This window comes from Planococcus shenhongbingii, assembly GCF_030413635.1.
GTDB classification, from domain to species: Bacteria; Bacillota; Bacilli; order Bacillales_A; family Planococcaceae; genus Planococcus; species Planococcus shenhongbingii.
This window is the reverse complement of the sequence record NZ_CP129235.1, coordinates 229880-285054: the sequence shown is the minus strand read 5'-3', so window position 1 is coordinate 285054 and position 55175 is coordinate 229880. Positions and strand designations below refer to the sequence as shown.

The 55175-nt window shown below is 44.0% G+C and carries 61 protein-coding genes, 1 riboswitch and 1 other annotated feature (2 of these 63 running past the window's edge); of the genes, 20 read left to right on the top strand and 41 right to left on the bottom strand.

Annotation, left to right across the window (positions count from 1 at the left end):
- The 9 genes from QWY16_RS01540 to QWY16_RS01500 form a co-directional block, all read right to left on the bottom strand.
- A protein-coding gene (locus QWY16_RS01540; protein WP_300991100.1) for a nucleobase:cation symporter-2 family protein crosses the window boundary here: on the bottom strand, positions 1 to 250 show its 5' end (the start). Its footprint begins 1064 nt before the window's first position; 250 of the gene's 1314 nt are visible here — the first part of the coding sequence; it begins with the start codon at positions 248 to 250; the stop codon falls past the left edge of the window.
- A complete protein-coding gene (locus QWY16_RS01535) occupies positions 247 to 834 on the bottom strand; it encodes a xanthine phosphoribosyltransferase (protein WP_300991099.1) in 588 nt (195 codons plus the stop codon). The genes QWY16_RS01540 and QWY16_RS01535 overlap by 4 nt, the downstream gene beginning before the upstream one ends.
- Before the next feature lie 151 nt (positions 835 to 985).
- A riboswitch (purine riboswitch) is annotated at positions 986 to 1087 on the bottom strand.
- Positions 1088 to 1892: 805 nt separating this feature from the next.
- Positions 1893 to 2873, bottom strand: a complete 981-nt coding sequence (locus QWY16_RS01530) for a proline dehydrogenase family protein (RefSeq protein ID WP_300991098.1) — start codon at positions 2871 to 2873, stop codon at positions 1893 to 1895.
- A gap of 177 nt (positions 2874 to 3050) precedes the next feature.
- Positions 3051 to 3599, bottom strand: coding sequence for an NADPH-dependent FMN reductase (locus QWY16_RS01525; RefSeq protein WP_300991097.1), 549 nt, complete (start codon positions 3597 to 3599; stop codon positions 3051 to 3053).
- Between the two features lie 173 nt (positions 3600 to 3772).
- Positions 3773 to 4387 carry a PH domain-containing protein gene (locus QWY16_RS01520; RefSeq protein WP_300991096.1) on the bottom strand — a complete coding sequence of 205 codons (615 nt, stop codon included), beginning with the start codon at positions 4385 to 4387 and terminating at the stop codon, positions 3773 to 3775.
- Positions 4388 to 4545: 158 nt separating this feature from the next.
- Positions 4546 to 4914 (bottom strand): iron chaperone, encoded by a 369-nt coding sequence (locus QWY16_RS01515; RefSeq protein ID WP_300991095.1) that lies wholly within the window; start codon positions 4912 to 4914, stop codon positions 4546 to 4548.
- A 254-nt stretch (positions 4915 to 5168) separates the two neighbouring features.
- The gene (locus tag QWY16_RS01510; protein WP_300991094.1) at positions 5169 to 5858 is read right to left on the bottom strand and encodes a FadR/GntR family transcriptional regulator; all 690 of its coding nucleotides are present in this window, start codon (positions 5856 to 5858) and stop codon (positions 5169 to 5171) included.
- A 36-nt stretch (positions 5859 to 5894) separates the two neighbouring features.
- Positions 5895 to 7451, bottom strand: a complete 1557-nt coding sequence (locus QWY16_RS01505; RefSeq protein WP_300991093.1) for a Na+/H+ antiporter NhaC family protein — start codon at positions 7449 to 7451, stop codon at positions 5895 to 5897.
- 108 nt (positions 7452 to 7559) lie between these two features.
- Complete coding sequence (locus tag QWY16_RS01500) at positions 7560 to 8462, bottom strand: fumarylacetoacetate hydrolase family protein (RefSeq protein ID WP_300991092.1); 903 nt, start codon at positions 8460 to 8462, stop codon at positions 7560 to 7562.
- 234 nt (positions 8463 to 8696) lie between these two features.
- Between QWY16_RS01500 and QWY16_RS01495 the strand changes: the two genes are divergently transcribed.
- Positions 8697 to 9161: a GNAT family N-acetyltransferase gene (locus tag QWY16_RS01495; protein WP_300991091.1), complete on the top strand. Its 465-nt coding sequence runs from the start codon at positions 8697 to 8699 to the stop codon at positions 9159 to 9161.
- 77 nt (positions 9162 to 9238) lie between these two features.
- On the opposite strand, the gene QWY16_RS01490 is transcribed toward QWY16_RS01495, so the two are convergent.
- Positions 9239 to 10534 (bottom strand): DUF4139 domain-containing protein, encoded by a 1296-nt coding sequence (locus tag QWY16_RS01490; protein ID WP_300991090.1) that lies wholly within the window; start codon positions 10532 to 10534, stop codon positions 9239 to 9241.
- A gap of 182 nt (positions 10535 to 10716) precedes the next feature.
- Between QWY16_RS01490 and QWY16_RS01485 the strand changes: the two genes are divergently transcribed.
- Positions 10717 to 11745, top strand: a complete 1029-nt coding sequence (locus QWY16_RS01485; protein WP_300991089.1) for a threonine aldolase family protein — start codon at positions 10717 to 10719, stop codon at positions 11743 to 11745.
- A 16-nt stretch (positions 11746 to 11761) separates the two neighbouring features.
- On the opposite strand, the gene QWY16_RS01480 is transcribed toward QWY16_RS01485, so the two are convergent.
- The 7 genes from QWY16_RS01480 to QWY16_RS01450 form a co-directional block, all read right to left on the bottom strand.
- A complete protein-coding gene (locus QWY16_RS01480; protein ID WP_300991088.1) occupies positions 11762 to 11983 on the bottom strand; it encodes a hypothetical protein in 222 nt (73 codons plus the stop codon).
- Positions 11984 to 12091: 108 nt separating this feature from the next.
- Positions 12092 to 13756: a formate--tetrahydrofolate ligase gene (locus QWY16_RS01475; RefSeq protein ID WP_300991087.1), complete on the bottom strand. Its 1665-nt coding sequence runs from the start codon at positions 13754 to 13756 to the stop codon at positions 12092 to 12094.
- Between the two features lie 104 nt (positions 13757 to 13860).
- Positions 13861 to 14076 (bottom strand): twin-arginine translocase TatA/TatE family subunit, encoded by a 216-nt coding sequence (tatA, locus tag QWY16_RS01470; protein ID WP_300991086.1) that lies wholly within the window; start codon positions 14074 to 14076, stop codon positions 13861 to 13863.
- Between the two features lie 28 nt (positions 14077 to 14104).
- Positions 14105 to 14848 carry a twin-arginine translocase subunit TatC gene (gene tatC / locus QWY16_RS01465; RefSeq protein WP_300991085.1) on the bottom strand — a complete coding sequence of 248 codons (744 nt, stop codon included), beginning with the start codon at positions 14846 to 14848 and terminating at the stop codon, positions 14105 to 14107.
- Positions 14849 to 15231: 383 nt separating this feature from the next.
- Positions 15232 to 15426 (bottom strand): twin-arginine translocase TatA/TatE family subunit, encoded by a 195-nt coding sequence (gene tatA / locus QWY16_RS01460; RefSeq protein WP_436837159.1) that lies wholly within the window; start codon positions 15424 to 15426, stop codon positions 15232 to 15234.
- 170 nt (positions 15427 to 15596) lie between these two features.
- Positions 15597 to 16559 carry a hypothetical protein gene (locus QWY16_RS01455; RefSeq protein WP_300991084.1) on the bottom strand — a complete coding sequence of 321 codons (963 nt, stop codon included), beginning with the start codon at positions 16557 to 16559 and terminating at the stop codon, positions 15597 to 15599.
- 115 nt (positions 16560 to 16674) lie between these two features.
- Positions 16675 to 16824: a hypothetical protein gene (locus tag QWY16_RS01450; protein WP_300991083.1), complete on the bottom strand. Its 150-nt coding sequence runs from the start codon at positions 16822 to 16824 to the stop codon at positions 16675 to 16677.
- A gap of 154 nt (positions 16825 to 16978) precedes the next feature.
- Here QWY16_RS01450 and QWY16_RS01445 point away from each other — a divergent pair, with 154 nt between their 5' ends.
- Together QWY16_RS01445 and QWY16_RS01440 are read left to right on the top strand one after the other, a co-directional pair.
- Positions 16979 to 17578 (top strand): bifunctional transcriptional activator/DNA repair enzyme AdaA, encoded by a 600-nt coding sequence (locus QWY16_RS01445; protein WP_300991082.1) that lies wholly within the window; start codon positions 16979 to 16981, stop codon positions 17576 to 17578.
- Positions 17562 to 18080: a methylated-DNA--[protein]-cysteine S-methyltransferase gene (locus QWY16_RS01440; protein WP_300991081.1), complete on the top strand. Its 519-nt coding sequence runs from the start codon at positions 17562 to 17564 to the stop codon at positions 18078 to 18080. Before QWY16_RS01445 ends, QWY16_RS01440 begins: the two co-directional genes overlap by 17 nt.
- A 203-nt stretch (positions 18081 to 18283) precedes the next feature.
- Here the strand turns inward: QWY16_RS01440 and QWY16_RS01435 are convergent, their stop codons facing one another.
- Positions 18284 to 18679 carry a hotdog fold thioesterase gene (locus QWY16_RS01435; protein WP_300991080.1) on the bottom strand — a complete coding sequence of 132 codons (396 nt, stop codon included), beginning with the start codon at positions 18677 to 18679 and terminating at the stop codon, positions 18284 to 18286.
- Between the two features lie 302 nt (positions 18680 to 18981).
- Here QWY16_RS01435 and QWY16_RS01430 point away from each other — a divergent pair, with 302 nt between their 5' ends.
- Positions 18982 to 20052 carry a C40 family peptidase gene (locus QWY16_RS01430; protein ID WP_300991079.1) on the top strand — a complete coding sequence of 357 codons (1071 nt, stop codon included), beginning with the start codon at positions 18982 to 18984 and terminating at the stop codon, positions 20050 to 20052.
- Positions 20053 to 20186: 134 nt separating this feature from the next.
- Here the strand turns inward: QWY16_RS01430 and QWY16_RS01425 are convergent, their stop codons facing one another.
- Both QWY16_RS01425 and QWY16_RS01420 read right to left on the bottom strand, forming a co-directional pair.
- Positions 20187 to 21089, bottom strand: a complete 903-nt coding sequence (locus tag QWY16_RS01425) for an NAD(P)H-dependent flavin oxidoreductase (RefSeq protein WP_300991078.1) — start codon at positions 21087 to 21089, stop codon at positions 20187 to 20189.
- 90 nt (positions 21090 to 21179) lie between these two features.
- Complete coding sequence (locus QWY16_RS01420; protein ID WP_300991077.1) at positions 21180 to 22682, bottom strand: class I adenylate-forming enzyme family protein; 1503 nt, start codon at positions 22680 to 22682, stop codon at positions 21180 to 21182.
- 439 nt (positions 22683 to 23121) lie between these two features.
- Here QWY16_RS01420 and katA point away from each other — a divergent pair, with 439 nt between their 5' ends.
- Entirely contained in the window at positions 23122 to 24588 is a 1467-nt protein-coding gene (gene katA / locus QWY16_RS01415) for a catalase KatA (protein WP_300991076.1), read from the top strand.
- A 131-nt stretch (positions 24589 to 24719) separates the two neighbouring features.
- On the opposite strand, the gene QWY16_RS01410 is transcribed toward katA, so the two are convergent.
- Positions 24720 to 26117, bottom strand: coding sequence for a protoporphyrinogen oxidase (locus QWY16_RS01410; RefSeq protein WP_300991075.1), 1398 nt, complete (start codon positions 26115 to 26117; stop codon positions 24720 to 24722).
- Between the two features lie 204 nt (positions 26118 to 26321).
- On the opposite strand from QWY16_RS01410, the gene QWY16_RS01405 reads away from it, so the two are divergent.
- Positions 26322 to 26882 carry a nitroreductase family protein gene (locus QWY16_RS01405; RefSeq protein WP_300991074.1) on the top strand — a complete coding sequence of 187 codons (561 nt, stop codon included), beginning with the start codon at positions 26322 to 26324 and terminating at the stop codon, positions 26880 to 26882.
- Positions 26883 to 26915: 33 nt separating this feature from the next.
- Here QWY16_RS01405 and coaW read toward each other — a convergent pair whose 3' ends face one another.
- The gene (gene coaW / locus QWY16_RS01400) at positions 26916 to 27719 is read right to left on the bottom strand and encodes a type II pantothenate kinase (RefSeq protein ID WP_300991072.1); all 804 of its coding nucleotides are present in this window, start codon (positions 27717 to 27719) and stop codon (positions 26916 to 26918) included.
- A 553-nt stretch (positions 27720 to 28272) separates the two neighbouring features.
- Here coaW and QWY16_RS01395 point away from each other — a divergent pair.
- Positions 28273 to 29061, top strand: a complete 789-nt coding sequence (locus tag QWY16_RS01395) for an alpha/beta fold hydrolase (RefSeq protein WP_300991071.1) — start codon at positions 28273 to 28275, stop codon at positions 29059 to 29061.
- Positions 29062 to 29082: 21 nt separating this feature from the next.
- Here QWY16_RS01395 and QWY16_RS01390 read toward each other — a convergent pair whose 3' ends face one another.
- The 3 genes from QWY16_RS01390 to QWY16_RS01380 all read right to left on the bottom strand — a co-directional run bounded on the left by QWY16_RS01390 (position 29083) and on the right by QWY16_RS01380 (position 32301).
- The gene (locus tag QWY16_RS01390; protein ID WP_300991070.1) at positions 29083 to 30618 is read right to left on the bottom strand and encodes a solute symporter family protein; all 1536 of its coding nucleotides are present in this window, start codon (positions 30616 to 30618) and stop codon (positions 29083 to 29085) included.
- Positions 30615 to 31031, bottom strand: coding sequence for a DUF485 domain-containing protein (locus QWY16_RS01385; protein ID WP_367281332.1), 417 nt, complete (start codon positions 31029 to 31031; stop codon positions 30615 to 30617). The genes QWY16_RS01390 and QWY16_RS01385 overlap by 4 nt, the downstream gene beginning before the upstream one ends.
- Positions 31032 to 31302: 271 nt before the next feature.
- Positions 31303 to 32301: a S8 family peptidase gene (locus tag QWY16_RS01380; RefSeq protein WP_300991069.1), complete on the bottom strand. Its 999-nt coding sequence runs from the start codon at positions 32299 to 32301 to the stop codon at positions 31303 to 31305.
- A 378-nt stretch (positions 32302 to 32679) separates the two neighbouring features.
- Here QWY16_RS01380 and QWY16_RS01375 point away from each other — a divergent pair, with 378 nt between their 5' ends.
- Positions 32680 to 33744: a saccharopine dehydrogenase family protein gene (locus tag QWY16_RS01375; protein WP_300991068.1), complete on the top strand. Its 1065-nt coding sequence runs from the start codon at positions 32680 to 32682 to the stop codon at positions 33742 to 33744.
- Positions 33745 to 33775: 31 nt separating this feature from the next.
- Here the strand turns inward: QWY16_RS01375 and QWY16_RS01370 are convergent, their stop codons facing one another.
- Genes QWY16_RS01370 through QWY16_RS01360 form a run of 3 tightly spaced genes read right to left on the bottom strand, consistent with a single transcriptional unit; the run spans position 33776 to position 35814 of the window.
- On the bottom strand, positions 33776 to 34525 hold the full coding sequence (locus QWY16_RS01370; protein WP_300991067.1) for an ABC transporter permease: 750 nt from the start codon (positions 34523 to 34525) through the stop codon (positions 33776 to 33778).
- The gene (locus tag QWY16_RS01365; RefSeq protein ID WP_300991066.1) at positions 34522 to 35253 is read right to left on the bottom strand and encodes an ABC transporter ATP-binding protein; all 732 of its coding nucleotides are present in this window, start codon (positions 35251 to 35253) and stop codon (positions 34522 to 34524) included. Before QWY16_RS01365 ends, QWY16_RS01370 begins: the two co-directional genes overlap by 4 nt.
- A gap of 60 nt (positions 35254 to 35313) precedes the next feature.
- The gene (locus QWY16_RS01360) at positions 35314 to 35814 is read right to left on the bottom strand and encodes a ferritin (protein WP_300991065.1); all 501 of its coding nucleotides are present in this window, start codon (positions 35812 to 35814) and stop codon (positions 35314 to 35316) included.
- Between the two features lie 275 nt (positions 35815 to 36089).
- Here QWY16_RS01360 and QWY16_RS01355 point away from each other — a divergent pair, with 275 nt between their 5' ends.
- Genes QWY16_RS01355 through QWY16_RS01345 form a run of 3 tightly spaced genes read left to right on the top strand, consistent with a single transcriptional unit; the run spans position 36090 to position 38510 of the window.
- Positions 36090 to 36851 carry a GTP cyclohydrolase II gene (locus tag QWY16_RS01355; RefSeq protein ID WP_300991064.1) on the top strand — a complete coding sequence of 254 codons (762 nt, stop codon included), beginning with the start codon at positions 36090 to 36092 and terminating at the stop codon, positions 36849 to 36851.
- Entirely contained in the window at positions 36838 to 37935 is a 1098-nt protein-coding gene (gene ribD, locus QWY16_RS01350) for a bifunctional diaminohydroxyphosphoribosylaminopyrimidine deaminase/5-amino-6-(5-phosphoribosylamino)uracil reductase RibD (RefSeq protein WP_300991063.1), read from the top strand. Before QWY16_RS01355 ends, ribD begins: the two co-directional genes overlap by 14 nt.
- A 2-nt stretch (positions 37936 to 37937) precedes the next feature.
- On the top strand, positions 37938 to 38510 hold the full coding sequence (locus QWY16_RS01345; RefSeq protein WP_300991062.1) for a 5' nucleotidase, NT5C type: 573 nt from the start codon (positions 37938 to 37940) through the stop codon (positions 38508 to 38510).
- Between the two features lie 92 nt (positions 38511 to 38602).
- Here QWY16_RS01345 and QWY16_RS01340 read toward each other — a convergent pair whose 3' ends face one another.
- The 3 genes from QWY16_RS01340 to QWY16_RS01330 all read right to left on the bottom strand — a co-directional run bounded on the left by QWY16_RS01340 (position 38603) and on the right by QWY16_RS01330 (position 39507).
- On the bottom strand, positions 38603 to 38968 hold the full coding sequence (locus QWY16_RS01340) for a nuclear transport factor 2 family protein (RefSeq protein ID WP_300991061.1): 366 nt from the start codon (positions 38966 to 38968) through the stop codon (positions 38603 to 38605).
- A 2-nt stretch (positions 38969 to 38970) separates the two neighbouring features.
- Positions 38971 to 39144: a hypothetical protein gene (locus QWY16_RS01335; RefSeq protein ID WP_300991060.1), complete on the bottom strand. Its 174-nt coding sequence runs from the start codon at positions 39142 to 39144 to the stop codon at positions 38971 to 38973.
- A gap of 63 nt (positions 39145 to 39207) precedes the next feature.
- A complete protein-coding gene (locus QWY16_RS01330; RefSeq protein ID WP_300991059.1) occupies positions 39208 to 39507 on the bottom strand; it encodes a hypothetical protein in 300 nt (99 codons plus the stop codon).
- 153 nt (positions 39508 to 39660) lie between these two features.
- Between QWY16_RS01330 and QWY16_RS01325 the strand changes: the two genes are divergently transcribed.
- Positions 39661 to 40398, top strand: coding sequence for a YwaF family protein (locus tag QWY16_RS01325; RefSeq protein WP_300991058.1), 738 nt, complete (start codon positions 39661 to 39663; stop codon positions 40396 to 40398).
- 62 nt (positions 40399 to 40460) lie between these two features.
- On the opposite strand, the gene QWY16_RS01320 is transcribed toward QWY16_RS01325, so the two are convergent.
- The 3 genes from QWY16_RS01320 to QWY16_RS01310 form a co-directional block, all read right to left on the bottom strand.
- Positions 40461 to 41372, bottom strand: a complete 912-nt coding sequence (locus QWY16_RS01320) for an NAD(P)/FAD-dependent oxidoreductase (RefSeq protein ID WP_300993223.1) — start codon at positions 41370 to 41372, stop codon at positions 40461 to 40463.
- A gap of 644 nt (positions 41373 to 42016) precedes the next feature.
- Entirely contained in the window at positions 42017 to 43126 is a 1110-nt protein-coding gene (gene hisC, locus QWY16_RS01315; protein ID WP_300991057.1) for a histidinol-phosphate transaminase, read from the bottom strand.
- A 125-nt stretch (positions 43127 to 43251) separates the two neighbouring features.
- Positions 43252 to 44157, bottom strand: a complete 906-nt coding sequence (locus QWY16_RS01310; RefSeq protein ID WP_300991056.1) for a DMT family transporter — start codon at positions 44155 to 44157, stop codon at positions 43252 to 43254.
- 145 nt (positions 44158 to 44302) lie between these two features.
- On the opposite strand from QWY16_RS01310, the gene QWY16_RS01305 reads away from it, so the two are divergent.
- Complete coding sequence (locus QWY16_RS01305; RefSeq protein WP_300991055.1) at positions 44303 to 45028, top strand: SurA N-terminal domain-containing protein; 726 nt, start codon at positions 44303 to 44305, stop codon at positions 45026 to 45028.
- A 45-nt stretch (positions 45029 to 45073) separates the two neighbouring features.
- On the opposite strand, the gene QWY16_RS01300 is transcribed toward QWY16_RS01305, so the two are convergent.
- Entirely contained in the window at positions 45074 to 45352 is a 279-nt protein-coding gene (locus QWY16_RS01300) for a DUF6509 family protein (RefSeq protein ID WP_300991054.1), read from the bottom strand.
- 135 nt (positions 45353 to 45487) lie between these two features.
- Here QWY16_RS01300 and QWY16_RS01295 point away from each other — a divergent pair, with 135 nt between their 5' ends.
- Together QWY16_RS01295 and QWY16_RS01290 are read left to right on the top strand one after the other, a co-directional pair.
- Positions 45488 to 46135: an SDR family oxidoreductase gene (locus tag QWY16_RS01295; protein WP_300991053.1), complete on the top strand. Its 648-nt coding sequence runs from the start codon at positions 45488 to 45490 to the stop codon at positions 46133 to 46135.
- Between the two features lie 93 nt (positions 46136 to 46228).
- Positions 46229 to 46612, top strand: a complete 384-nt coding sequence (locus QWY16_RS01290) for a nucleotide excision repair endonuclease (RefSeq protein WP_436837158.1) — start codon at positions 46229 to 46231, stop codon at positions 46610 to 46612.
- Positions 46613 to 46653: 41 nt separating this feature from the next.
- On the opposite strand, the gene QWY16_RS01285 is transcribed toward QWY16_RS01290, so the two are convergent.
- A complete protein-coding gene (locus QWY16_RS01285) occupies positions 46654 to 47076 on the bottom strand; it encodes a GNAT family N-acetyltransferase (RefSeq protein WP_300991052.1) in 423 nt (140 codons plus the stop codon).
- Positions 47077 to 47211: 135 nt separating this feature from the next.
- Here QWY16_RS01285 and QWY16_RS01280 point away from each other — a divergent pair, with 135 nt between their 5' ends.
- Complete coding sequence (locus QWY16_RS01280) at positions 47212 to 48066, top strand: dimethylarginine dimethylaminohydrolase family protein (protein ID WP_300991051.1); 855 nt, start codon at positions 47212 to 47214, stop codon at positions 48064 to 48066.
- Positions 48067 to 48118: 52 nt separating this feature from the next.
- Here QWY16_RS01280 and QWY16_RS01275 read toward each other — a convergent pair whose 3' ends face one another.
- Together QWY16_RS01275 and trpE are read right to left on the bottom strand one after the other, a co-directional pair.
- The gene (locus QWY16_RS01275; RefSeq protein WP_300991050.1) at positions 48119 to 48709 is read right to left on the bottom strand and encodes an anthranilate synthase component II; all 591 of its coding nucleotides are present in this window, start codon (positions 48707 to 48709) and stop codon (positions 48119 to 48121) included.
- Entirely contained in the window at positions 48706 to 50046 is a 1341-nt protein-coding gene (gene trpE / locus QWY16_RS01270) for an anthranilate synthase component I (RefSeq protein ID WP_300991049.1), read from the bottom strand. Before trpE ends, QWY16_RS01275 begins: the two co-directional genes overlap by 4 nt.
- Before the next feature lie 102 nt (positions 50047 to 50148).
- Positions 50149 to 50361: a binding site (T-box leader), on the bottom strand.
- Positions 50362 to 50582: 221 nt separating this feature from the next.
- On the opposite strand from trpE, the gene QWY16_RS01265 reads away from it, so the two are divergent.
- The 3 genes from QWY16_RS01265 to QWY16_RS01255 are packed head-to-tail and all read left to right on the top strand — an operon-like array spanning position 50583 to position 53556.
- Positions 50583 to 51848: an ABC transporter substrate-binding protein gene (locus QWY16_RS01265; RefSeq protein WP_300991048.1), complete on the top strand. Its 1266-nt coding sequence runs from the start codon at positions 50583 to 50585 to the stop codon at positions 51846 to 51848.
- Between the two features lie 4 nt (positions 51849 to 51852).
- A complete protein-coding gene (locus tag QWY16_RS01260) occupies positions 51853 to 52728 on the top strand; it encodes a carbohydrate ABC transporter permease (protein ID WP_300991047.1) in 876 nt (291 codons plus the stop codon).
- An 18-nt stretch (positions 52729 to 52746) separates the two neighbouring features.
- Complete coding sequence (locus tag QWY16_RS01255) at positions 52747 to 53556, top strand: carbohydrate ABC transporter permease (RefSeq protein WP_300991046.1); 810 nt, start codon at positions 52747 to 52749, stop codon at positions 53554 to 53556.
- 49 nt (positions 53557 to 53605) lie between these two features.
- Here QWY16_RS01255 and QWY16_RS01250 read toward each other — a convergent pair whose 3' ends face one another.
- The 3 genes from QWY16_RS01250 to QWY16_RS01240 form a co-directional block, all read right to left on the bottom strand.
- Positions 53606 to 54037 (bottom strand): DUF2269 family protein, encoded by a 432-nt coding sequence (locus QWY16_RS01250; protein WP_300991045.1) that lies wholly within the window; start codon positions 54035 to 54037, stop codon positions 53606 to 53608.
- Between the two features lie 3 nt (positions 54038 to 54040).
- Positions 54041 to 54388, bottom strand: a complete 348-nt coding sequence (locus QWY16_RS01245; protein ID WP_300991044.1) for an ASCH domain-containing protein — start codon at positions 54386 to 54388, stop codon at positions 54041 to 54043.
- A 164-nt stretch (positions 54389 to 54552) separates the two neighbouring features.
- Positions 54553 to 55175, bottom strand: the 3' portion of a protein-coding gene (locus QWY16_RS01240) for a cell wall hydrolase (protein ID WP_300991043.1). 1 nt of this gene lie beyond the right edge of the window; the window shows 623 of its 624 coding nt (coding positions 2–624); only part of the start codon is in view: it crosses the right edge, with 2 bases visible at positions 55174 to 55175; its stop codon occupies positions 54553 to 54555.

Below are 55175 nucleotides of genomic sequence, written 5' to 3'. Positions count from 1 at the left end.
CGCCAATAGCAATCATCGGTCCAACTGCTGTAAACGTACAACCTAATACAACGGGAAGGCCTATACCGAAAAAGCGGGTGTTGACAATTTGCAAAATAGTGGCGACACCGCAAAGCAAAATATCTATAGCTACTAAGTAAGTCAATTGTTCTGATGTAAGTCCAAGGGCTCCTCCGACAATTAACGGCACCAATACTGCCCCTGCATACATTGCCAGCAAATGCTGCAATCCTAAAGCTGCACTTTTCATTTCGCACTTACCTCCCCAATGAATTCTACTTTTCCATTGGCTAAAGAAGAGATGATTGCCAAAGATTCTACTCGAACGCCTCGGTCCCGGATCATTTTACCGCCATTCTGGAATCCCTTTTCAATTACAATGGCAACTCCGCTAAGTGCTGCGTCTGCTTGTTCGATAATATCAATCAAGCCAAGGACTGCTTGTCCATTTGCCAGGAAATCATCCAATATCAAGACCACGTCATCACTTTTGATATAATCTTTTGAAACAGAAATGTCGTTCGTTTCATTTTTAGTAAAAGAATGTACACTTGCCGTGTAAAGGTCACTGATCAATGTCAGAGACTTACGTTTTCTGGCAAATACAACCGGAACTCCTAGTACAAGGCCCGTCATCATTGCCGGGGCAATTCCCGAAGACTCAAGCGTTAAAATTTTTGTGATGCCCTCATCCGCGAACTTGGAAGCGACTTCTTCTCCTATTGCTTGCATGAGCACCGGGTCGATCTGGTGGTTCAGAAACGAATCCACTTTTAATACCGAATCCGATAAAACCTTTCCGTCTGTTCGTATTTTTTCCTGTAATTGTTTCATGCTGTCAGCACTCCTTTCGTCACGCTGAAGGCATAAAAAATAGCCCTCAGAACGTGCATCCATTCATACCATGAGCGGAGCAATGTCCTTCGAGCTAAAAATTCGAAAGGAAACGAAAAAGAAACATGCCTATATACAAAAGGCACTTCCCCATCATTTCGTTGCTTCTCATAGTCAGTTTGTTTACGGCAAACCGGTAGAAACTTGCGGACCATATTTCCGCTATTATATGAGTGAATATTATTAGAATGGTCTTATTATAGCACGTCAAAAAGCCATTTCAAGACACTGTAAAATAAAAGAGAATTCAATTAATTCCACAAAGAAACAGCACGAGTTTCAATGATGGCTGCGCTAATCCAGCAAATTAAAAATTGCAGAAACAAAAAAGAACGGCTCATCAACTGAGCCACTCTTTTGCAGGCTGTCGAGAAACTCGTATGTTCTTCTGTCATTGCGCTCCAGGACGGACGCTTTTCGCGGGGGGCGGCCTAAGCCTCCTCGCTCGCTGGCGCTCCCTGCGGGGTCTCAGGACTCGCCCTGTTCCCGCAGAAGTCGCCGCCTTCCGCTGCATTCAGCTCTCTTTTATCACTTTTAGAGACTCTATAAAAGTGTGATTTTTTGAGAAACCCTTCTCTTATTGGTTCCTGCTCACCAGATATGGAGCCAACCAGCGGAGGAAAACATACTGCTCCTGCGCAAGCTCGTCGCAAAGACTTAGCCTCGCAGGCGTCGGCCAATGTCTTGCCTGCGGGGCAGCGTAAGCGACGAGACAGCCGAGACCCTGCAACGCCCTTTCATGTTTCGAAGCTAGCGCAGCGATGCAGAAACAGGAGCGTGAGCGACGAAGCGGCTTGGCGCTCGCCCGCGGCTGAAACCCTATGCTCCTGCAGCGCTGCGCGCTTCGTCGCAAAGACTTGGCCTCACAAACCTCGGCCAATGTCTTCGCAGCTGGTTGGCGGAATATCGGTTAAGGGATGATCGCTAATACAAATTTCAACTTTCTCAACAAGCTGAAAAAGAACGGCTCATCAACTGAGCCGTTCTTTTTGAAGACCTTATTTCACTTTTTTGCTTTTGGAAGTCAAACGGCCCAATACAAAAGCTCCGGCAAAAATGCCAAGCGCTGTATTTGTGCGTTTATTGAACACTTGTTTTGCCACAAGATTCAAGTTTTGCGGACGTTCTGCCAAGCGGCGCATAAAGTAACCATACCAGTCATCCCCAAAAGGAACATATGTGCAGAAGTTATATCCTTGTCTCGCTAAATCCAACTGCATATCTTTACGGAAACCATAAAGCATCTGGAATTCGAATTTCTCGCGTGGGATATTGTTTTCTTCTACAAAATCAATAACATGGTTGATGATATGGTGATCATGAGTAGCGATTGATGTGAATTTCCCATTCAGCAAATGGTATTCGATTAACTGGATGAAATTCGCATCAATTTCTTCGCGCGTTTGGTAGGCGTATTCAGCAGGCTCTTTATAAGCTCCTTTTACAATACGCAAACGCAGATCTTTATGTTTTTTGATATCATCTTCTGCCCGGTAGAAATAGGCTTGGATAACTGTTCCGACATTGTCGTAGTCTTTCAATAGCGTTTCCAACAAATCGTATGAAGGCTGAACGTGGCCGTAATCTTCCATGTCGATGTTGATATGCATATTGTATTTGTGGGCAGCAGCCACGATTTCTCTCAAGTTTTCATAACAGAAATCGTAATCGATATCCAAACCGATTTGGGTAGGTTTTAAGGAAACGTGCGCGTCCACTCCATTGGCATGGATACTTTCGATAACTTCAAGAATACTTTCTTTCGCTTTTAAAGCTTCTTCTTTTTCGAAAACGAATTCCCCAAGGTTATCCACTGTGCAGCTGATTCCTTGAGCATTCAGTTCCCGGATGCTGTTGATAGTTTGTTCAATATTGGTACCAGCAACGACGGTTTGAGCACCTAATTTCAAACCATACTTTTTCGCCGCGCTCGTTAAAAATTGGTTTTGTGACAAGCTGATGAAGACATCTTTTAACATTATTTTCCCTCCTGATACAATTCACCTAAAAGTCGCTTATAAGAGTAGACAACAGTGTGGGACTTTATCCTTCGATACAAGCAAGTCTTATTGTAATCCTTTTTTTGAAAATCTGCATTAAGAAAATTGAACAAAATAAAGAGCCTCAAATTTATTGAGGCTTTTTATCTTTGAAAATTAAATTGTTTTGTTATAGAACGTGATGAAGTTGTCGACAACCTGGTCCAGGAACCCAAGTGTACCGGAATCGATAATCTCATTGTTTTCATTCAATTTCTCATGGACCGATCCAATGTAAACTTCATTGCCCGGAAGCAGCAAGGGTGATAATGACGGATTTGACAGCACTTCCCTCAAATGGATCTGGGCTCGGACACTGCCCAGAACCCCCATGGAAGAACCGACGATAAACGCCGGCTTTTCACGAAGTACAAAGCCTCCCCGCGACAGCCAGTCAATGGCATTTTTCAATGACCCCGGAATCGAATAATTGTACTCAGGGACGGCAAAAAGAACAGCATCTGCTTGTTTTATCTTATTTCTGAAATCCACAACTTCCTGTGCTACATTTTCTTCAACATCCGGATTAAATAATGGAATATTGTTGATGGTTACAGGTTCGATATCCAGACGGTCTGCATATCGCTTTTTCATAAATTCTACGAGCCTTAAATTCATAGAATCTTGTCTTACGCTGCCAATAACCGCTGCCACTTTTATTGCCATGATCATCTCTCCTTTATGGTAAGTGATATGTAACCAGAAAATTACCTCTAGTCAAAAAACTTTTCTATAATTCAGTTTAACATGAAGGTATTTTTGTCACCGAGATTAGGCATCAGAAAATTTTAAAAGAGTCTTTCTTCCTTCTTCCGCTAAGAAGAAAGACCCGAACCAGCTCAATTGTTTATGTATTTTTCGAAAACATCCCCGAAATCTTTTACATGGTATTGGTTGCGCACTGAAGTCATCCAAGTAAATCCGAAATCCGTCAATTTCGAGTATTGCACATCTAATGCTACATCGTTCGGCCGTGAGTTTTGCAAAACGGTTACTGCTTTATCCAGGCTTTGGTTCGCCATAGAAATGAGGATGGCGTTTTCATGCGTCATTTCCGCAATGCGCAACAGCGACTTATAAAGATCTTTTAGCCGTTCAATCTGGTTTTTCTGAACGTCAATTTTAAAAGGGATCTGCCCCAGTGTAAATCCGATTTCAATATCCAAATCGATTTTACCTGCTGTTTCCATTACTACCTCCGAGATAGAATGCTGAGAATACGGATATCTTTTTAATGTACGTTTAGAGGACATCGCACTGTCGCCATCTACATGGATCAATGCAAGATTGGTAAAGCAATATTCATCTGCTTTTGTTTTAATCAAGAAAAAAATCTTCTCTTCATCTTCATGCATCACGTAATCATCTGCATCGGTCTTGTCGTAGTCCTGAGGATCGATGATTTTTCCTACGTCCGATAAACCTAAAGCATCTGCTGCCATTTTCTTAAACATATATACTCCTCCTATTGGAAAATATTAGTTTTCTTCTATATATTAGTTTATCAAAAAATCGGTGGGCCAACATAGATGAATATAAAATACTCAAAACAACCAGAACTCCGAAGCGAGTATTCTCTTCGAAGTCCTGGTTTGGGTTTTCAGCAATTTCATTAACGCCAAAAAGTTGAACAGCCAGCTTTATCCAAAATATTAAAATCAATCATTTTCTCAAGCAATATAAAATCAATTGGATGCTTCCACTGAATGCGCATTAACTCTTTCGTGTGATCATAGCCTGCCTGTACAATCTCATCTGAAAAACGCTCCATTGCTGCCCTTTCAGGAGCAACAGACATATGCTTTTTAGCTACGCTAAAGCCGATAATATAGGTGCCATGGTCGGTAAACATAGGTTGATTCCACTTGATCACTGGTGTTAAGTTCGGGAATTTCTTAATTATCCAGGCAAATACTTCTTCCATTCGATTCCGTTGTTGAAGGTCGTCAATACCTGATAAAAATTCTTCAAAAACTTCCATTGTACTCTCTCCTAAGAAAAATTCTTTTTGATCACTGTAATTCTTCTAGTTCGCATGCTAAAGAATCAATTCTCTATTCTTCAGCAAACCACTTGTCTAACAGTTAGTAATCAACTGCAGGTTCTCTCATTTAAAAAAAGATCCTCTATAGGCAATCATAGCTAACAGAGGGAAACGGCGCAAACTTTTAAAAACGGCTTCTTTCTCACATCCATAAAAACCCCGGAGACACGATGCTCCGGGGTTTGCCTAAACTATGATTTTTCAAAGAATTTATGGACGCTCTCAATATGCTGCTCCATCAACGCAGATGCTTTTTCACTGTCTTGCGCTGCAATTGCCCCATAGATGTTCTGGTGAAAATCCAATGATTCTTCCATTACCCCTGGCACCAGAGCTGCTTTTGTCTGAGCACGCAATACGAGGCTCGTGATGGAATTGTACAAATCAATCATCACCCGGTTATGAGAAGCTTCAGCAATTTTTTCATGAAATTGCATATTCGAAGAAACGTATTGGGTGCCGTTATTTTCCTCAATTGCTCTTTCCATGTCGCCAATGGTTTGTTTGATTTGGATCAGATTTTCAGGAGTAGCCCGTTTGGCAGCCAATCCAGCCAATTCTTTTTCGATAAAGCGTCGAGCTTCAAAAAGATCTGCCCATTCTACTTCTGAAAAGTACAGTTGATAAATAAGAGAATCTGAATAAACATCATTGAAGCTGGGTGAGATGAACGTTCCTTTCTGGGAGCGGACAATTAGCCCTTGAGATTCGAGCACGGCCAAAGCTTCCCTTAAAGACGTTCTACCCACTTCGAACATTTCCATCAATTCTCTCTCGGGCGGCAATTTATCACCTGCCTTTAGTTTACCGTCCAAGAAAAGATCTTTGATTTGATTCACAATATTATCTCCGACATTTACACGCTTGATTGGTTCCATCATGGGTTTCACCTTTTCATTTTTGAATATAATACCATATTAAGGCTTGTTCGCTTCTAGCGCCATACTGCTTGCCCCGGCTTTTTCTCGGGCTTTCACTAACGCAAAGACTATGAGCGCCAGAGATATCAGCATCGCAGCAAGGCCGACAAAGAGGTTCTTGGTTAAGCCAAGCGTTACATAACCGATGATCGAGACAAAACTTGAAACCATGGCATATGGCATTTGAGTCATCAAATGGTCAATCGGGTGGACGCCCCCGCCGATGGCTGCAAGGATGGTCGTGTCAGACAAGGGCGAACTATGTTCCCCGAAAATACAGCCGGCAAGAACTGCTCCGAAAACCGGGATTAAGTAAGCAATATCCACGATTGCCACAATTTCAGCACCGATCGGCAGCATCAAACCGAAAGTCCCGAACGTACTTCCCATTGAAAATGACATGAATGCCGAAATGACGAAGAAAATAACGGGCAGCCACATGAGTGATAAGTTGCCGTCGATCAAGGAAGCCAAGTATTGCCCTACCCCCAGCAGCCCGATGACTTGAGCTGTCATCAACGCCATGAACAAAATGATGATGCTTGGAAATACTGATTTCGCACCGATAAACATGGCTGTCGCAACTTCTTTGCCCGCTGTTTTTCTAAGCAGCAGGCGTATAACGGAAACTGCACAAGCGACTAGACCGCTGTAAACCAGAGCGGTGATGACCTCTGCGTTCATTAAAACGTTTAATGGGGTTAGGGCTCCTTCCGCACTTGTAATGCCGCCCCACCCAGCAATGATAACCGTCAGCGCCACCAGAATGCCTACCGGTAAAAATAAATCAAGGAGGTTCCCGCCTTCTTTTGTCGGAAGCTCTGCCACGCTTTGTCCAGGCACGATGCCTCTTGAAGTATCAAATAAAATCCCTTCTTCTTTTGCCCGTTTTTCATCCCGCTTCATTTGCCCAAGATTGATATTAAAATAAGCTACTGCAAAAACCAGCAAAATGGTGGAAAGTGCATAATAGTTAGTTGGAATCGTCAATAGGAACGCTTCATAACCCTGATATTGCGTAATGCCATTATCCACAAAAATGGTCGCCATCAACGCTGCGATAAATGCCGCCCAAGCTGAAATCGGCATTAAAATAATGACAGGAGCTGAAGTTGAATGCAGCAAGTAAGCTAATTTGGAATGCGAGATATTATGTTGGTCAGTCAGCGGTTTAATGACACTGCCGCGGAACAGACAGCTGAATGCGTCATCAAAAAAGCTGACAAACCCCAGCAGAAGAGTCACAAGCTTTGCTTGGAACGGTGTTCTTACTTTCGTGACCGCCCATTCAGAGAAAGCTTGAATCCCTCCCGACAGATAGATCAATGCACTCATAGCTCCTACAATTAAGATAAAGACAAAGATATTGCCTTCGCCAAGCACTGTACCGATAATACTTAAGATCGTGCTTACACTCGCTGCAGCATTCCAGCCGTTTGCAAGCAGCGCACCAAAAATGATCCCCACCCCTAAGGACAATAAAATTCTTTTTGTAATAATTGTTAAAGCAATCGTAATGACTGGCGGCAATAGTGACAAAATCGAACCTTCCATTTACAGGACCCCTTTGTAATTTAGTCACAAACTTTTCTTTCACCGGAACCAGCAACATAAATTTGGTAAGCGCTTACATTTTTATTACAGAGAGAAGTCTCTCTGATTTTACAAAGATACAGCTTGTTCTTTTTTTTCTCTGCTTTTCACAGCGACCAGACGGTTCTCAAGGCGCCCCAAGCCTTCCACTTCACAAGCAACTTCATCTCCAGGTTTTAACCAGACGGGTTCTTCCATTCCTAAGATAACGCCTTCTGGAGTGCCTGTATAAATTACATCTCCAGGTTCAAGAGTCATGATTTGAGACAAGTCACTGATAATTTCCGCTATAGGGAAAATCATATCTTTTGTATTAGCATGCTGTCTCAGTTCCCCGTTCACCCAGCAGCTGAGCGTCAGATTTTGAGGGTCAGCCACTTCTTCAGCTGTCACCAGATAAGGACCGATTGGCGCAAAACCATCAATCGCTTTACCAAACATCCATTGATTGCTTCTGAACTGCTGTTTACGGGCGGATAAATCATTCCCTGTGGCATAACCATAAACTTTGGCCAGCGCTTCTTCCTGTGTCACTTGATGCGCTTGCTCGCCGATGACGGCGACCAATTCCACTTCGTAATCGCCTTGGTCAACAAACTCAGGCAGCACGACTTCTTCTTCATGAGCGGCTAAACTATTCGCAAATTTAGCAAAGTAAATCGGATATTCCGGGGCAGCCATATTGGCTTCTTCCGCATGGGCTTTGTAGTTGGCTCCCACACAAATGATCTTCCCTGGATTTTGTACAGCCGGAGCATATTGGAACTCTCCTTCTTGCACGATGGCGGCAGTAGCTGAAAGAACCGCTTCAAGTTCCCGGCGTCCTGCTTCTTCTTTTGAAATCAACTCTTGAATGTTTTGGCTGACCGGCAAGCCGGCAGCTTCAGCAGTCGCTTTTACATCCACAATACCTTGCTCTGTTTTAACCCCGTAACTTAAACCCTTGGAAGTAGTAAATGACAATAGCTTCATTCTTCTTCACACCCCTTTTAGTTTTTTAGCATCGATGGATAGTGAGGAAAGACTCCTCCTTTTGGTCAAACTGTATTTTCAGGTACTCATTGTCGTATGGTCTGACCATCATCTTATCGATAGTATAAATGAATGTTCTACTTTTGCAAGTTGTTTTTTAAATTTTCTGATTACTAATGTTAAAAGTGTTAAACTACTGATAAAAAGCGGAGGAACGAAAGGCAGGCAAACGGGATGGATATACAGTTGAGGTTAGTGACAAGAGATAATTGGGAAGAATGCCTGAACCTGAAAGTCAGCAGATTACAAACTAAATTTACTCCGACTGTAGCGGTTTCTTTAGCCAAGCCTTATATCAAGCCGGACGGAGAACATGTGGAATATCTTCCATTTGCCATATATTACGGCGAAGTGATTGTCGGGTTCATCATGCATGCTTTTGAAAAAGAGACAACGGATATGTATTGGATCAACGGGTTTATCATTGATGAAAAATATCAAGGAAAAGGGTATGGCAAATCTGCTTTAGCGGAAATGATCCGCTGGATTGCCTCCCACTCCCCACAATGCAAAGAAGTCCGGCTGACTGTCTATCCAGAGAATCAGATAGCCCGTCGCCTTTACATCAACTTTGGATTTCTTCCAACCGGATATTTTCACGGAGAAGAAGAAGTGCTGGCTTTTTCGATGAGGCAATAGTTGGCCAGTTTAAAAAAGTAGCTGCTGTTCCTCTGAATACACAAAAAAATGCAGAGCTTTTCTCTCCGCACTTTCCTTTATTTCTTATTGGTGCGGTCATCCACTTTATAAGTGAATTCCACTATGGCCGACTTACCGGCAGCCATTCGTACACTAAATTCTACTTCACTGGTATTTTTGACTTCGTAATCATGGGATGACGATTCCATTTTCCAAAATGATTCATAAATGGCGTGGCTGATATCGATGCGAACATTTTCGTTCTTTCCGTTTCGCAATCCATAACGATGCGTCACGTATTCTATCCCATCACGTTTTTCACGTACAGTTTCCCGGCTCTCCGAGACAATATCAAAAGCCTCTCCTATGGTCAGAGATAATTTCTCCTTTACCGGAGTATGGCCAATTGCATCTTCCCCGGTAAACTCCAGCTTTCCGTCACTGTCAAGCTCATAAACTTTCGCAATACCTTTAGGCAAAGGAACGCCAAGGCCGTTTTTCCCCGTATTTTCAATCAGTATGCTGACTTTAGCATGCTTGCTTGTCTTTTCTACTTTATAGACTTTCTTGAAAGAGCCCTCTTGTGCAGATAAAAAGCTGATTTTCTTAGATTGCCCATCCACTAAATCCACTTCCCTCTCAAGCGTATATACATGCTTGTCTGCAAAACGGCGCTCTTCAAAAGATTCTCGGGCAGGCATGCTATTTTGAAGCATCATACGCGCTTCTTCGTATAAATGAGCCGGCCTATGCCGGCTTACTTGGCCCGCAATCAATTTTAGCCGTACACCGCGAAAATCAGTCCCTGTCTCATTCGCGATATTGATCCAACCTGCAAGCCTAAAATTCTCCCCTCGAATCTCCATTATATAAATCGCTTCCCAGTCCAATCCGTCCGTTAAATAAGATACCTGCACTTTGTGGTTTAATAGTTTCGGCATTATTTTCCAGACAAGCGCCGGCTTCATTCTGAATCCTTCCGGCAGCGGCGGAAGGATCAATTCACCCGACGGATTCAAGAGGATTTCACGGGTATCAACACGCTCTCCGATGATGCCAGCCACTGTGCTCAATAACCGGATTTGCGTTTCATCTCCCAGCTCCGGATTGCGCACGGTCACGACATCCCCGATATACGATTCCAGCAGTTTCCCGCTATCTGCAAGGCCGTAATCATATACTTGTTCCAGCACCTGCAGACCATGGACAACAATGGAATCCGGTTCAATCCGCTTTGCGACATCAGAAAACTGGACTTCTTCAACCGCTGACTCTGATAAAAGCTCCCGCACTTCTTTCACAACGCCAAACCCATCCATGTAGACAGTCAAACTGACAGATTTCTGCGCTTTTCCAGTAGATTCAAATTTCATCTCAACACATCCTTCTAGTGGTATGAATGCTTATTTCCATGGTCTCCATTTTCTTCATGCTACCATAGATGGAATCCCGCATCACGATTTATCTGAATATTTACATGCTTCAAATTGAAATTAACAGAATAACTATCCGAGGCAGAAAATCTGTTTTAAACTGTAGAAAGGAGGCGAATGCAATGACGAAGAAAATGTTTGCAAGTGACAATAATTCAGGCATCCATCCTGCTATTATGGAAGCAATTGCCGGGGTAAATGACGGACATGTCCCAGCCTACGGAGACGATCCTTACACGGCAGCAGCCCGCCATAAATTCAAAGAACATTTCGGTGAAGAATGTGAAGTTGCATTTGTTTTCAACGGCACCGGGGCCAACATCACGGGGTTAAAAGCGATGGTGCGCTCTCATCAAGCAATCATCTGCACAGATGGTGCTCATATTCATGCTGATGAAGGCGGAGCAGCTGAAGGCTTTATCGGCGGAAAACTGTTGACTGTCCCTTCTGCAAACGGCAAGCTGACCGTCAACCAAATTGCGCAGCAGCTGCACCATATCGGCAACCAGCAGCGAAGCCAGCCAAAAGCCGTTTCCATTTCCCAATGCACGGAACTCGGGACGGTTTATACGCTTGAAGAAATTAAAGAAATCACTTCTTTTGCCCATGACAACGGTCTCTATGTACATATGGACGGTGCCCGGCTAAGTAATGCCGCTGCCCATCTCGGCTGCAGCTTTGCGGAAATGACAGTGGATGCCGGCATCGATATGCTGGCATTTGGCGGAACTAAAAACGGCCTGATGATTGGCGAGGCAGTGGTCTGCCTTAACAAAGAGCTGGAATCTGAACTGAAATACATTCGCAAGCAAGGCATGCAGCTCGGATCGAAAATGCGCTTTATCGCCGCTCAGTTTGACCGTTTGCTGACGGATAATTTGTGGCAGGAAAACGCCAGCCACGCAAACCGTATGGCTCGTTTGCTGGCAGACGGCCTGCAAAATTTCACTGGCATCACTGTTACTCAGCCCGTTGAATCGAATGCTATCTTTGCTTCTATGCCAAAATCCCAAATTGAAGAGCTGCAAAAAACCTATGCGTTTGCTCTTTGGAATGCAGCCATTAATGAAATTCGCTTGGTAACATCGTTCGACACGACAGAAGAAGACATTGAAACCTTTCTTTCCCATGTCGAGAAAGCATACTCCTAAGCACATAAAAGCCACTTCAGCGATTGAAGTGGTTTTTTAAATATTCTATGACAACCATACGACAGCTTTCCGATAAAGGAGATTTTTCAGCATGTACCAGTTCGCCATAAAGCAGTTCAGCCAAGAAGCGGACTTCTTCCTGATGTCTTTTTCCTGTTTGCGCATCCCATATGTCCAATTGAATGTAAAGAGAGCTTCCCCGCTCCGCATAATCAATGATGGAAATCCGATGATCCATTTGATCACCTCCTTTATGTGGTTATGAGCGGCTTCCTCTCCCATACGAGCAAGTCAGCATCCAAAATCAAAAAAGCCCAAAAGCTCAACAGCTTTTGGGCTTTTTCCTTTAAAACAAACCGATCGCTTCTCCGTCTGCTCCTACATCCATTTTCAAAGCAGCCGGCTGCTTCGGCAAACCGGGCATCGTCATGATGTCACCTGTTAAGCAAACCAGGAAACCTGCGCCGAGTTTCGGTATAATCTCGCGTATCGTAATCGTAAATCCTTCCGGACGGCCAAGCAGTTTCGGCTGGTCGGACAATGAATATTGGGTTTTTGCCATGCAGATCGGCAAAGCATCCCAGCCATATTTCTTCAACTCCACTAATTGCTTTTGAGCACTGTCCGTTAACTGGACATCCGCACCTCCGTACACTTTCTGCACAATAGTACGGAGCTTTTCTTCTACAGAATCGGCTTCGTCATAAAGATGGGCAAAGTCTGTAGGGCGCTCCAATTCTTGCTTTACAAGCTTCGCCAGAGCGAGCCCGCCTTTACCGCCTTGTTCCCAAACATTTGTCAAAGCAATTTTCACGCCTTCTGTCTCAGCCCAGTGAAAGATTTCTGTCAGTTCTTCCTCCGTATCTGTTATAAACCGGTTTAACGCCACGACCGGTTCAATGCCGAATTGGCGAATGGTGTCCACATGTTTCGCTAAGTTGACCATGCCGCGCCGCACTGCATCATGGTTCACTTCTGCCAATGAATTCTTTTCGACACCGCCGTGCATCTTCAAAGCCCGCACTGTTGCCACGATCACCACAGCATCAGGATGAAATCCACCTTTCCGGGATTTGATGTGCATAAATTTCTCAGCACCCAGATCCGCGCCAAAGCCGGCTTCCGTTACAACCACATCAGCCAGCTTTCTAGCTGTTTGCGTCGCCATCAGCGAGTTGCAGCCATGGGCAATATTAGCAAACGGTCCACCGTGGATGATTGCCGGTGTTCCTTCGATGGTCTGTACCAGATTAGGTTTAAAGGCATCTTTCAGCAATAGCGTTAAGGCGCCTTCTACACCTAAATCACGAACTGTTATAGGCTCTTTTTGATACGTATAACCGATGACCATGCGGGCAAGGCGCTCTTTCAAATCTTCCAAAGAAGTTGCCAGGCATAATACGGCCATAATTTCAGAAGCAACGGTAATGTCAAAACCGTCTTGACGCGGAACGCCCTGCGCAGGACCACCGAGGCCGATTGTCACTTGGCGAAGCGCCCGGTCATTGATATCGAGTGCCCGTTTCCAGGTGATGCGCCGAGGATCAATGTTCAAAGAGTTGCCTTGGTGCAAGTGGTTATCAATAAATGCAGCTAACGCGTTGTTTGCCGACGTGATGGCATGGATGTCTCCTGTGAAATGGAGGTTGATGTCTTCCATCGGCAGCACTTGGGCAAACCCTCCGCCTGTGGCTCCTCCTTTTACGCCCATCACCGGCCCTAAAGAAGGCTCGCGCAAAGCGACAACGACCGATTCGTTCAATTGTCTAAAAGCATCAGCAAGCCCTACCGTTACGGTTGATTTCCCTTCTCCTGCTGGAGTCGGGCTGATGGCTGTCACTAATACGACTTTTCCAAGGCTTCCTGCAGGCGGCACTAAATCGACATTAATTTTTGCTTTATAATTTCCGTATAGTTCAAGAGCTTCGCCTGGAATCCCAGCACGCTCTGCAATTTCCTGTATCGGTAAAATTTTTGCATCCGTAGCTATCGATAAATCCGTCAATGCCATTCATTCCCCCAACTTTCAATTTTTCTTTTATTATAACCCGCTGATTGCAAAAACAAAAAAAATAACCGCCCCTCGCATCAGCAAGGGACGGTTCATTAAAGATATTATTTTTTCGTTAATTCTACTTGTTTTTCTTGGTTAGGCTCTTCGACCACTTTAGTCTCTTCTGGTGTATCGTCTATGATGCCTTTTGTCGAGTTTTTGAACTCTCTCAAAGTTTGTCCGGCAGCACGGCCCAACTGTGGCAATTTAGCTGGCCCAAAAATGATCAAAGCAATGATAAGGATTAAGATTAATCCTGGTACGCCGATATTTGGCATTAGGTTCCCCTCCTGTCCGTAAGTAATATTATTCTTTTAAAGCCATTTCTGCAAGTCTTTTGTTTGAACGTTTCAGCGTCCAGCTCGAAATGACAATGCTGATTTCAAACAAAATAAAAAGCGGGACGATAATCAGGATATCCGAGATGAAATCCGGAGGTGATATGAGTACTCCGATTACCACAAGCGCAAAATACGCAACTTTCCGCATTTTTCGCAACGATGTTGGCGTCACAATCCCCAATTTCGTCAAAAACATAATGACGATCGGCATTTCAAAAACGATGCCCACCGGTATCACCAGATTAAACAGAAAACTGAAATACTGGTTCATCCCATACGTTTCAGTCGCCCCAATGGATTGGTTAATGTCCGATAAGAAATTCAACATCATCGGGAACATAATGAAATAACTAAAGCTCACACCTGCCAGGAACAAAAAGAAAGAAGCCGGAATGAACCATACCGTGCCTTTCGCTTCCGCTTCTGATAATCCCGGTTTTACAAAAAGCCATATTTGATGCAAAGCGATCGGCAATGTGATTAAAATAGCCACCAGCAATGCACACTTGAAGTAAATCATGATGCCGTCCGTAAAGCCAAAAACGTTCCATTCTACATTTACGGCAGTAGGCTGCATTTTAATGAAATTTAACATTTTCGTCGCCGTGGCAAATCCGATGCCAAGAGAAACGATCAAGGCTGCTGCAATAATGACCAGGCGCTTTCTTAACTCGGCCAAATGCTCAACAACGGTATATTCTTGCTCCATATTTGTTAACCACCTATTTTGCTAAATATAAAATTCAGTCACTGGGCATCTACAAAACAGCTGTATTTTAACAAAACTGATCTATCGTCGTCCATGCTTACTAAAATTTTGATTTACTCTTTAATTCAATTGTTATTATACTCCACATGGGCTATTTGTAAATCATCTAACCCGTATTTCCTCCAATAAACAATTGCAGCTGTGAACAAAATGACAAAATATAACAACAAATGCATTTGCAGCGCGCAGCAAAAAGATCTTTCTCTTGCCGCTGTCGATAATTGCTGCGAACTCTCTTCTTTATAATTCACATTTATAAAGCACAAAAATAACCGTCCCTCAATTTCTTTGGGCGGTTATTTTAACCTTCACAAGTCTCTTGCTTATTTTTCTTTTTCTGTCTTTTCTTCAATTTTAAACTCTTCTTTCACGTCTCCCATTATTCCTTTAGTGGAATTTTTAAACTCTCTCAGCGTTTCTCCAACAGCACGGCCTAGCTGCGGCAACTTGGCTGGCCCAAAAATGAGCAAAGCGATGACAAGTATTATGATCCATTCCGTTGCACCAATATTCGCCATAATGGTTCCTCCTTGAGAAAGAAATAAATTTATACCGGCAATTACGCATTTAAAACAATGGCGCCAAATATAATCCAAATAATCCTTACCGCATCGACCAAAGTAAGTCCTTCATAGATAAGTTATACCATGAATAGATAGATTATTAAAACTTTTCCGTTAATTTTATATTAAAACCTGAAATCTCTGTTCATTCCTAATTCCGGGAAGTCTTTCTCTATTACATTGTCCAAATCGTGTTCTTCCAGGTGCTCATATAGTTCTTCTTCATCCGCTATGTGTACGCTTGGATTTTCTAAATGCTCATTGGCATGGTATTTCAAAATATATTTTTTATGCCCATTTTTCCCCACTATATATACATCGAACGGTTCATACTTTTTCACGTTCCGGAGGTTCTGGTTTTCAATCACAGAAGCGGCATCCATTTTTTCCAAATGGGTATACAGAAAAGCTTCCGAGCGCACACGTTCAGCCGAGATAAAGCTCATTTTTGCCTGGTGGCGGTTAATGAAGCGCTCCGACAAGTCCTGATGGAAAGATATTGTTTCCCATTCCACACGGCTCCGGTGTTTTTCGATAAACCGCTCTGAAAGCGCCTGAACTCTTGTAATCGCATTCCAATCCACCTTATCAGAATGCCTGTCGATCAATGACATGGGCAAAGTTTGGCACAGCGATAAGCAACTCCACGATAGCTTCTCTTGATGCTTTTCGATGAACGCAGGCGATAATCCTTTTGAATTCGACAACTCCTGTTTCCTTGAAACAATCGTCCAATATACCGTTCCATCAAAATCCCGGTTTTCTCGTTCCGATGTTTTTAACTGGCGTTTACTTAACTTCTCTTTGGCAGGGTTCCATTTCTCTTTTTTCGCAAACTCTTCGATAAACTGCTCCGACACTTTTTGCTCTGCCATAACCGGCTCCCAGAATAACCTATCGCTGAATTCCCTAATAAAGTCTTCTGTCAGTGATTGGTATGTTGAAACCAGTTTCCAGTTGACTTGGTCCTCGTTTTCCCGAATAAACGGTTCGGACAGTTTTTCTTCCTGGCAGATTTCATTCCACCGAACACCCCGTTTATCCTTATATCCTTTCGCTTCCATCAGTTCCTTTAAAGAATTGAACATGGCAACCACTCAACTTTCTATGTATAGATTGTGTACATTCTATCATCCTGATAAACCTTTTCAACAAAAAGCCCTGTATGCCGGCAATCCGGCATACAGGGTGTAATGAAAGATATTATTTTTCTTGTTTGTCATCATCTAAATCATTCTGTTCCCGCCGCTCGTCAGGAAAACGTGTCTGCTCTTTTACTTCCTGTATTTCTTCCCTGAACTCCTGTTTCCGTACACTGTCTTTTAGTTCTTCCAAGTTTTTATCTCTAGCCATGTAATCCCTCCTCTTGCTTTTATTATTCCCCATTCCGATTTAATAAAACTGTCAAAAAAACTTTATTTAAGAGTTTCGTTATCTTGCTTTTCCATCATTAAAAGGTTATTTATCCGGCGTTAAAGTATATACTATTTATAGAGGTGAACGGTTCATGACAAAACAAAAACCAACCGCTATTCCTGCTGCCTACTGGAAAGCCATTATGGAAAATGACGCCTCATTTGATGACAAGTTTTTTTATGGAGTCCGGACCACCAGAATTTTTTGCCGCCCTTCCTGCAGCTCGCGTATACCGAATAAAGAAAATGTGCTTATCTTTAAAAATGCCTACGCCGCGTTGGACAAAAATTTCAGGCCATGCAAACGATGCAAACCGGATGGATTGAATTTGCCGGCCGAAGAATGGATCGGCCAAATTACCGAGTGGATCGATGAACATTTTACAGAACCCGTTACATTGGAACGGCTGGCGGACATTTCGCACGGCAGCCCCTACCATCTGCAGCGATTGTTCAAGCGCCTTAAAGGCAGTTCGCCATTGGAGTATATCCAGCAGCTGCGCCTTGAAAAAGCAGTTTGGCTGCTTGAAGAAACGGATTATCCAATTGCAGAAGTTGGCCGACTAGCAGGTTTTCCGAATGCCTCTTATTTTATTACGTTATTTAAAAAGAAAAATGGACAAACACCGGCAAGTTTCCGGCAAGCACGAAAGGTAAAGAAAGGAGAGAACATGCATGAACCTTTTAATTGAATGGTCAATTCTAGAACACAGCCAGTGGAAGTTATATGTTGCCAAAACTTCAAAAGGGCTTTGTTACGTCGGTTCTCCAGGCCAAACATTTGAGGATTTTCAAAAGTATATCAATAAACGGTTTCCGACAGCCGAACTGCGGGAAAACCGAGACGCGCTGTCTCCTTATATTCAGGAACTGAATGACTATTTTGATGGCTTCCGAACTGCTTTCACCTTGCCCATTGACGTTAAAGGAACACCTTTTCAAGAAGAAATCTGGCAAGCTCTCCAAGAAATCCCTTACGGCCAGACCGTTTCCTACTCGGAAATCGCTGCACGCATCCAGCGTCCGGCAGCTGTCCGGGCAGTCGGTACGGCGATTGGTGCCAACCCTGTACTGATCACCGTGCCTTGCCATCGGGTTATTGGAAAAAAAGGAACCATCGCTGGTTATCGGGGCGGTTTAGAACTTAAGAGCTTTTTACTTGAATTGGAAACTGCCGATAAAGTTCATCATTAATTTGAAAACCTCCAACCGCCTTTTAATAAGCGCGGGATTGGAGGTTTTTTAATCGGACGAGATTTCTTGCCTCTATTGAGAGCCGCTGGCCACTTTTAAAGAAGCAAGGAAGCTTTGGACAGACGGTATAAAGCTATCCTTCTTAGCTGCGGACCACAAAGAACAGGACGCTGAATTTCGCCATTGAACCGTCCACCTTTTATCTATCGGCTTTTTTTAACAATCGCTACTGTGCACCTTGATACACAAATCAGCTTCTCTTCTTCATCGATGATTTTTATGTCCCATATCATTGTCGTGCGGCCTTTATGGAGCGGCGTTCCGATAGCCGTAACAACCCCTTCTTGTTTACCGCGGATATGGTTGGCGTTTATTTCTAAACCGACCGCAATTTCGTTTTCCTGGTCGATTAAATTCCACGTTCCGAAACTCGCCACTGTTTCCGCTAAAACAACCGATGCCCCGCCATGCAAAAGGCCTATCGGCTGATGGGTGGCATCATGTACCGGCATCGTCGCTGTGACACGGTCGGCTGTTGCCTCTCCCATCTCAATGCCGAGCGCTCCCATAATCGTTTTATCATAGGATTTCTGTTTCATAACATCCCCCCTCCTTTTTCTTAATATTCCAAACTTACCATATTGAGTATCAACTGCCCACTATTTACTAGGACCTTCAATCACACAAGAACTTGAATGAAAACCTGGACTGTCATTACTTCGAAGCCTTCTCATTACCCCCTAGTACTTGGTTTTAAACTGAGACCTTTCGCTTTGTAACACAATTGTAATATTAAAACTTATTGCCTATTCATTTGATAAAATATACAATTAACTACACACAAAGGATTCAGGATATTTTTACTATATTCAGACAAATAACGTACTAAAAGGAGATAATAATGAAGAAGATTGCTTTCTCGCTACTTGCTACCAGTTCTTTAGCCTTATTTATTGGAGTTTCAGATGTTGATGCAAGTTCATACACGATTAAACCTGGTGATACTCTTTGGAAAGTCGCTTCAACGAATAACGTCTCGGTGGCCAATATTAAAAAGTGGAATAACTTAACATCTGATACTATCCGCCCAAACCAATCCTTAAAATTAACAGCTCCGGTGCCGGCAAAAAGTTCCACTTCCATCAGCAAACCAAGCACTTCTTCACCAACTGCGAGTGCAGCGAATTCTTACATAGTGAAATCCGGTGATACGCTATCCCGAATTGCAACTTTACATAAGACCACTGTGAAAGATCTTCAAAAACTAAATGGCCTTTCAAATTTCTTGATTTTCCCAGGCCAAAAATTAAAAGTAAGCGGAACAGCGACAGCACCAGCTGCTTCAAAAACTCCGGCTCCCGCAAAAACAGCAGCTCCTGTAACTGCTCCTGCAGCACCCGGCGGCACATACAAAGTGGCAAGCGGCGACACATTGACCAATATTGCACATCGCCATGGCATCTCAGTTACACAAATCATGAATTGGAATAACTTGAGTTCAAGTTTGATTCGCGTTGGCCAAGTGCTGAAAGTAAATAATTCTTTGGTAGCAACACAGCCAAAAACGACCCCTGTTTCCAAACCGACCGTAATGGCAACAGGAGCGGCAGAGAAAGTGGTTTCTACAGCTACATCACTGATCGGTATACCATATGTCTGGGGCGGCGCTACAACTAGCGGTTTCGACTGCAGCGGATTTATCTATTATGTATACAACAAAGCTGGCATCAATCTTCCCCGGACTAATACAACCGGCTATGATGCCCGTTCATATGATGTCAGCAATCCGAAAGTCGGCGATTTGGTCTTCTTCAGCAATACTTACCGTGCAGGCATCTCTCACATGGGAATTTACTTGGGAGACAATAAATTCATCCATGCCGGTGGAGACCGTGTGCAAATTACAAGCTTGAGCGACAAGTATTGGGGCAAGCATTTCGACGGCTTCAAGCGCTTGTATGCAATGGATTAAAAGACTTCCCCGCAATTCTTCTGAATTGCGGGGGTTTTTTGTCTTGTGTCATTCCTTAAACACAAAGAAACAACACCAGAAGATTAATCCGGTGTTGTTTCTTTGCGTTTTATCGGGTTAATTGAATAAGTTCATCAAGCATTTCGTATAAGGCTTGCTACGCCTTCCTCATACTCCGCTATTAAAGTGTCCACAATTTCTTTGGTGGTTTCCCTTTTCGTAATCGTTGTCACACCATGTCCCGCTGACCAGATATCCCGCCACGCTTTGGCATCAACCAAATGGGACAAATCGATGTCCTCTCTTGGCTTGAGCGTTTTTGGATCAATCCCTTCCTTTATCAGGCTCGGGACCAGTACGTTTACCGGCACGCCACTAAACGAATCCGTGTACAGTACGTCTTCAATCGTAGAGTCGATGACCATTTGCTTATACTCTTCCGGCGCATCGCTTTCCTCCGCGGCCAAAAACCGTGTTCCCATATAAGCATAATCGGCGCCCATTAACTTTGCCGCTGCAACATCTGCTCCTGTTGAAAGTGCTCCCGATAAGATAATCGTCCCGTTGTAGAATTTTTTCACCGCCGCAATAAACGCAAATGGATTTAATGTACCGCCATGTCCGCCGGCTCCGGCACTCACCAGCACAAGACCATCAACGCCGCTGGCGGCAGCTTTTTTCGCATGGCGCACATTCGCCACATCTGAATAAACGAGGCCTCCATAGGCATGGACAATGTCAATGACATCCGCCGGCGCCCCTAAAGAAGTAATGACAATCGGAGGTTCGTATCGGCGAATCATTTCCAAGTCGTCGCTGTATCGTTTATTGGAACCTCTATGGCAGATAAAATTGACTGCCCAAGGTTTATCTGCAAGAGCCTCTTTTACTTCAAGCAGCCAATCAGCACAAACTTCAATCGGCCGCGCATTTAATAATGGAAATGAACCAACGACCCCTGCATTGCCTGCTTCAATCACCATTTTCGGTGTAGATACCAGGAACATAGGAGAGATGATGACAGGCAGTTTAAGCATATGAAATTTCCTCCCTTAACTTTTCAACGAATGGCTCACAATTCTCATTTTCCAGACACGCATTGCTCATTCTTTATGATCTCCTTTCTTTTAACTTCTTAAATTTTCCGGTACACGCAGCGTATGTTTCAGCACTTTACCAGAAGCATTGCGAGGCAATTCTTCCATAAACTCCACTTCCAGCGGCACTTTGTATTTCGCCAACTTTGTGGCACAGTACGCTTGAATTTGTTCTTCTGAAACATCCTGCCCCGGCTTTTTAACGGCATATGCTTTCGGCACTTCTCCGTAAACTTCATGGGGCACACCGACAACAGCCGCTTCAAGCAATTCCGGGATTTGATACAGCACTTCTTCCACTTCCACCGGATAGACATTTTCTCCGCCTCGGATGATCATATCTTTTTTCCGGTCCACGATATACAACAAGCCGTCTTCGTCGAACTTTCCAAGGTCTCCGCTGTATAACCAGCCATTTTTAATGGCTTGGCGTGTTGCTTCTTCGTTTCTCAAATAGCCTTTCATCACTTGCGGGCCTTTAACGACGATTTCGCCGACTTGACCGGTTGGCAGCGGCTCTCCGAATTCATTCACTACCCGGATTTGTGTCTGAGGCAGCACTTCGCCGACTGACCCGATTTTATCAAGCGCAAAACGATCTTTTAACGACGAAGCAGCAGGCGCATTTTCAGTTTGCCCATAGCAGTTTTGGACGCTTACATTTGGAAACGTCTCTTTCAATTTCTTCACGAGCTCATACGGCATCGGTGCAGCACCGTAACAAAATAGACGCAGAGACGGCAATTGGACTTTTTGGATATCCGGAAGGTTCAAAATGATACTGTACATCGCCGGCACACCGAAAAACATTGTAGGCTTGGCAGATTCCAGCATCTTTAGCGTCTTATCGGGCGAAAAAGCTTCTTCTATAACTAAAGATCCTCCTTTATGCGTCACCGGCACCACGAATACATGAGCTGCAGCACAGTGGAAAAGCGGCGTCGATATCAACATGCGGTCTTGTTCCGTAATTGCCATCGCCTCGGACCAGATCTCAGCGCATGCTTGGATATTGGCATGGGTCAGCATAACCCCTTTCGTTTTCCCGGTTGTCCCGGAAGTATACATGACCACAGCCGTGTCTTCTCCTTCTAACGTAACCGCAACAAACTCCAGTGATTCATCGCCAATCACTTGGCCAACCGTATCTTCTCCGCCAATCGCTAAAATATCCTGGAACTCATGGGAGGTGCCTTTGATTACTTCCTCAATCCGTACATCATAAATCAAGGCTTTCGCTTCTGAATTCGAAAAAATATATTCCACTTCAGGCGCTGCCAATTTGGTATTGACCGGCATCGCCGTGAAGCCACCCAGCTGAATGCCGAAATAACAAACAAGGAACGTATCAGAGTTCAAAGCATATAATGCGATGATGTCATCTTTTTTATAGCCTTTCTGCTGAAAGTAAGCAGCAATCCGCTTGGCTTTTTCATAGAACTCACTGTACGTCCAGTCTCGTCCTTGGTAAGAGGTATACATTTTTCCAGGCTGATTCTTGGCGTAATTGCTTATGCTTTCCGTTATCAACATTTTCTCTCTCCCCTTTTCAGTATTTTGCTTTTATTAAAATGTTTAACCATTAAAAACCGAGAACAATCAAAAGCTCCATTCAGCTGCTTAAGTTTGAAGCCCCATTTAAAAGTTTTATTTTTCAGAAAATTTATACTTAAATTTTATATTATCCATTTTTATTTTTAAATGCAATCTCTTTCTATATAAGGTTCAAAATTCAAACGAGAGTTTAAAATTGAATTCCGCCTCCTTTTCCTTCAAAGTAAAAATAAAGATTTTTCGATTCTTCTTTCCAATTGAGAAAGTCTAATAAATACAAAAACATTTCGTATATACTCCTTATTGATTTCTCCTCTTGTTTATAATGATTATCATTAAGTATTGATTTTAATTTGATAAATGTTATGATAGTGAATGTAGTCTTTTACATAAATAATGAAAATGAGGTGTTCGATTAATGAGTACAGATAAAAGATCTTTAACAACAAGTTGGGGTGCCCCGGTAAGCGACAACCAGAACTCACAGACAGCTGGACAGCGCGGACCCGTATTGCTTCAAGATGTTCATCTTCTTGAGAAATTAGCGCATTTCAATAGAGAACGTATTCCTGAACGCGTGGTTCATGCTAAGGGTGGTGGCGCTCACGGTTACTTTGAAGTCACACAAGATGTTACCAAATATACCAAAGCTGCTTTCTTATCAGAAGTTGGCAAGAAAACTGATATGTTCGCACGCTTCTCTACAGTTGCCGGCGAACTTGGATCTGCGGACACACTTCGCGACCCACGCGGTTTTTCCTTGAAATTCTATACTGAAGAAGGAAACTATGACTTAGTCGGAAACAACACACCAGTTTTCTTCATTCGCGATGCAATCAAGTTCCCTGATTTTATCCATACACAAAAACGCGACCCAAAAACCCACTTGAAAAACCCTAACGCAGTGTGGGACTTCTGGTCGTTATCACCTGAATCGCTGCACCAAGTTACCTACTTGATGGGCGACCGCGGCATCCCTGCAACATGGCGCCATATGCACGGATTTGGAAGCCACACATTCAAATGGACAAACGCTGAAGGCGAATCTGTTTGGGTGAAATATCATTTCCTGACTGAACAAGGCATCAAAAACATCACGCAAGAAGTGGCTGACAAGATTGCCGGTGAAAATCCGGACTTCCACACAGAAGATCTTTTCAACGCAATCGAAGAAGGCGACTTCCCAGCTTGGAAATTATACGTTCAAATCATGCCATTGGAAGATGCGAACACATACCGCTTTGACCCATTCGATGTAACAAAAACATGGTCTCACAAAGACTATCCATTGATCGAAGTTGGACGCATGGTGCTTAACCGCAATCCTGAAAACTATTTTGCAGAAGTTGAGCAAGCTACATTCTCGCCTGGCACATTGGTTCCTGGCATCGACGTGTCTCCGGACAAAATGCTGCAAGGCCGTTTGTTCGCCTATCATGATGCACATCGCTACCGCGTAGGCGCTAATCACCAAATGCTGCCGATCAACGCAGCGAAAAACCAAGTCAACAACTACCAGCGCGATGGCCAAATGAACTTTGGCAATAACGGCGGCGGTTCTGTTTACTACGAACCGAACAGCTACGGCGGCCCTATTGAAACTCCTGCTGCGAAACCGGCTCCGCTTGCAGTTGAAGGCTTCACGGATGCCGTGCCTTACCGTGAAGAAGATCATTACACACAACCAGGTGACCTTTACCGACTGCAATCTGCAGAAGAACAAGAACGCCTGGTAGCAACTTTCGTCGGCGGCTTGAGCGCGGTTACGAAAGAAGATATCAAACTTCGCCAAATCGCTCATTTGTATAAAGCGGATGCTGATTTCGGAACACGTGTCGCAGAAGGCCTCGGCCTTCCAGTTCCAGGCCTTACTGAAGTTAAATAAACAATTTTAAACAGCCGCTCCTTTGGGGGACGGCTGTTTTTTCGTTAATCTCATGAGTTGGGCATAAAGGCGAATTGCCCGAAAACAAAAAAACAGGAGAGCAGCCCATCAGCCGCTCTCCTGTTTTTCATTTACTTTTTCGCTAATAGCTGTTCTGCAATCTTGTCCGCTAAATTTTTGCCGTTTTGGATACAGGCACCGATGCCGACGCCGTAATAAGAAGCGCCGGCCAGTTGGATGCCGGGAACGAGCTCAGCCATTTTCACTTCTAATGCATTAACCGCTGATTTATGCTGCATCGTGTAATTCGGCATCAGGTTTTTCCAGCCCGTCACTTCAACTGACGTTGGGTCAGCCTCGATACCCAGGCTCTTCTCAACATCATGTAAAGCAACCTTTGTCAATTCCGCTTCCGATAAATCCTTCAGCTGTTCAAAGGACGGATTCGAACTTTTGTAGAACAACCGGACCAGTAAATTGTTATTGCGGGAAGTATGGCTCCATTTCCGGCTTGTCCAAGTGCAAGCATTGCACAGTAAATCACTTTCCTGAGAAACGATGAAGCCCGTGCCGTCTGCCGGCAATTGTGCATCCGGCAATTCAAAACCGATATAGACGCTGATTAATGAAGAACTTAACAGCCGTTCAAATTCTCGATCGAGCTCTTTTTCATTCAGCAATTTCTGCGCTGTTTCATGCGGCGTCGCCAGTATGACAATATCAGCCATCACCATTTTCCCATTGGCCAATTCCACTTCATATTGACCATCTTTTTTCTGGAGCTCTGTCGTTTCCACACCTTTGAAGATGCTGACTTCGTCTAACTCTTCTTCCAAGCGATCGATCAGCACCAACATGCCTTCATCGAAAGAAATAAATTTTTTATTGGCAGCACCTTGGAAATGCGCTTTATTTTCTTCGAGGCCTTTAATAATGCTGCCATACTTGTTTTTGTATTCGACCAAATAAGGCAACGTCGAAGAAAGTGTCAATTCATGCAAGTTCCCAGAATATACACCCGATAATACGGGGGCAATCTGGTTGTCCACCAGTTCTTTTCCAAGAAACGCTTCAAGAAACTCACCAATTGAACTGTCACACGTAAAGGTCTCGTTCTTAGTTTCAAAATCCCGCAGAGCCGCTTTTTTTCCTTCTTCTGAGACAAGCGTCGAACTGAACAAAGCTTCTTCACTCATAGGAATGCCAAAAACCGTATCCGCCGGAATGGCATGCAGCTTATTATTGGCATATAAATAGGAAATGCCAGTTCCGTTATAAACAACTCGGTCCTGCAAGTGCAAGTCTTCGATTAAAGGCATCACACTGGCATGGCGAGCTACAATCGAATCCGCTCCGGTTTCCATGATGAACTCTGCATCTTTTACCGTCCGGATTTTGCCTCCCAACACCTTGTCTTTCTCAACCAATACCAATTCCAAATCAAGGCCATGTTCTTTTTTCAGCTTCTGCAAATAATGCAATGCAGAAAGACCAGTAATGCCTCCGCCTACTACTGCCACTGTCGTCATTGTGTATCCACTCCTTATTATTACTTTCATTTTACCAACATTTCACCGTTAAATCAGAGTAGAATATGTCATTTTTTATACGCTTCGACCAATGTACCAAGGATTATTTCCCGGGGAATAAAAGCTTCAATGATTGCGTTTCATATTCGGGTCTGGTTTGATAAAGAGAGAAGCAATATTGTGTGATAAAAGGAGAGAATATAGATGCAGAATCCAATAGATCAAAACATCATGGAACGCCGGACCATTAAGAAATTCAAGAAAGATCCAGTTGATGTGGAAGAAATTATCGAGTTATTGAATATTGCCAAATGGGCACCGAACCATAAAGTGAACCAGCCTTGGCGTTTCCAATTGTATACAGGAGCCGGCAAGGAGAAATTTGTTCAAGCTTTTATCGATTCCATGCCAAAAATAGATGGTGCGATTTCACCGAAAGTATTGAATAAAGCCCAGTACTTCCGTGACATTCCCTTGCATTTGGTTGTCATCATGCCGGAAGATCCCCGGCAAAGACGATGGGACGAGGATTACGGCGCGATCTCTTCGCTCCTCCAGAATTTCCAGCTTGCAGCTTGGGCTCGAGGCATTGGCATGATTTGGCGTTCTAATGACTGGATTTATGATCCAGTGTTCCGGGAAGCCGTCGGAGTAGCGCCTGGAGAAAAAATTGTTGCCACCATGATGATCGGCTATCCAGATCATATTCCGGAAAAACGCGAACGCACAGACATCCGGGAAAAACTTGATATTATCAGTGAGTAAAATAAAAAGATGGCGCATCGTGCGCCATCTTTTTTATGTTAAGCTGATCATCGCGCCAACTGCTCCTGAGAATTCTCCGTTTTCCAGGAACAACGGCTTTGAACCTCGTAAAATTGTATAGGTCTCCACCACTTCTTTTAATAACGGATTGTGGATAAAAGACGAGCCAATATAAATAACAGTCGAACTCTGGCACTGGCGAGCTGCTATGACACTTAAAGTACTCACAGTTTCCCCGACAAGCCCGACAACCGTTGCTAGCAGTTCTTCTTTGGATAACTCTCCGGCAACAGAAAATAAATCATTGCCAAAATTGCTGGCGGTCAGATCGCCCGGTATCGGCGGTTCTTTGTCTTCATAAATGTGTTTTACTTTCAAATCGATACGATCTCTCGAACCTTTGCTTGCCAATTCCACAATTTCTTCAAAATCAGTTATACCTGTCAGCAAATGGCTCAGCCCGACCAACGTTCCACCGCCGACTCCAGTGCCTCCAAGGCGCTCCTGTGCGTTGTTTTGGATGCAATGGATGGACGTTCCTGTGCCAACGTTTGTGACTACGTAGACCGCTTCCTCGCGGCCCATTTGGTCAAGCAGGAATTGGACGCCTTGGTGTGTAGCTTCAAACTCCACCATTTCCTTTGCTTCTTTAGTCAAAAGGGAACGCAATACACCAGATTTCCCTCCAGTTAAACAAACTTCTGGATTATCCAACTCATTAACCCAAGCGGCAACCTGCTCAATTTCTGCAATTGGATACTTTGTGAATTGCGACGAGCCGTTCTCCGAGTACGCCACTTTAATCAAAGTTCCGCCTGCATCTATACCGACAATCATCTTTGCACCTGCTCTTTCTAAATAAAAGCTCGTATTAAACGCATATGAAGAAATTCTACCATAATATTTTATTGAATGGGCTAATTTTATATTAGTTTACCTTGCAGAAAGTTAGGAGATAAACTGCCATTACCAAATATTTTATCTTGGAGGAAGAATTAGGGCTAAAGGAACGATTATTTTATAAAATGAATAGCCAGCTCCGGTAAAACGACTTTATCAAAAAAGCTGATTCTACAACTGCCAAACTATTTTGCTTTAAGCACCGATAGTTTTGACCGGGTTGTCAAGCAGCTGGAAGACCTTCATAACGTCAGCTTGCCCCCCCTCCCCAACAGAACATTATTTCCATAGAGTGATTGCGATGTTTTCAGGCAGGGCCATCAATTTGCCGAACCTCTAGCTGATGCTGACTTTTAAGCAATCGTTTTGTTTCGAAACTTCAATAGACGGGGTATAAACTTGTACCACCCGTAAAGCGAACTAATAAGCCTGTCTTTCAATCATTCCGCTTATGCCTTTACCCTATTCTATAATAGAACGGAGCCTACCAATGCCATATGCCACAATTGAAGACTCAGTGTCCTTGTACTACCGTGTAGAAGGCGAAGGAGTGCCCATTGTTTTCATCCATCCGCCTGTGCTGGGTTATAAAGTTTTTAAACACCAGGAAAAACTGGCACATTCCTGGCAAACCATTTTTTATGACCTTCGGGGCCATGGCCAAAGTTCACGTGGAAATACGTCGCTGTCGATTGATCTTTTAGCTAATGATTTAAAGAAGTTGTTAGATAAAATCGGCATCTCCAAAGCGGTGATTTGCGGATTTTCCAATGGCGGGACGATTGCCCAGGAATTCGCTTTGCTTTATCCGGAGCATACCTCTGCCTTGATTTTGTCCGGAGGCTATCCAAAAGTCGATCACCTGAGCTTAAAAAGCAAAGTTTATTTTGGAATGGTGATGGCGAAACTTCGTCGAATTCCGACAGTCGCTAAAATGCAGGCAAAAACTCATAAATACTTTAAAAGGGATGAACAAGAACTTTTTGATTATGCCAAAAAAGCGGATGGTGAGAAAGTATATGAATACTGCAAAGCCGGGTTGCATTACAATGCCACGCCTTTCCTCCATCGTTTGACTATGCCGATTCTACTCATATACGGCGATTTGGAAAAGACGATGCATCGCCATCGCAAACCTTATCTCAAAGCGGCTCGCAACGTCGAAGTTATCTATGTCAAAGGGATATCCCATGAAGTGCCCCCAAAGAAATTTCCGGAATTTAATGAAATTGTCCATAATTTTCTGCAAAAAAATAAACAAGCCGGCTTCCTGGATTAACAGGAAACCGGCTTGTTTTTATTAAAGCTGTCTAAAGCCGCCTGTATTGGCACGGACTTTAACTTCTGCAAATCTCTTGAGGTCGCTTTCTTTAGAGACAAGCGTGCCGACCAAGCCGCCGATAAAGCCAAGCGGGATTGAGACAATAGCCGGATTCGTCAATGGGAAGATCGGGTTGCCGGTCAAAATCGCAGCTCCCGCTTCCGGATTCATAACGCTCGGGCTGATTGATACTAGAACCAGCGCTGAAATCAAGCCTGTTAAGATGGCAGAAACAGCTCCAGTAGTATTGAATTTTTTCCAGAAAATTGTGTAGACAATAACCGGCAAGTTTGCGCTTGCTGCAATACAAAATGCCAATGAAACTAAAAACGCTACATTCAAGCTTTGCGCAAAAATCGCTAGCAAAATGGATAAAACCGCCACTCCAACAGATGCATAGCGGGCAGCCAGCATTTGCTGGCGCTCGGTCGCTTTTCCTTTTTTAATAATCTGGCCGTAAATATCGTGAGCAAATGCTGAAGCACCCGATAGTACCAACCCGGCTACAACCGCTAAGATGGTAGCAAATGCAACCGCTGAAATAAAGGACATCAAAATGTCTCCGCCTAATGCTTGGGCCAGCAGCGGTGCCGCCATATTTCCGGCAGCATTTGTGCTGATGATCTTTTCTGACCCTACAAAAGCAGCAGCACCGAATCCAAGGAAAATCGTCATAACGTAGAAGATTCCGACAATCCAAGTTGCCCACATAACGGAACTTCTGGCAGTTTTCGCATCCCTAACGGTAAAGAAGCGCATTAGGATATGCGGCAAGCCTGCTGTACCAAGCACCAAAGCCAGCATTAGCGAAATCGTGTCTAACGGAATTTTGTATTTTACTCCAGGATTTAAGAAAGCTTCTCCATGCGGAGTTGCCGTTTTCACTTGAGCAAACATTTCCAGGATACTGAAGTCGAAGCGCTGCAGCACCAAGAACGACAGGATGACCGTACCAACCATCAAAAGGACGGCTTTAATAATTTGAACCCAGCTTGTAGCTGTCATACCTCCGAAAAGGACATAGATTGTCATCATAATACCAACGAGCAGGACCGCCCATAAATAATCGATTCCAAACAGCAATTGAATAAGTGCACCGGCCCCTACAAGTTGGGCGATCATATAGAAAATAACAATGGTAATTGAACTTAATGCAGCAGCGCCGCGTACTTTCTTGGCATTAAAACGCGCATTGATCATATCCGCCAAAGTAAATTTTCCAAGGTTTCGAAGTGGCTCTGCCACAACGAACAAAACAACTAAATAAGCAACTAGATAACCGATGGAAAACAGGAATCCGTCAAAACCGAACAATGCAATAGATCCGGCAATCCCCAGAAATGAGGCAGCTGACAAATAATCCCCTGCAATCGCCATTCCGTTTTGCCAGCCCGTCAAGCCGCCGCCTGCCGTATAAAAGTCGCTGGTAGTGTTGGTTCGCTTTGCGGCAAAGTAAGTAATGACAAGGGTCATGCCCACGATGATTAAAAAGATAATGATTACTGTAGCATTCATCGATTTTCCTCCTTGTCATAATTGAATTCTTTTAACGTTTCCCAAGCCATTTCATCAAACTTGGCCGCTCTCTTCATGTATACGGTTACAAGAATCCAGGTCATAGCAAATAATCCAAAGGCAAATACCCACACCCAAGAAATATCGCCGATAAACTTGGCATCCAGGAGATTGGTATATGAAATAATAATATTAAATAATAGATATAGTCCTAAGAACAATATAGTGGTTGGAATAAGAAAAGCTTTTTTCTTCTTCATCAAATCTTTGAAACCTGCTGATGATTCGATTTCTTCAAAATCCGGGATATGCCCTTCCTCCCTTGCTTTTGAAGAAGCTTTCCCGTCTTTTGTCTGAGTCTTTCCTTTCGACTGAGCAATGCGGTCTTCACTTCCTGCTATCGTCTTTGCCAAATTCAACACCCCTTTGAAGTTTTATTTTTCTGAATCTAAAAACAATTAAATCATTTAAGCAAAGGAGCGTCAATACAGAACAACCATTAAGTGGTATAAAGTCCCAGATTCTGGGCGGTATTCTCCCGAAATCTCCTGACACAATAAAAACTTGATCTCTCATATAGAAGAGACCAAGCTTTTTTAAGCCCAATGCCAAAGAGAGGACTAGCTGTTCTTTCTTAGTGCGGCTCACAGCCTCCAAACCCTATACAAGTGAAAAACGGAACCATCAGCCGCTGTTTTTCTGGTCTGCCCGAATGTTAGATGAGTTCACTTGTTTAAACAGCTGCTCAAATTTTTCCAGCGCATCCAAAGCAAGCAGCCCATTTCCTTCGGCTGTTTTCGGATAGCCAAGCGGAATCGTCCGGCGCACAAGCTGAGCGTAAAGTTCGGCTTCCGTCAGTTTTCTGGCAAACTCTTCTTCTGCTATATTTTTAATCAAAGCCAAGGCGCCTGTCACATGAGGGGTAGCCATCGATGTGCCTGACAGCGTGGCATACTTGCCGCCCAGAAACGTGGAATAAATACGAACGCCAGGCGCAACTAGATCGATTTCATCGTTGGAGTTGCTGAAGGAAGCAATTTTGCGGTTAAAGTCGACTGCTCCTACTTGAATCACTTCTGGGTACGCACCCGGATAGGCATATTCATCCGTCGCCGGACTATTGTCTCCTTCGTTGCCTGCTGCGCATACAATCGGGATTCCCGAATCAACCGCCCGCTTCACAGCTCTGTGGAGTTCCGCAACATCTTCCGGCCCTCCTAGCGACATGGAAATCACGCTTGTCTTTTCTCCATTCGGCCCCTCCCAATCGATTGCATAATTGATGCCGTTGATAATCCCTGCATAATCTCCGCTTCCTTCGCTGTTTAATACTTTTAAAACCAACAGCTTTGCTCCAGGTGCAACTCCAGCGATACCGCCTTCCTGCCGTAAAGATGCCGCAGCGGTCCCAGCAACATGAGTGCCATGGCCATGATTGTCTTCAAAATTCGCTGTGTCGCCGCGATAATCCGGTGTAAAGTTTCTGCCATCAATAATCTGGCCCTGCAAATCCGGATGATCGCGCTGGCAGCCGGTATCTAAAATGGCAAGCACATTGCCTCTGCCATGCCTTGCCTGCTCCCAGACAGCTGGCGCTTGAATCATTTGCACTCCTTGTGGAATCTGCGCAGCCGCAATGGTGATTTCTTCAACACGGTAAGGAATTAAATGAACATTATCCATCGGTACGCCTCCTTTTGAAAAACGCCGCTTTTTATCATTAGCATGCCCCTTTTTGTTTCTTAAGAAACATTAGGCGAAAAGCTCGCAATTCCACTGGAGAAATGCCACTATATTCACTAATACGATATCATTATTCAAGTCTAATTTATGGAGCCAAACAACGAAGAAAACCGTATTGTTTCTGTCTGATCATCGCTGCGCTAACTTCGAAACATGAAAGAGCGTTGCTGTTTGGCGGAACAACTACTGCTATAAATTATTAATTCCTCTTATATAAATCAACTTAATAAAGGGAGAACATCTTTTAAGACACAAATTTGCCTGTCCGGAGAATTTTATAAACTCCGCGAAATGAAAGGCTCAAGGAGGAAAAATTGGATGAAGAAAAATTGGCTGCTTTATGGAGCTTACGGTTATACTGGCGAACTAATTGCACGCGAAGCGGTAAAGCGCGGGATGAAGCCGATACTTGCCGGACGAAATCTGCAAAAGCTCAAGCCCCTGGCAGAAGAATTGAATCTTGAGATGCGCGTATTTGCAATCGACGAAAAAATTGCAGACAGCTTATCCGGCATCGATGCCGTGCTGCATTGCGCCGGCCCTTTCAGCGAAACAAGCGCTTTGATGATTGAGGGCTGTCTTTCGGCCAAGGCACATTACATGGACATCACTGGAGAAATCCCCGTATTCGAACATACGCACGCTCAGCATGACCGGGCGAAAAGAGCCGGAATTGTCCTTTGTTCAGGCGTCGGTTTTGACATCATTCCAACAGATTGCACAGCGCTGAAACTAAAAGAGCTGATGCCTGATGCCACCCACCTTGCTCTTGGTTTTGAATCAGACTCCGGCATTTCTCCAGGAACTTATAAAACTATGATTCAAGGGCTTGGCTCCGGCAGTGCCGAGCGCAAAGCAGGCAAACTAACAGCCGTGCCGCTCGGCAGCCAGCGCCGGACCATCGATTTTGGCAGAGGGCGGCGCTCTGCGATGGGCATTCCGTGGGGAGATGTGGCAACCGCTTTTTATACCACCGGAATCCCAAATATTTCAACATGGGTGCCGTTTCCTAAAGCGCTTGCTGCTGGAGCCGGATTAACGGCTGGCCTGCAGCCTCTGCTGGCATCTTCCTTTTTGCAAAACCTACTCAAGGATTGGGTGGAACGGCGGGTAAGCGGACCGGATGAAATATTCCGTGCAAACTCACCCGCTTATATTTGGGGAGAAGTGCGAAACAAAGCTGGAATTATCAAAGTAGCCCGGATACAAACTGCCAATGTTTACGATTTAACCGTTTACGGAGCTCTTGAAGCTGTCAGCCGTTTGATGGCCGGGGAATTTCCCGGCGGCAGTTCCAGCCCCGCACTGTTATTCGGATCTTCTTTGCTTGAAAAGTTGCCTGGGTCAGAAAAATTTGAAGTTGATACTTTCTTTCCTTCTTAACGATACGAAAAAAGCTGACCTGAAATTCAGGTCAGCTTTTTAAGAATTGCATGCGTTGGTTAAACAATGTCGGGTAAGACAAAAACCCAAGAAAAACACTCGTTACCGCAGCTGTCGTCAACAACAGGAACATAATTAATAATTGAAATTGTACCGCTTGAATCGGATCGGCACCCGCAATGATTTGTCCGCTCATCATACCGGGCAACTGGACGAGCCCAACGGTCTTCTGGCTTTCAATCGTAGGAATCATACTGGCTTTGATCGACTGAATTAATTGTCTATGGATCGCTTGTTTCGGTGTTCCGCCAAGAGACAGAATCAGTTCCGTCTGGTCTTGATTTGCTTCTACTTCTGCAGTAAAGCGGTTCAGAAACAGGATAGACAGCACCATCGAGTTGCCAATGACCATACCGCTAATCGGGATGATGTACTGGGCGGTTGGCGGTGTAATATTAAAGCCGATTAAAATGCTTTGAGTCAGCACTTCCACAAGCACTAACGTGACTGCAATCTTTACAACAATGCCTTGTATGGCCGCTCCTTTTTTCTGTGCATTATGTGTTGCCGCGACGATCATCAAGGTCACCATCAGGAAAATATAGATAAGGCTATCGGAATCGAAAACGAACTTCAATACATAACCGACTGCCAGCAATTGAATAATAGAACGAATAGTGGCGATCAGCGTGTCTTTTTCGAGCCCTAGATTAAAAGTCTTGGACAGCACCAGCGGAATCAATACAAAAATCAGCGTCAGCGATAAAGTAAAATAACTCATCCCGCTTCCCCCCTAACGAAGCGTTTGACTTGGTCATTAACGGGATTTTTCAGCAATTCACTTTCACCGGTTTCAATCACTTCTCCGGCCATCATCACCCATGTGTAATCGCCGATTTCCAGCGCTTGCTGGAGATTATGTGTAATCCAGATAATAGTCGTCTTATACTTCTGGTTGATTTTTGCAATCAGTTCTTCAATTTCCTTTAAAGAAGTACGATCCAAAGACGATGTAATTTCATCGAGCAGCAGCACTTCCGGGTTGTTTACAAGTGTACGGGCTATTGAAACTTTCTGGCGCTGGCCGCCGGACAATTCTTTTACATTGCGGTTCAGAAATTGTTCTTCTAAACCAACATCATGCAACAAAGCCGCTGCATCTTTTTCTGCCAGCTTTTTTCCCTGCAGCTCCAGCGGCAAGTTTAAATTATCATAAACCGTTCCGCTCACCATTGGGGCCCCTTGCAAAGCCATTCCAATAAGCCGGCGCAGTTCCACCGGTTCATAATTTTCGATCGCTTTGTCTTTTATATAAATTTCTCCAGACTTAGGAGATAATAAGCCATTGCATAATTTCAATAAAGTAGTCTTGCCCGCCCCTGACGGCCCTACCAAAGTGGTGATTTTACTTTCGGGAAAAGATCCAGTAATCCCTTTTAATATATGTATATCGCCAACCGAATAATGTACATCATTAAAATGGATAGCTGGTTTGTACGGGATGGTCATGCCATTCACTTCCTTAAAAATAAAACAGCACACAGTCAGCCGTGTGCTGTTTTAAACTAATCATTCTTCCAGTCTGCGTGCTGCAAAGTCATCATTCATTTTCAAGAAGTATTCTCCGCCTTCTTCGATATGGGTCATACGGGTGATGATGTCACGGAACATTTTTTCTTCTTCCATTTGTTCTTCAATAAACCAGTCCAGGAACGACAAAGTTGAATGTTCCTGCAGTTCGTCAGCCAACGTCACCAATGCATAAATATTGCTGGTCACGTCTTTTTCCTGGGCCAGTGAACTGTGCAGAACATCCATGGCATTGACGTAATCATTTTTCGGTTCTGTTAATGCCTGCAATACCGGTTTTTCATCCATCGTCACTAAGTAATCATAAAATTTCATGGCGTGTTCATGTTCTTCTCTTGATTGCACTAAATAAAAATTGGCAAATCCGTGATATCCTTTTTTCGAAAAATACGCCGCCATTGCGGTATACGAATGAGCCGCTTGTAATTCATTATTGAATTGATCATTTAATGCCAAAGTGAGTTTTGGTGGCAACATCATAAATCCCTCCACTTTCTTATTTATAATCATTCTAATGTAGATACTATACCATACCCGTATTTTAAATGCAAAACACATGAGAATACTAATAATTAGTTGAGAATTAAAATCATTAAGCTCTCAAAGTCTCTACGTTTAATTGATAATAATTATTGTTTAATGGATAATGGTTTTTATATTCGAATATCTTGCAAACTAATCACTTACTATTAGTAACTAATTGTAGTATAATAACTTCATGATTTAAAGAAACTCTTACTATAGGGGGAATAGAAATGACATCAATTAAACTTGAACCGAAAGTGTTCGACGTTCTAAAAGATAAAATTAATTTGATTACAATGGATAATGAAGCGATATACGTAGTCGGCCCAATCCGGCTGCCAGTGAACTTATATGGAGAAACAGTGGTATTCCAGTGGTATAGCTGGTTAAAACAAGATGAAATAACTAGTGACTACGAGAGCATTATCGAAAAATTATCGTCTTCCAATCTGGCTGAATATCAGCAGTCCAGTGTATTGGTATATGGGGATTTTGAAAACAGCGAAGAAGCTTTGATCCGTATGCATTCCATTTGCCACACCGGGGATATTTTCGGCAGCAAGCGATGCGATTGCGGCTTCCAATTAAAGCAATCGATGAAACAGATTGTCGACCACGGAACCGGTGCGCTATTTTACTTGGCGAACCACGAAGGCCGTGGCATCGGTCTGTTCAGCAAAGCGATGGCTTATGTTCTCCAAGAGAACGGCTATGATACCGTTGAAGCAAATGAAAGCCTTGGGTTTGTTGATGATTCACGTAATTATGAAGACGCCATTGCGGTATTGAAATCATTGCGTACAAAGCCGGTTACATTAATGACTAATAACCCGAAAAAAATAACAGCACTGGAAAATTCGGACCTTGAAATAGCCGGACGCATTTCACTTTGGGGAGATAAGTCTGAATATAATTCTGAGTATTTGCAAACAAAAATCAATCGCTCAGGCCACTTGAAAGACGAGGAGGATGCGGTCCATGTCAAACCATGAATTTTATATGGACTTGGCGTTGAATAATGCACGGACCATGAAAGGCCAAACAGATCCTAATCCGTTAGTCGGCTCGGTCATTGTCAATGACAATCGCATTGTCGGCATTGGCGCCCATTTGAAAGCAGGAGAGCCACATGCAGAAATCCATGCGCTGCGCATGGCTGGAGATGCTGCACGCGGAGGGACAATTTATGTCACATTAGAGCCTTGCTCCCACCACGGCCGCACCGGCCCTTGTGCAGCCGCCATCGTTGAGGCAGGCCTTAAGAAAGTGGTCATTGCGACTCTTGATCCTAATCCGATTGTCGCTGGAAACGGTGTGAAAATGCTGGAAGAAGCTGGCATTGAAGTGGTTGTCGGAATCCGTGAAGAAGAATCTAAAAAAATGAATGAAGTCTTCAATAAATACATCGTTACGCAACTTCCTTTCGTAACCTTAAAAGCAGCCGCTACATTAGACGGCAAAATCGCATCGCATACACTCGACAGCAAATGGATCACATCGGAAGAAGCGCGCCATGATGTCCATGTGCTGCGCAGCGAAAACCGGGCCATTTTGGTAGGAGTCGGCACAGTCATTGCAGATGATCCCGAATTGACTTCCCGCATCCCGAATGGCCGCAATCCGATTCGAGTTGTCCTGGATTCTACATTGCGGATTCCTCTTGATGCCAAGCTGGCAACAGATGGCTTGGCGGAAACCTGGATTTTCACCAGCAAACAATACGACCAGGGAAAACGCCTCGCGTTGGAAGCATTGGGCATCAAAGTTTTTGAGACTGGCGGTGAAACCCGTGTTGATGTCCGTGATGTCGTGCGCGTCTTAGGCGAGCAATCCATCTCTTCGTTATTCATCGAAGGCGGTGGCACAATCAATGCTGCATTTTTAGAAAATGATTTGATTGATAAAGTGGTTTTGTATTTTGCACCCAAATTAATCGGCGGCAAAAATGCACCGACCTTTTTGGAAGGTTCCGGATTTGACCTGATGAAAGAAGCGGTTGAATTGGAAGACGGGGAATTCTTCAAAATGGGGAAAGATTTTAAATTCACCGGATATCCGGTGAAAAAAGGAGTTTAATCATGAAATTTGGATTTGACATTGACGATACATTGATCAACTTACGCGAATTTGCTTTTAGGCTGTATCAAAAGAAATTAGGGCGAGAAGTGGCCATCGATCTTTTTCACGCACTTGACCGCGTGGAAATCCATGAACTTTTTGATATGAGTGATGAAGAAGGATCTGTCATGTGGAACAGCGTTTTGGATGAACTGTACTATACCGACTGCCCCACTTATCCCGGAGCCGTTGAACTTTTGCAGCAGCTTGACCGGGAAGGCCATGAAATTTTCTACATAACGGCCCGTCCAGCAAAACATGCAGAAAAAACAAAAGCTTGGCTGAAGCAGCAAGGCTTTCCTGTTCGTGATGATCAGTTTTACTGTGGCATGAAAGACGCTGAAAAAGTGCATATTATTGAAGAATTGCAGCTCGATTACTATTTTGATGACAAGCCCGCAGTGGTTGATACATTGTCACGCAAAACGCTGAAAGTGATGGTCAAAGACCAGTCCTACAACCGCCACGTGGAATTGCCGCGCATTAAACAATGGGCGGATTTAAACGAATTGATACAAAACGAAATAAAATAAGTCAGCAAAACCAGTCAGCAACCGGGACTGGTTTTTTTATGTTTATAGAACATTAAAAAGTGGCTCCTGGTTTTGGAACCACTTTCAAAAGATTAAATTTCATCTTCTTCGCTCAATCCGCTGTCGCCAAATGCGTCATCCAATGTGTCGAACCGGGAAATCCTCACCACTTTACCGTTTTTGACCTCCATGAATGTGAAGACGGTGACTTTGCCGTTTTGGTCTTGCCATGTGCCTTCTTGTTCAAAAACCACTTTATTGCCTTTTGCATAGCGGGTGACGGTAGTCAAATGAATGCCGGATTCCTCTGCCCACTGCTGCAATGTGTCATGTCCGACTGCCGATCCCCTTGGCCCCATCAGTTCGATATTGTGATCTGAAACTTCCAGCATGCCTTCAATGTCTTTTGCATTTACCTTGTCGACCCATGCATCTGCAGTCTTGATAGTTTCTGTCATGTTCATCGGCTCCCTTCATAAGGCAATTTTTCAAAAACAACCAGCACCAGTGTAGCAAACGGGCCCATTAAAAGAGACAACAAAAACCAGTTGAGTCCGCTCCGGTTTTTCCCCTGCGCAATGCCTGCATTAATGAGTGCCAGCGTACCCCAACCGATTGCGTAATCATTATCCATTCATTCAGCCCCCTTTTTTCTAAATTTTAACACAAAAGAAGACAAGCTAAGAGCCTGTCTTCTTCAGTAATGCGCATTTTTTAATTTTTTGAAAGTCGTCACAAATCGCCCGGGATCTTCGTACACTTTATACGTCACTACGCCTCGGTGCGTGTGCAGATAAAGCAAATTAGCATCCTCGGAGAATGATTTATATGAAATATCCCATACATTCTCCAAATGGTAGTGGGTGGTGGGAGCGACCAGAGTATCTTCATATAAATGGAGGTCATACTTTGTATGGATGAGTTTTATTTCACCGGCTTCGATTGAACGTTCCGTGTCAATGTAAGTGATAGAGGACAATAAATTTTCACGGTCCATATCTATTCGCCTCCTGTCTTACGGTTGAGTAAAGTTTAACTTATTTTTAATTCAACAAGCAAAGGTTTGGTGTTCCGAAAAAAAGTTAGACGAAAAAACGGATCAGGTGCTACAATTTCCATATAATAGTTATATGCTTAAAGGAGGATCCATATGGACAACTGGTTTGGTGCCACGTCTACTTCAATTTTCTATCCTTTTTCGATAAGCCATTTACTCATGCTTGCGATAGCTGCTTCCGGCCTTTTTTTCCTGATCATCCGAAAAAAACAGCTTCGTGAATCCTCTTCCTTCTTCTCACAGCTGCGTTGGGCTTTGTTTATGCTGCTGCTTTTTTCTGAAATCTCTTATCAAACTTGGGCAATCTCAAATGATGTTTGGAGTGTTAGCAGACACATTCCTCTCCATTTATGCGGCATTGCATCGATCACGGCAATGATCGGGCTTGTGACACTGCACCGTACATGGATTCAAATCTCCTTTTTCATCGGCATTTTCCCAGCGGTTCTAACACTCATTACACCCGATCTTCCTTATGATTTTCAACATTACCGGTTTTGGAAATTCTTTATCCACCATATGTCCATTCCTTGGGCTTGCTTGTTTTTGGCGCTATGGAAGCCATCCTCTATCACACTTCGTTCCGTTTTTATGGTCTATTCCCTGCTTCTCCTTTATGCAATGATAATCGGCTTTATCGTCAATCCGCTTACCGGCTCTAATTATTTATATCTTTCCCGGCTGCCTAATGCCACAACACCGCTAAATTTCTTCGGCAGTGGAATCTGGTATTACCTAAACCTAGGATTTACTGCGCTTCTGCTGTTTTTAGGGCAGTATTTTCTTTGGAGGAAATTTTTTATCAATCAGCAAAAAAAGGCTGCCGTATAGGCAACCTTTTTACGTTCTCGCTCTTATAGCTAAAAGAAGCTATCACGAAATGCAGCTTTACTTTATTCTTCGGCATCAAAGTATTCATTCGTTAAATCGCCATTCACGCCGATTGCCGCTGCACTTCCTTCGCCCGCTGCAATGACCAGCTGGGCCGGAACAATGAGCGAAGCATCTCCTGCGGCATACACATTCCACACATTGGTGCGGCCATATTCATCGGTTTTGATGCCGCCATACTGGTTTTCTTCACAGCCTAGCTCTTTGCCAAAGTCAGCAGCGTGGTTCCAAAGAGGCGTGACAAAGCCGCCTATCCGGTCAACCAGCGTGCCGTCTTCAAGTCTGACGCTTCGTAATTGTCCATTTTCTCCTTCCAGCCCATCTATGAGATCTTCACGGACTTTAATGCCTTTAGCGATAAGCTTGTCGCGGTCTTCCAGTTCAAGCCGCCCTTCCCCATTTGTGAAAACCACTAAATCCCGGCTCCACGTATAAACTTTTTTCGCCAGTTCAAAGACGCTTTTATCTGCGATAACCGCCAGCGGCTGGTCGCGCAATTCCCATCCATCACAATACGGGCAGCTGAATAAAGAAGTCCCATAAAACTTTTCAATATCCGGTATATTGGGCTGCTGTTCTTTTAAGCCGGTAGCCAAAATAATTTTGATGCTATGGTATGTTTTTCCGCTGGAAGTGGTTAATTCGTAATGGGTTTCCGTGATGCGGTTAATTGTCATAACCCGGTCTTGCTTTATTTCAACGGAATCGTATTTTGCAATGTCTTTATGCGCCAAGCGTTTGAATTCAGCCGGTTTAATCCCATCTCGTGTAATAAACCCATGAGATTCCCTCGTCACCAGATTCCGGCCGCTGTCATCATCAAACAGGATCACATTCCTTCTTGATCTTCCAAGTACCAATGCCGCATTCAATCCAGCTGGTCCGCCCCCGATAATAGCGCAGTCATATCGCATAGTAAATCCATCCTTCATTTAGTTGATTTTCTCCTACACCTTCCCGATTCATCACTTTAATAAACGCCTGTAATCGAGTTGAATGGAGGCAATAAAGACACTCGGGCTTTTCAAAAAAGAGCTGCTTCCATTTTTGGAAGCAGCTCTCAGACTGGGGACAAAGTGTGCTTGAAATGAATAAGACGGTATTACCCCCAACCGGTCCGGCCACTTCGCTTTCCGTGGGCACGGCCTCAGCCGCTTCACTTGCTCCTGCGATTACTCGTCGCAAATTGAAAAAACATTCACTGCGTTCGCTCCAGGGTCTTCGGCTCGTGTCGCTTCGCTGCTCCCACAGGAGTCTCGTGGCCGGATCGGTTGAGGGTGTCGCTTTACTTCAAGGAATCCCTTCCATCCAAGATGCCGCTTTTCACTTCACGCCAGGTTCCGCAGCAGAAACCGGCGTCTCCTACGGGATAGCGAAGTGCCGAAATCCACTCGGGCGCCAGTCCCGAGTTAGTTCGGCGCGAGCCCGCGGAAAGCGTCCGGTTGAAGCGCAGGAACCGACGGGAGAACTTTGTTTTTGATAGTTATTCACTTGATTGACAGTATATTCTTTTGTCTACAAGCTCAGAGCTGCTTCCATTTTTGGAAGCAGCTCTTTTTTATACTTGTTTAGCTAATAGTCCTGTCAAAACTTCGATAAAGAATTCGTTTTCTTCCGGAGTTCCTACAGTGACCCGGATATATTCCGGAAGACCCCAAGTTTTTCCGTAACGGACGATGACGCCTTTGGCCATTAATGCCTTGTAGATTTCTTCGCCTTTAGGGCCTATATGGACAAGCACGAAATTCGCCATGCTCTCCGTGTAGTTCAAATCAAGCTCTTTAAAAGCTTTGTATAGCTGCTCCCGTCCAGCTTTATTGGCTTCTTGGGAAGCGCGGACATGTTCTACGTCCGTAATCGCAGCCGTCGCAGCAGCTTGCGCCAATGCATTGACGTTAAATGGTTCTTTCACTTTCAAGATCGATTGGATGACCGATTCCGGTGCTATGCCAAAACCAACGCGAATTCCTGCAATTCCATAGATTTTCGAAAAAGTCTGCAGCACTACAACTGGGTATTCCGCCTTTACAAATTCAATGCCATTTGTGTATTCAGGCGCATCGGCAAAGTGGCTGTATGCCCCGTCGATAACAATTAAAACGTCCGAAACAGCATTCAGCACTTTCTCGATGTCAGACTGCGAGATGATTGTCCCAGTCGGATTATTCGGCGTGCAAATGTAAAGAATTTTTGTTTTTTCAGTGACTGCTGCAATGATGGCATCTACATCAAACTGAAAATTTTCTGCAAAAGGCACAGGTACAACAGTTGCTCCCATGATATGGGCGCCGAAATCATATTCGCTGAAAGAAGGAGATGGAACGATGATTTCGTCACCTTGCTCCAGGAACGCTTCAGAGACCAGCGTGATCAATTCGTCAGCGCCGTTTGTCGCAATCACTTGCTGTGGGTTTACATCATATGCGGAAGAAATCGCTTCTTTTAAAGCAGTTGTATCTGCATCCGGATAGCGGTTCAATTCAGTTAAGCTTGCTTGAATGGCTGCCACCGCTTTTGGAGAAGGCCCAAGTGGATTCTCGTTTGATGCTAATTTAATAACACGGTCTAAGCCTAATTCTTTTTGTACTTCCCAGATTGGCTTGCCCGGAGAATAAGGTTGAATCGTATCCAAAGTTTTGCGTGGTTGAATGTTTTTATTGTTTCCCATATAGTAGTCCCTCCAACAGTTTCGTTTCAATTGCATGAATTTTTATTTAAATACATATATAACTATACCAGTCATCTCACGAAATCGGCACTTTAAATTGTTACATCTATGTTTCTTCTGTTAAATCAGACGCTTTTTTTCGTAGGAATTAAACCAGCTGCATTCGTAGGCTTGCGATTGACCAGATAAATGCTTAAGACGATCAACACCAACCCGACAACCAGTGTGGCCGTTACCGGTTCATCCATAAATAAGGTACCGGTCAGAACCGCAACCAATGGCACAAGAAACGTAAATGCCGCCACTTTGCTTGCTTCGCCGTTGTTCAGAAGATGAAAATAGATGACAAACGCAATCGGCACTCCAAGTGTCGCTCCAAACCCTAAGCCAATCCAGTACGGAAAGTTCCATGCAATGTCGGACCAGCTTTCAAATGCACTGCCTCCTGCCAATAAAACTGTTCCTCCAATGATAAACTGCATCGCCACCATCCACATCGAATCGACTTTATTGCCCACTTTCTTCACATAAATAACCCCAAGCGCCCAACTGAGCGCAGCAAAAAGCGCCATGACAATACCGGTTATTGAAATATTTCCGGTTAAGCTATCGGCGCTGATGACCAGAATTCCCAAGAATCCTATGAGCAGCCCAGATATTTTAAAAGCGGTCATTTTCTCACCCAGCCACATCCAAGCGAATATACCGATCAGCACCGGCTGAAAATAAATCAGGACTGAAAACAGCCCACCCGGCAAATATTCCAATCCCGCGGTCTGCAATCCATAGAATAAGACGGCATTTAATAAGGCGGAAATCGTATAAGCCTTCCAATTTTCCTGCCAGCGGATGCGCCGCCACGCTGGCAGCAGCACAAGTGCAAGCAATATCCCTCCAATGAAAGAACGAAGGCCAGCAAATAATATGGGCGGTGTATAATCGAGCGCCATTTTATAAATGGACCAGCTGACTCCCCAGATGACCACTAACAAAAGCAACAATCCCATCGGCCGTGTCATGTATTTATTCATTATTATCTCCTTCAATAGCTTTTGTGGTAGATACCGTTTCATTATACAGAATTGCGATATTATTGAAACAACCCCGTCGAACTATTTGTATCGGATCCTCAAGTATGGTTTACTGTAACGAGACTGACCAAAGAGGAGTTTACATATGATAAAAAAAATGAAATATGCAGCAGCCCCCCTTCTATTAGCTTTGGCACTCGGAGCTTGTTCCGGCAACGAAGAAGCGGCCCAAAAAGAAGAACCAGCAGAAGCGGCTGAACAAGCAACTGCAGAGCAGCAGACAAAACTTAAACTGCCAGCCGAAGAAGATGTGGTCGTCGTCGTAAACGACGAAGACATTCTAGGCAATGTCTATAATAGTGTTGCCCGCCAGCTGGAATCTTCTCTTGCTACACAAGGGAAAGATACAGCGGAAGCTGAAAATGCCGACTTGGTGAAAGAACAAGCGATCACCGTTATTGTCGGCAATAAGCTGATTTTGCAGGACGCTGCCAAAAAAGGATATGAAGCAGAGGATGCAGCAGTTGAAGAACGCCTTGAGGAGTTAAAAGGTCAATTCGAAAGCGAAGAAGCTATGAACGACGCTCTCAAAAAAAGCGGATACACGATGGAAGATATGAAAAGCCAGCTCCGCGAACAAATCACTTATGAAAACTATGTAGCCAAAGAAGTGAAACCAGCTGAAGTGACCGACAAAGAAGTCCAAGCAGCATATGATGGTTTTGCTGAAACAGCAAAAGAAGAAGCTCCGGCTTTCGAAGAAATGGAACCTACCATCCGCCAGTCTTTGGAACAGCAAAACACACAGCAATCAGTTGCTGACCGTATTGAAGAATTGAAAAAAACTGCCAAAATTGATGTGAAAATCTAAATAAAAATCCCAGCCGAATCCGGCTGGGATTTTTTCTTGATCACCTTATAGTTTGTCGTGGCAAAAAGCTGATACTTCCGCCTCTTCATCTTCTTCAAGGCCGAATTCCAAGGTTTGCCGAGTCGCTTTGTCAGCGAAATTATAATGGGCAATCCTTGCTCCATTTTCTTCTACTGCCAAAATAACACGCAATTCCAAGCCGCCTTCTGTGAATAGCTCGTCATCTTCATCCACTTCCACGTCCAGCAAAAATTCATAGCGGTCTCCGACTATAATGCCTGTCGGATCTTTTATTTGGTGAAAGCTAAAATTTGTAATTTTCATTGTTACACCTCCGTTTCTCCATTCTAGCCTTTCCTAACGATTTTTGGTAGCATCTGCCTGAAATTGCTTGCACGTTTAGTCTGGAAATTAACGGGAATATTAAGTAAATCGTTACTTTAAAGGAGTGGACATGATATGAAAGTATTAGTTATCGGCGCAAACGGACAAGTTGGGCGGCGGGTTGTCCAGGAATTGGCGGCCTCCCAGCACGAGGCAGTCGCCATGGTCCGCAAAGAAGAACAAGTGAATCATTTAAAAGAGCTCGGTGCCGAAAACGTGGTATTAGGTGATTTGGAAAAAGATTTTAGTGAAGCTTTTGAAGGTATAGATGCGGTTATTTTCGCTGCCGGTTCCGGAGGATCTACAGGAGCGGATAAGACCTTGACCATCGATTTATGGGGTTCTGTAAAAGCGATGAGATACGCCGAAGAAAAAGGTGTGAAACGCTTTGTGCAGCTGAGTTCCGTGGGCACTCCGGATCCTGATCAAGGAGGCGAAAAAATGAAGCCTTACCTTGTGGCAAAAAGAGTGGCAGACGATCTGCTGAAAACAACGGATCTCGATTATACAATTGTGCGCCCTGGGGCTTTATCAAATGATGGTAAATCCGGAAAAATCGAAGTCTCTGCTGAAGGCTTTGCTTCGCTAAAAGACCGGTCGATTCCAAGAGCCGACGTGGCTGCGCTTTTAGTAAAAGTCCTGGATCAGCCAAACACTTATCATAAAACCTTTGAAGTCCTGCAGGGACAAGCTTCGTTTGATGATGGGTTGGCTTCTTTATGAAAACCATTCTTGTTCATTAACAAAAAGAGCGAATAGATTTCCGCTCTTTTTTATGGTAAGATAAGCAATACGATAATAGAGGACGTGATAAGTATGATTAATATTCAACCACCTAAAGCCGATATCACCATTACACAGCGCAAACAGGAAGTTACAGGCGACGAGGCGATCATTAAGCCATTATACGGTTTTATCGACTTGCATGAAGTTCCGCGCGATAAAGGCGGCATCATTCAATTCTTCAACCATAGCGGCGAATTACTGTTTGTCGGCAAAGCTCGTAAACTTCGCCAGCGCGTGAAAAAGCATTTCGAAGATAACGTGTCACCATTGAAAAACCACCGCGATGAAGTTTACCGCATTACGGTTTCGATTGTAGAAGATCCGATGGAGCGCGATATTTACGAAACATATTTGATTAACACGCATAAAGCAAAATACAATATCGACAAAGTATTTTACAAAGAACAGGACTGATTTAAAAAGGACGCCTTTTGGGCGCCCTTTTTTTATTGCCTTTAATCCATCAACCGTTTTTCAAAATAATGTTTGCTATGCCCTTTTGGATGATTTTCCAATACGCCGAATTCACAAAATCCTTGTTTCTTGTAAAACCCCGGCGCCTGGAAACTGAATGTCTCCACTACCATCAGGTAGCATGCCTGGCTTCGCGAATAATGCTCCAGCTGCTGCATCAGCTCTTCAGCAATCCGTCTGCCGCGGGCTTCTGGATCTACCCAGAGAAAATCGATATGCATGTGCTCCCAGTAAGCGGTGCCAGTGATTCCTCCAATTATTTCCCCTTCATCATTGCGGGCAATAAAGCTGACTTGTTCTTTCGGTGACTTCTTTTCGCCAGGCAAACTGGCCACATTATGCTCAATCACCTTATTCCGGATAAAATCGCGGTCTTCTGGAACTTCTTGTTTGACGATATTCATATGATTCCTCCTATCCCTTGATTGGACTGCAGTTTTCAATTGCTTCTCTGTTGATTGTACTTTATCTCTATGTTTTATTCTGCCTCCCAGCAGGGAATAGGTATATGACTATGAGGTTTTTTTGGAGGAGAAAATATGACATCTTATGCAAAAGAAGCACCGTTTGCCTGGTGCAGAAGCGAATACGATACACTTCAATCGGTTTTGTTATGCGCTCCGCATTACATGGAAATCAAAGAAGTGATCAACGATGTGCAAAAACGTTATCAAAAAGAAAATATCGATACTGAAAAAGCCATGCAGCAACACGAACAGTTTGTAAAAGCTTTGCAAGAAAACGGCGTTGCAGTAGAGATGCTTGAATCGGCTGAGCATTTCCCTGAACAAGTTTTCACGCGTGATATCGGATTTACAGTAGACGATACTGTCTTTATCGGTGGAATGGCTTCAGCTATCCGGCAAGGCGAAGAAGCTGAGTTGGAGAAATGGCTGGAAAGCCGGCACATTCGCTTCAAGCCGCTCGGCTCTAACCGGGTAGAAGGCGGAGACGTTATCATCGACCAAGATACGCTTTATGTCGGCATCAGCAGCCGGACATCTAAAACCGCTATTCAGGAACTGCAGGAAAAATTGCCGCGCTTTAATGTGGTGCCCATTTCATTTAACGAAAAGTATTTGCATCTTGATTGCGTTTTCAATATCCTTTCCCCGACGGAAGCGTTGATTTTTCCTGAAGCATTGGATGCAGAAACCATAAAAATGTTAGCTAAACGCTATACTCTGATGAAAGTGAGTGCTGAGGAACAATTTGCACTCGGCACCAATGTACTGTCGATTGGAAACCGCCGGGTCTTCAGCCAACCGCAGAACAAGAAAGTCAATCATATGCTCAAAAAACGGGGATTCCATGTAATTGAAGTGGATTTTTCTGAGATTATCAAATCCGGCGGGGCCTTCCGCTGTTGCACGATGCCACTCGTTAGAAAATAGAAAAAGAGAGCGGCCTGGCATCAAGTCCAGGCCGCCCTCTTTTCTTTATCGCCTATTTAACAGCGATTTCTTGCTCAATCTCTATAAAAAAACGTTCCAACAACTGCACTCCTTCAGGGGTTCCAATTGATTCGGGATGGAATTGCATACCATATACCGGAAAAATTTCGTGCCGGATAGCCATTATGGTATTGTCATCCGAAGCAACTGCGTCGATATTCAAGCATTCCGGAACAGTCGCCGCATCGATTACAAGCGAATGATAGCGCATAACAGGCAATGGCTTTGGCATTCCAGCAAAGATTCCTTGCTGATTATGCGTTATGGAAGAAACTTTGCCGTGCCGGATCACTGGCGCCTGGATGATATTCCCTCCAAAAGCTGCGCCAATCAATTGGTGGCCCAGGCAAATCCCAAGAATCGGAATGGTTTGGTAAACCTGTTGGATCAACTGGATTGAATCCGGCAAAGCTTCCGGATGCCCCGGTCCCGGAGACAAAATGATGGCTTCCGGCTGTTTCGCGATGATTTCTTCAAGCGATAATACTCCATAGCGGACAACTTCCACATCTTTGCCCATTTCCGCTGCAGCTTGATAAATATTATAAGTGAAAGAATCGTAATGATCGATTAAAAGAATCATCCGAACACCTCCGTAAGTGAACGTGCTTTGTGCAAAGTTTCTTCAAATTCTGCCTGGGGATCCGAATCATAGACAATTCCTGCGCCCGCTTGCACATGGACTTGCTGGTCCTTAACCACAAATGTCCGAATGGCGAGAGCCACATCCAAATTCCCGTTAAAGCCGAAATAGCCGATTGCCCCTCCATAGACTCCACGCCGCTCTTCTTCAAATTGCTGGATCAGCTGCATCGCACGCACTTTCGGAGCGCCTGATACTGTGCCTGCAGGGAGACATGATACCAGTGCATCAAGCGGATGCATGGCGCTATTCAACTCCCCCGTTACTTCCGACACGAGGTGCATAACGTGCTGATATTTCTCGATAGCCATGTACTTCGGGATTTTCACAGAACCGATTGCTGCCACACGGCCCACGTCGTTGCGGCTGAGATCGACCAGCATCTGGTGTTCTGCCCGTTCTTTTTCATCGTTTGCCAATTCATCCGCAAGAAACGCATCTTCTTCTTCTGTACGCCCTCTTTTTCGAGTCCCCGCTATCGGATTGGTTATCATATGGCCATCCCGTATCGTCAATAAACTTTCAGGTGACGCCCCAACTACAGCATAGTCGCCAAAATCGATGAAAAACTGATAAGGTGAGGGATTCTGCTTGCGCAGTTTCCGGTACAACTGGAATGCATCTCCCCCATAACCAGCGGATAAGCGCTGCGACAATACCAATTGAAAAACATCGCCGTTTCGGATATGGTCTTTGGCTTGCTCTACTTGAGCACGAAACTTTTTAGCATCGGTTTTAGAAGAAAACAGGAGCGGCTGTTGTTTTTCCTGCTCTGCAACAGTCTCCGGCAAGTTCAGCTGCGCTTCTACGTCTTCCAATTTATCTTCAAATGAAATGATTGTGATATCATTTTTTACATGGTCAAAAACCACAATCGTCTCATACAGATGGAGATGGATATCGGGCATCTGAAGGCTATTCTTTACAGCTTCTTCAACCGGTTCATAAGCCTGGATGGCGTCATATCCTATGTAGCCGAGCGCTCCTCCTGTAAACGGCAGTCCTTCCACTTTTGCATCATAAACAGGCAAAAGTGATTTCAATAATTCGAGCGGTTTGCCTATATGATTCGTTTCCTGTCCAGTGCGGAAATCTACTTCTTTTAACGCATCTCCATCTCCAATAAACGTTTTCGATGGATCAGCCGCAATAAAAGAATAGCGGCCGGTCACACTTGTCTTCAAGGAACTTTCCAATAAACATTTCCGTTCGCCTTGCAGCCGGTTGAACACCATAATCGGCGTCAAAGAATCTCCATCAATTTTTCTCATCTTCATCTCTGCTCATCTCCTTTGATTTAGAAAAGCGGAAGCGCCTGTGTAGCCCCCTGGTACCCCAGACAATAAAAAAGCCCCCTGCAAGGAACAGAAACATTCCTTGCAGAGGACGGATTGACCGCGGTACCACCTCTTGTTAAAGCTGAAACAGCTTTCCCTTAGCCCCCTGTAACGCGGGAGAAACGGACTCCTCTACTCTTGGTTCAAGGAATCTCTCATAAGCCCATTCACGCACAATCCCCGCCAGTTTCCACCTGCCACTGGCTCTCTTTGAGAGGAACTCTATACGCTACTCTTCTTATTCATCGATTTGCTCTGCTATGCTCAGCTCTACTGTACTGTGGCGATGCCGCTTCCGACATCTTCTGCCATTTTCCGTACAAAAAGGTTGAACTTATCTTATGGGACTTTTCTTCTTTTGTCAATGAAAAAATGGCTAAAATTCGATAATTCAGTATTATTTGTGTTTAATAGTACTTTTACGGTATAACTAATAATAAGCAGTTCTATCATTATAAAAAGGGGTGGGCACAGGGATGTCAAAAAAGTATATTTCAATGATTGCCGGAATTTTAGCAGTGTTATTAATTCTTTCGGGGTGTGCCGGTGAAAGCAACAGCAGCAACGAAAGCGGCGGAGAAAGCGGCGAGAAAACACAAATCAGTTTTATGCATTGGCGTGGGGAAGATAAAGCCGTCTTTGATGAAATTATCACGGAGTTTGAAAAAGAAAATCCTGATATTTCTGTAGAAATGAATATCTATCCTTCCGATCAATATTTGGGCACTGCTCAACGCATGCTGCAGGAAGGTTCCACGGGCGATGTCTTCGCTTCATTCCCCGGAGCACAATTCCAGTCACTTCAAGAAGCTGGAATTTTTGAAGATTTAAGCGGTGAAGAATTTGTTTCTAATTTTGATGAAAACTTGATCAGTGTCGGACAAGTAGACGGCAAACAGTATGCTCTTCCATATCAGCTTGTTTTCAATATGCCGGTTTACAACAAAGGCATGTTTGAAGAACTCGGGCTTGAAGTGCCGAAGAGCTGGACTGAATTCCAGGAAATGTGTGATACGCTGTTGGAAAACGGCATCACGCCTATCGCTTTCCCTGGAGCGGATATCGGTCCTAACCAATTTATGAACAGCATGGTGATGAACAATGCACCTGATGAAGAAATCTTTGCGAAACTGTTAAGCGGTGAAGAGAAGCTAACGAACGAATGGTGGGTAAAAACACTGGAGGATTTCCAATTGCTTGAGCAAAAAGGTTATATCCAGGAAAACGCACTTGGCACTAACCAGGATGCTGCAATGGCTATGGTAGCGAACGGTGAAGCTGCAATGCTTGCGACCGGCTCATACCATATGGCATCTTTATTGGGCTTGAACCCAGACCTTCAATTAGACTTGCTGGCGCCGATTACGGTCGAAGAAAGCGAAGCAGTATATGAAGGCATCAACACCGCTACATTCATGCTTGCCGTGAACAGCAATTCAGAGAAAAAAGACCAGGCAAAAAAATTCATTGAATACTTGAGCCAGCCGGAAGTTGCTTCAAAATATGCAAATGAAACTGGCCAGCATTTGACTGTTACAGATGTCAATTATGAATCAGAAGCTTTAAAAAATACCGCGTACTGGATTGATGAAAGAAAAACGAGATTCCAGCCGCGCTATTTGATCACCAATGCGCAAGTTGAAGATGCTGTACTCAGCTCGATTGAAAATGTTTTAGGCGGAGAAGAACCGATGGCAGCTGCAGAAGCTGCACAGAAAATCGTAGACGAAAACAGGGAATGATGTTATGAAAAACTCAAAAACTATTTTTCTATTTTTTGTACCGGGATTTCTCCTGTACAGCATTTTCTTCCTCTATCCAACAATCAGTGCGTTGTTTTATTCATTCACTGATTGGGATGGATTTAGTGATGCCTTCGCATTCATCGGTTTCGACAATTTTGAACGGGCTTTTACCGGTGATTCGATTTTCAGGAAAACAATTGGCAATAACTTAAAATTCATGCTAGTAGTAGTTATCTTCCAAACACTAGTGGCGCTTGCTTTTGCAATGATTTTGTTAAAAAATACAAAGACCACCATTTTTCTGCGGGCTTTGTATTTTTTCCCTACCATTCTGTCATCTGTTTCCGTGGCGTTTATCTGGGCGTTTGTTTACGATCCGTCTTTAGGCATCCTGAATCAAATCCTGGAAGCGATCGGCCTTGGATTCATCGCGCAAAACTGGCTGGGGAATGCCAATATCGCGATCTACTCTCTAGCTATTACACAGGTTTGGTTCCATGCAGGCCAAATGCTCATCGTCTTTGTTGCCGGCCTTCAAGCCATCCCGCAGGAAATGTACGAAGTGGCTAAAATTGAAGGGGCTTCAAAATGGCAGACGTTCCGGGCGGTTACGTGGCCGTTGCTGGCTCCTTCCGCTACGATTGTTGTTGCTTATACAACCATTCAATCGTTCAAAGCGTTCGACCTGGTATTTGCGATGACAGGCGGCGGACCTAATAACTCAACAGAAATCATCGCCACTTATATCTATGACATTGCTTTTAGAAGTTACCAGTTTGGTTACGCAAGTGCCATTTCTGTAATTTTTATGATTATTATCGCGTTTATCACGTTCCTGCAATTCAAAGCATTGCGATCGGATCGGGTTTCCTATTAATGAAAGGAGGAAAACAGTGTGCTTTTCCGAAGGTTTTCTCTAATCGTTTATGCTTTGCTTATCTTGATTCCTTTGCTGGTGGTTGTACTGACATCGATGAAGACTTTGCAGGAAACCTTTGCTAATCCACTTGGACTTCCTGCAAATGGTCTAAATATCGATAATTACGTAGCTATTTTCCAAGAGCAGACGATGGCCGGCTATTTTATGAACAGTGTAATCGTCACATTGTTTTCCGTAACATTCACTTTGCTGTTCGCTTCCATGATTGCTTTTGGCATCACACGCCTCAGCAGCTGGCTCGGAAACATCCTATTTACATTGTTTACGCTTGGTATGATGGTGCCGGCACAAGTGATCATGGTGCCGCTTTACTCATTAATGCTGGACTTGGGGCTTACAAATAGTTTGGTTGGGCTGATTCTCGTCAATGTATCCACCACATTGCCGATTGCCGTATTCATTTTGACCGGCTTTATGAAAACATTGCCGAAGGAATTGTTTGAAGCCTCAACAATTGATGGCGCTGGAAACTGGCAGATGTTCACGAGAGTAGCCATACCTTTGTCGTTGCCTTCCCTCTCGGCAACTGCCATTTTCCTGTTTGTGATGCATTGGAACGATTTGCTGTATCCATTGCTATTCATCACAGACAACGCGTACAAGACCTTGCCGCTCGCTTTGCTTGAGTTCCAAGGCCAATATTCCACAAACTATCCAATGCTCTTCACAGGCGTCATTATCGCTTCTGCTCCAATGGTAATCGCGTACGTCTTCCTGCAGCGCTTCTTCGTTGCCGGCATGACAGCTGGTGCTGTGAAAGGTTAATGGTATAGAAAAAGCTGATGTCCTAGGACATCAGCTTTTTTTATTTACCTTACCACAGCTCAGGTTTAGCTACCATCAGCCAAAGCATGGCCACAAGCAAGCCAATATACAGCCAGACGGATCGGTTTAATTTATTAATTAAAGCAGCCCGGTCTGCATGCGGTTCATCAAACTTTTGCAAGATGGGCTTAAAGGCACGCGCCAGGAAAAAAATCGACCCAAACATGATTACAAGTGTCATCACGATCCACGGTGTCGTCCATTGCCAGTAACTTTGCCATATCAATAACACACCAGTCGTCACCAGCACATGTCCCGCATGTTTAACGAGCCGGGTAGCTGAACGAAATGTCGAGATTTGTGATTGCAGCACTGCATCCGGAACATCCCTCATCTGTTTGACTAAGGGCACCAGGACAAAAAAAGGGCCTATGGATAAAACGGCGCTCATAATATGAAGGAATAAAATCAACGTGTACATAACTTACCTCAATATCGGAGTAAATTCATGAACCCAAACGGTCATATGCGGGAGCCAAGGCATACCTGGATGAAACTTTAGAATCGATTGCTTATATTCTTCAACACTGTCATACCCTTCTTGCCGGGCGAATTCATCGGTTAAATCGCCAAGAGTTTGCAGATAGACATTTTCCACTTTAAATTCTCTGTCTTCCAGCACCATTATTTCGCCAACATCTGCGTAGCGTCCATTTCGTCGAGTTGCCGTTTTTTGTCCGGACAGCACTTTCGCTACATCCTTTTTGTTTGTCACCAATTTTTCGACGCTGCATGTTTTTGGTGGTAATTCATTGTTGTGTAATTCAGCCATTTTCATTCCGCCTTTCTGTGATTCCTTCTTCATTATATACAATGCAGTGAAATAGCATACTCTTTCTTCCAAAGGCAACTGCATCTTTTGACGCTAATTTCCACCTATTCCACAATTATACCAGCTATAAAAAAGAGTCTTGGAAAATCCCAAGACTCTTTTCTCTATTTCGCAAAATAATGTTTACCGATTTTTGTAATGACTGTACGCGAGTAAATCCACTTATCGCTGACGCCCGCTGGATTGTAGTAATACGTGGCTCCTCCAGAAGGATCCCATCCTAAGTAAGCATCACGGACTGCCTGGTAAGCGGAAGCGTTAGGTGCAAGCCAGTACTGTCCATCATTGACTGCTGTAAAAGCATTGCGCTGGAAAATGACGTTGTATGCACTGTTAGGAAATTGGTTCGAATCCATACGATTCAAAATGACTGCCGCTACCCCTACTTGGCCTTTGTAACTTTCGCCTCTTGCTTCTCCGTGCACTACACGTGCCATCATTTTAACTTGATCAAGCTTGCTGCGTGTCAATGAACCCGTATACCCTGTAGATGGAACATTGAAATCGCGCTGGAACTGGCTCACTGCAGTTTTTGTCAAAGAACCATAATAGCCTGTTGGATTGACTTGTAAATAGCCGAGTTTCTGCAATATTGACTGCAGTTCTGTAACTCCTTGTCCAGTAGAGCCTTCATGAAGATCAGGTGAATGTGCTTCAGCCTCTGTTTGAGAAAAACTTAAGAATAGTACAACAAACAATCCGAATGCTAATGTTTTGATGCTTTTCA

What these genes read in the sequence shown, in the direction of transcription:
- QWY16_RS01355 (WP_300991064.1), top strand. Translation starts at nt 36,090, where the DNA reads ATGACATCAATTAAACTTGAACCGAAAGTGTTCGACGTTCTAAAAGAT.
- QWY16_RS01530 (WP_300991098.1), bottom strand. Translation starts at nt 2,873, where the DNA reads ATGTTAAAAGATGTCTTCATCAGCTTGTCACAAAACCAATTTTTAACG.
- QWY16_RS01380 (WP_300991069.1), bottom strand. Translation starts at nt 32,301, where the DNA reads ATGGATAATGTTCATTTAATTCCTTACCGTGTTGAAGAAATCACCATT.
- QWY16_RS01430 (WP_300991079.1), top strand. Translation starts at nt 18,982, where the DNA reads ATGAAGAAGATTGCTTTCTCGCTACTTGCTACCAGTTCTTTAGCCTTA.
- QWY16_RS01250 (WP_300991045.1), bottom strand. Translation starts at nt 54,037, where the DNA reads ATGTACACGTTGATTTTATTCCTTCATATTATGAGCGCCGTTTTATCC.
- QWY16_RS01420 (WP_300991077.1), bottom strand. Translation starts at nt 22,682, where the DNA reads ATGTTGATAACGGAAAGCATAAGCAATTACGCCAAGAATCAGCCTGGA.
- QWY16_RS01450 (WP_300991083.1), bottom strand. Translation starts at nt 16,824, where the DNA reads ATGGCTAGAGATAAAAACTTGGAAGAACTAAAAGACAGTGTACGGAAA.
- QWY16_RS01290 (WP_436837158.1), top strand. Translation starts at nt 46,229, where the DNA reads ATGATTAATATTCAACCACCTAAAGCCGATATCACCATTACACAGCGC.
- QWY16_RS01485 (WP_300991089.1), top strand. Translation starts at nt 10,717, where the DNA reads ATGACGAAGAAAATGTTTGCAAGTGACAATAATTCAGGCATCCATCCT.
- QWY16_RS01475 (WP_300991087.1), bottom strand. Translation starts at nt 13,756, where the DNA reads ATGGCATTGACGGATTTATCGATAGCTACGGATGCAAAAATTTTACCG.
- QWY16_RS01445 (WP_300991082.1), top strand. Translation starts at nt 16,979, where the DNA reads ATGACAAAACAAAAACCAACCGCTATTCCTGCTGCCTACTGGAAAGCC.
- QWY16_RS01305 (WP_300991055.1), top strand. Translation starts at nt 44,303, where the DNA reads ATGATAAAAAAAATGAAATATGCAGCAGCCCCCCTTCTATTAGCTTTG.
- QWY16_RS01505 (WP_300991093.1), bottom strand. Translation starts at nt 7,451, where the DNA reads ATGGAAGGTTCGATTTTGTCACTATTGCCGCCAGTCATTACGATTGCT.
- QWY16_RS01320 (WP_300993223.1), bottom strand. Translation starts at nt 41,372, where the DNA reads ATGCGATATGACTGCGCTATTATCGGGGGCGGACCAGCTGGATTGAAT.
- QWY16_RS01285 (WP_300991052.1), bottom strand. Translation starts at nt 47,076, where the DNA reads ATGAATATCGTCAAACAAGAAGTTCCAGAAGACCGCGATTTTATCCGG.
- QWY16_RS01535 (WP_300991099.1), bottom strand. Translation starts at nt 834, where the DNA reads ATGAAACAATTACAGGAAAAAATACGAACAGACGGAAAGGTTTTATCG.
- tatA (WP_436837159.1), bottom strand. Translation starts at nt 15,426, where the DNA reads ATGGCGAATATTGGTGCAACGGAATGGATCATAATACTTGTCATCGCT.
- QWY16_RS01340 (WP_300991061.1), bottom strand. Translation starts at nt 38,968, where the DNA reads ATGACAGAAACTATCAAGACTGCAGATGCATGGGTCGACAAGGTAAAT.
- hisC (WP_300991057.1), bottom strand. Translation starts at nt 43,126, where the DNA reads ATGGGAAACAATAAAAACATTCAACCACGCAAAACTTTGGATACGATT.
- QWY16_RS01295 (WP_300991053.1), top strand. Translation starts at nt 45,488, where the DNA reads ATGAAAGTATTAGTTATCGGCGCAAACGGACAAGTTGGGCGGCGGGTT.
- QWY16_RS01310 (WP_300991056.1), bottom strand. Translation starts at nt 44,157, where the DNA reads ATGAATAAATACATGACACGGCCGATGGGATTGTTGCTTTTGTTAGTG.
- QWY16_RS01435 (WP_300991080.1), bottom strand. Translation starts at nt 18,679, where the DNA reads ATGAAACAGAAATCCTATGATAAAACGATTATGGGAGCGCTCGGCATT.
- QWY16_RS01245 (WP_300991044.1), bottom strand. Translation starts at nt 54,388, where the DNA reads ATGGCTGAATTACACAACAATGAATTACCACCAAAAACATGCAGCGTC.
- QWY16_RS01330 (WP_300991059.1), bottom strand. Translation starts at nt 39,507, where the DNA reads ATGGACCGTGAAAATTTATTGTCCTCTATCACTTACATTGACACGGAA.
- QWY16_RS01360 (WP_300991065.1), bottom strand. Translation starts at nt 35,814, where the DNA reads ATGATGTTGCCACCAAAACTCACTTTGGCATTAAATGATCAATTCAAT.
- QWY16_RS01405 (WP_300991074.1), top strand. Translation starts at nt 26,322, where the DNA reads ATGCAGAATCCAATAGATCAAAACATCATGGAACGCCGGACCATTAAG.
- QWY16_RS01510 (WP_300991094.1), bottom strand. Translation starts at nt 5,858, where the DNA reads ATGATGGAACCAATCAAGCGTGTAAATGTCGGAGATAATATTGTGAAT.
- QWY16_RS01520 (WP_300991096.1), bottom strand. Translation starts at nt 4,387, where the DNA reads ATGTTTAAGAAAATGGCAGCAGATGCTTTAGGTTTATCGGACGTAGGA.
- QWY16_RS01260 (WP_300991047.1), top strand. Translation starts at nt 51,853, where the DNA reads ATGAAAAACTCAAAAACTATTTTTCTATTTTTTGTACCGGGATTTCTC.
- QWY16_RS01525 (WP_300991097.1), bottom strand. Translation starts at nt 3,599, where the DNA reads ATGGCAATAAAAGTGGCAGCGGTTATTGGCAGCGTAAGACAAGATTCT.
- QWY16_RS01345 (WP_300991062.1), top strand. Translation starts at nt 37,938, where the DNA reads ATGAAATTTGGATTTGACATTGACGATACATTGATCAACTTACGCGAA.
- tatA (WP_300991086.1), bottom strand. Translation starts at nt 14,076, where the DNA reads ATGCCAAATATCGGCGTACCAGGATTAATCTTAATCCTTATCATTGCT.
- QWY16_RS01495 (WP_300991091.1), top strand. Translation starts at nt 8,697, where the DNA reads ATGGATATACAGTTGAGGTTAGTGACAAGAGATAATTGGGAAGAATGC.
- QWY16_RS01275 (WP_300991050.1), bottom strand. Translation starts at nt 48,709, where the DNA reads ATGATTCTTTTAATCGATCATTACGATTCTTTCACTTATAATATTTAT.
- QWY16_RS01500 (WP_300991092.1), bottom strand. Translation starts at nt 8,462, where the DNA reads ATGAAGCTATTGTCATTTACTACTTCCAAGGGTTTAAGTTACGGGGTT.
- QWY16_RS01425 (WP_300991078.1), bottom strand. Translation starts at nt 21,089, where the DNA reads ATGCTTAAACTGCCTGTCATCATCTCTCCTATGTTCCTGGTATCTACA.
- QWY16_RS01300 (WP_300991054.1), bottom strand. Translation starts at nt 45,352, where the DNA reads ATGAAAATTACAAATTTTAGCTTTCACCAAATAAAAGATCCGACAGGC.
- QWY16_RS01440 (WP_300991081.1), top strand. Translation starts at nt 17,562, where the DNA reads ATGAACCTTTTAATTGAATGGTCAATTCTAGAACACAGCCAGTGGAAG.
- QWY16_RS01375 (WP_300991068.1), top strand. Translation starts at nt 32,680, where the DNA reads ATGAAGAAAAATTGGCTGCTTTATGGAGCTTACGGTTATACTGGCGAA.
- ribD (WP_300991063.1), top strand. Translation starts at nt 36,838, where the DNA reads ATGTCAAACCATGAATTTTATATGGACTTGGCGTTGAATAATGCACGG.
- QWY16_RS01480 (WP_300991088.1), bottom strand. Translation starts at nt 11,983, where the DNA reads ATGGATCATCGGATTTCCATCATTGATTATGCGGAGCGGGGAAGCTCT.
- QWY16_RS01515 (WP_300991095.1), bottom strand. Translation starts at nt 4,914, where the DNA reads ATGGAAGTTTTTGAAGAATTTTTATCAGGTATTGACGACCTTCAACAA.
- QWY16_RS01395 (WP_300991071.1), top strand. Translation starts at nt 28,273, where the DNA reads ATGCCATATGCCACAATTGAAGACTCAGTGTCCTTGTACTACCGTGTA.
- QWY16_RS01365 (WP_300991066.1), bottom strand. Translation starts at nt 35,253, where the DNA reads ATGACCATCCCGTACAAACCAGCTATCCATTTTAATGATGTACATTAT.
- QWY16_RS01370 (WP_300991067.1), bottom strand. Translation starts at nt 34,525, where the DNA reads ATGAGTTATTTTACTTTATCGCTGACGCTGATTTTTGTATTGATTCCG.
- QWY16_RS01265 (WP_300991048.1), top strand. Translation starts at nt 50,583, where the DNA reads ATGTCAAAAAAGTATATTTCAATGATTGCCGGAATTTTAGCAGTGTTA.
- QWY16_RS01455 (WP_300991084.1), bottom strand. Translation starts at nt 16,559, where the DNA reads ATGTTCAATTCTTTAAAGGAACTGATGGAAGCGAAAGGATATAAGGAT.
- QWY16_RS01280 (WP_300991051.1), top strand. Translation starts at nt 47,212, where the DNA reads ATGACATCTTATGCAAAAGAAGCACCGTTTGCCTGGTGCAGAAGCGAA.
- QWY16_RS01335 (WP_300991060.1), bottom strand. Translation starts at nt 39,144, where the DNA reads ATGGATAATGATTACGCAATCGGTTGGGGTACGCTGGCACTCATTAAT.
- QWY16_RS01325 (WP_300991058.1), top strand. Translation starts at nt 39,661, where the DNA reads ATGGACAACTGGTTTGGTGCCACGTCTACTTCAATTTTCTATCCTTTT.
- trpE (WP_300991049.1), bottom strand. Translation starts at nt 50,046, where the DNA reads ATGAAGATGAGAAAAATTGATGGAGATTCTTTGACGCCGATTATGGTG.
- tatC (WP_300991085.1), bottom strand. Translation starts at nt 14,848, where the DNA reads ATGGAGCAAGAATATACCGTTGTTGAGCATTTGGCCGAGTTAAGAAAG.
- QWY16_RS01390 (WP_300991070.1), bottom strand. Translation starts at nt 30,618, where the DNA reads ATGAATGCTACAGTAATCATTATCTTTTTAATCATCGTGGGCATGACC.
- coaW (WP_300991072.1), bottom strand. Translation starts at nt 27,719, where the DNA reads ATGATTGTCGGTATAGATGCAGGCGGAACTTTGATTAAAGTGGCGTAC.
- QWY16_RS01490 (WP_300991090.1), bottom strand. Translation starts at nt 10,534, where the DNA reads ATGAAATTTGAATCTACTGGAAAAGCGCAGAAATCTGTCAGTTTGACT.
- QWY16_RS01410 (WP_300991075.1), bottom strand. Translation starts at nt 26,117, where the DNA reads ATGACGACAGTGGCAGTAGTAGGCGGAGGCATTACTGGTCTTTCTGCA.
- katA (WP_300991076.1), top strand. Translation starts at nt 23,122, where the DNA reads ATGAGTACAGATAAAAGATCTTTAACAACAAGTTGGGGTGCCCCGGTA.